Source organism: bacterium, from assembly GCA_023150945.1.
Lineage (GTDB): Bacteria > Zhuqueibacterota > Zhuqueibacteria > Zhuqueibacterales > Zhuqueibacteraceae > Coneutiohabitans.
The window spans coordinates 288,357-340,788 of sequence record JAKLJX010000006.1 but is presented as its reverse complement, the minus strand read 5'-3'; the positions used below and the strand labels follow the sequence as shown (position 1 = coordinate 340,788).

Here is a 52,432-nt window from a genome sequence, read left to right as displayed (position 1 = left end):
CTTGGGCACCGCGCGGACAAACACCAACGCACTGCCACATGTTCAGTCGAGAAAAGATTTCTGCGATCAGTGCCCTTGCCGTTTCTCCACGAAAGCGAAGACTAAGGCTTTATACCCATTTGTGGAGAAACGATATAAGCTCGGAAGAAGTGGTCATTTTCCTTGAAGAATTGTTTCAACACGTTCGCGGTAACATTATCATTCTATGGGATAGAGCGCCGATTCACAAAAATGCCCTCGTGACTTGCTTCTTGGAGAAATATCCCAGAGTTCATTTAGAGTACTTCCCAGCGTATGCGCCAGAGTTAAACCCCGCTGAGTACATCTGGAATCAGGATGATCAAGCACTATGCAATACATCTCCACAAACCATAGCGGAGTTGGAACAGTTACTTACCAACTCAAACAAAAGACTATTCCAATCACAAAGACTTCTTAGGGCGTGCATCAAAGCGTCAGATCTTCCATGGGAGATCTGATATTCCTATTATTTATGCAAAACTCAATAAGTGTCGCAGAAATTCAGAGGAGATTGATGCAACGGCCCAGCCGTCGCAGAAACGTGTTCGTAAAAGCCCGCGATAGCGGGCGCACACTCACAACCTCAGTCAACGGCAATCAGAAATGAACCGACACGCTTCACTCACCCGCACCACCGCGGAAACGGAAATCTCTGTTGCGCTGCAGCTCGAGGGCAGCGGCCAGCACGACATCAGCACCGGTATCGGCTTCTTCGATCACATGCTCACCCTGCTGGCAGTGCACGGCCTCTTTGATCTCCGCTTAAAAGCGCGCGGGGATCTGCAGGTGGATGCCCATCACACGGTGGAGGACACCGGCATCGCGCTGGGCACCGCCTTCCTGGAGGCGCTCGGCAATCGCCAGGGCCTGCACCGCCTCGCGGTGAGTTACGTGCCGCTCGATGAGGCGCTGGCGCGCACGGTGGTGGACGCCAGCGGCCGTGGCTATCTCCATTTCGAAGCGAGTTTCAACAGTGCGCAGGCGGGCGATTTCCCCAGCGAGCTGGTGGAGGATTTTCTCCGCGCTTTCGCGCTCAACGCGAAAATGACGCTGCACGTGACGTTGCTCGCCGGCCGCAACACCCATCACCAAATCGAAGTGATCTTCAAATCACTCGGCCGGGCGTTGCGCCAGGCCGTGGCCCTTGACCCGCGCCAACCCGGAATTCCCTCAAGCAAAGGTGTGTTGGTGTGAAAGTTCGCAGCGGCCCGGCAGGAAGCCGAGAGAAAGTCGCCTGCTGGAAACTTCGCCGCATCATCTCAAGGTGACAGGAAACGATGAGCGCTTACAAACCAACTGCGAGAATGATTGCGCCTCAGGCATGCCCATGACGGCCATTGGCATCATCGACTACGGCATGGGCAATCTGCACAGTGTCCAAAAAGCCTTGCAGGCCGTGGGAACGCCGGCAGAGCTGGTCGCGGAGGCCGGGCGCTTGGCGCACTACGACAAACTGATTCTGCCGGGCGTGGGCGCGTTCGGCGATGCCATGGCCAGCCTGGCGCAACGCGGAATGACAGCGGGCATTCCTGCTGCCATTGCCGCGGGCACGCCGCTGCTCGGCATTTGCCTGGGCATGCAGCTTCTCTTTTCCGAAAGCGAGGAAATGGGCCAACACGCGGGATTGAATATTTTGCCGGGCGCGGTGCGACGGCTGCGCGTTTCCGCCAAAGTGCCGCACATGGGCTGGAATCAAGTCAAGCAGCGCGTGGCCTGCCCGCTGTTCGAAAATGTCGAAGACGGCGCGTTCGTCTATTTTGCCAATTCGTATGTCGTCGTGCCGGCGCAGGGCGCGGTCATTGCCGGTGAAACGGAATATGAAACCACGTTCGCTTCCGTGATTTGGCACGCGAGTGTCTACGGCGTGCAATTTCACCCGGAAAAAAGCCAGCGCGTGGGCCTGCAAATGCTGAAAAATTTCGTCGCGCTTTGAGACCGCGCCGTTTGCGGTCACAAATAGTGACCGTTCGAAATTACAGCCTTTCAATGAAGAGGTTCCTACAACGGCTTGGCCATTGCATCAAAGACCTCAGAGTTTTCACGGTGCTCGAGGTTTTGCAAGCCACGGCTCAGCCAGGTTGGAACGTAATCATACGGATATCAAATACTGTTGAAGTCGATGCTGATCTTACCTGCCATTGATCTGAAGGGCGGCCGGTGCGTGCGCTTGCTGCGTGGCGAAGCGGCCTCCGAGAAAATCTACGGTGATGATCCCGTGGCCATCGCGCGCTCCTTCGCTGCCGCGGGCGCGGCGTGGTTGCACATCGTCGATCTCGATGCGGCGTTCTCGGGCAGCACCGGCAATCGCGCGATGATTCGCAAGATCATCGCTGCCGTCGAGATTCCAGTGCAAATCGGCGGCGGCATGCGCAGCCTGCACAAGATTGGCGCCATGCTCGACGCCGGCGCGCGCCGGGTGGTGATCGGCACGGCGGCGGTGAGCAAGCCGGAATTAGTCGAAGAAGCGCTCACGCAATTCGGCGCGGAGGCAATTGCCGTCGGCATCGATGCCCGCGACGGCCGCGTGGCCACCCGGGGTTGGACCGATACTTCCGAAATCGAAGCGATTCCCTTCGCGCAGCACATGCATAGCTTGGGCGTGCGCTGGGCAGTCTACACCGACATTGCGCGCGACGGCGCGCTGCAAGGCCCGAATCTGGAAGCCACCGCGGCATTGGCGCGGCAGAGCGGTTTGCGTGTCATTGCTGCGGGCGGCGTTGCGCGTCTGGAGGACTTGGTTGCGCTGCGTGACTTGGAAAAGGACGGTGTCGCGGGGGTGATTGTGGGCAAGGCGTTGTATGAAGGCAGATTCACGCTCGCGCAGGCGCTGCAAACGATGGCCGTGCCTTGAACGGTTCTTGTGAAAGCGCCCGGGCGGTCAAACTCGAGAGAGACTCATGCTCGCCAAACGCCTCATTCCCTGCCTCGATGTGAAAGATGGCCGCGTGGTCAAGGGCGTCAATTTCGTGAATCTTACGGACGCCGGCGATCCGGTAAGGCAAACTGGGGATTGCATTTGATCATTATTCTCGACATTCTGAGCAAAGCTTTGCCGCGTTGAATTGCAGGAAAGATGGAAGGACAGATGAACACCGCTGCCGCGGAAAAGACACCCATCATCGTGCTCGATACCAACGTTTTGGTTGCAGGATTATGCCGGCGCGAGCATTCTCCGAGCTACAGGATATTGAAAAATATCCAGACGGGCAGAGTCCCTTTGGCATTAACCCAGAAGCTCTTTCTGGAATATGAGGCGGTTCTGACGCGCAATCGTGTTCTCAAATTAATCGACGCCACGAGCGACGAAGTTCAAATGATCCTGAATGCCTTGGTCGTCATCGCACGCGAATCCGAGGTACACTATTTGTGGCGTCCAAATCTGCGGGATGAGAGCGATAACTTCGTACTGGAAACCGCCGTGGCCAGCGGCGCGTTGATTGTAACCAAGAACATTCGGGATTTCAGCAGCAGTGAGCTGCAATTCCCCGAATTGGTGATATCGACGCCGCAACAGTTTGGTGACCTCTACCTCTAAACAAGGAAGATCCCATGAGTACTTTGTCAATCCGGCTGCCAGATGATCTGAAAGCCAAGGCGATTCTGCTTGCCAAGAAGAAGAACATGTCTCTAAATGAATTGGTAAAATACTGGCTGCAGACCGCCGTGGTGCAGGAAGAGACAATGGCATGGATGGAAACACGCCTGCACGGCAAAAACCCGGAACAACTCCTTGCCGCTTTTGGCCAATTTCTCGAAAACGCCAAGCCGGGCAGCGAGCCGACACTCGCAGAAATTCAGCAAGCCCAGCACGAATAGATTCAGTCTTCTTGTCCCAGTTGACTCATGCTCGCCAAACGCCTCATTCCCTGCCTCGATGTGAAAGATGGCCGCGTGGTCAAGGGCGTCAATTTCGTCAATCTCACGGACGCCGGCGATCCGGTGGAACAGGCGCACTTCTACGATGCCGAGGGCGCGGATGAATTGGTGTTTCTCGACATCACGGCCTCGCACGACAAGCGTCAAATCGTGCTCGCCATGGTGCGCGAGGTTGCCAGCCGGGTGTTCATTCCATTCACCGTCGGCGGCGGCCTTCGCACCGCGGAGGATGTGCGCGACATTCTGCGCGCCGGCGCGGACAAAGTCTCGGTAAACAGCGCCGCGGTGAGAAATCCCGACTTGATTCGGGCCGGCGCGGCGGTGTTCGGCAGCCAGTGCATGGTGCTGGCCATCGATGCAAAGCGCAAAGACCGCGGTTGGGAAGTCTACATCAACGGCGGCCGCATTGCCACCGGCCTCGATGCGCTGGCCTGGGCGAAACAGGGCGAAGAGCTCGGCGCCGGCGAGATTTTGCTGACCAGCATGGATCGTGACGGCACGCGCCAGGGCTATGATCTCGAGTTGCTGCGCGCCGTGGCGGACAGCGTGAAGATTCCGGTGATTGCCTCGGGCGGCGCAGGTTTCATGGAACACTTTCGCGATGCTTTTACGCTCGGCGGAGCAGATGCCGTGCTCGCCGCTTCCCTGTTTCACTACCGCGAGTTGAGCATTCGGGAGACGAAGGCGTTTCTCCGGCAGCAGGGGATCAACGTTCGTCCTGCCGTTCAATAAAACCCTCGTGCATTAACACGCAAGCGGGCCAGAACCAGAGTGCCGGGCTGACTGCAACGGTGGAGGAATTCCCCCAGGCAGGAATGGCGTGGTCGCCAAGCACACTGCAGCCGCAGCGCCGTGGTTGCGATCACTTGTCAATTGGCATGGTTTGACGTTTATTCTCTGAGATTCGGTGCTTTCCATCAATGAACCTCGACCTACTGCAATTCGATCAGCACGGCCTCCTTCCCGCCATCGTGCAGCACGCCGCAACCGGCGAGGTGTTGACGCTCGCCTATATGAATCGCGAGAGCCTGCAAAAGTGCCGGGAGACCGGGGAAACCTGGTTCTTCAGCCGCAGCCGGCAGCAATTGTGGCACAAGGGCGCCACCTCGGGCCATGTGCAGCGCATCGTGTCGATGAAATTCGACTGCGACGCTGATGCGCTGCTGGTGCAAGTGCTGCCCGCCGGCCCGGCCTGCCACACCGGCGAGCGCACCTGCTTTCATCGTTGGCTGGATGAAGAAAAAAACACTGCGCCGCCCTTGCCGCAAATTCTCGCGGAATTGCAGGAGGTGATTCAACAACGCCAGCGCGCGCTGCCGGAAGGCTCATACACCGCTGCGCTGTTTCGCAAAGGCGTCAAGAAGATCGCGCAAAAAGTGGGGGAGGAAGCGGTGGAAGTCGCGATTGCGGGCGTGCATGAATCCGACGCCAGCCTGGCGGCGGAAACGGCGGATCTGCTTTATCACTTGCTGGTTCTGCTCGCCGCGCGTCAAGTTCCCCTGCAGCAGATCGCCCAGAAGCTGGCGGAGCGGCGCGGCTGATCACGGCGCGTGCGGCCGTGCTGCCGCCGCAGCGAGACGCGCAAATCGTGATTGGCGCGCCAGGCGCATTGCAAGTTCAGACATCGAACAAAATTCTGAAAGACTTCTGCCACAAGAGAAAAAAATCTTTCCCCTGACAGAAACAACCCAACTGAGAAAACGCCTTCCCTTCGTTGGGTTGACTTCATCCGCTGGTAATTTCCTTTGAAGGCATCAATAAGCCAAGAAAGTCCGGCGCGCCACGCGAGTTCCTGCCTCAATTCTCCTGCCCACTGGCCTCTTTTGCCTTGCGCCATTCCACGTTGTCATGATAGCGCTCGTTGAACACCAGCGTGCGGCGGCCGTCTTCGAGGCGCAGTTGATAGCGCTCGCCGTCGTCGCTTTCGAACCACAGCTTGTCCTCGGCTTCGAGATGATAACGGCCCCAGGCACGCCGCACTTTCACGGTGAGCGTGTTGCGGTCATAGGTGTGGGAATCCAGATAAACGCGGCCGTTCGCGAAGAAAATCCAGCGCATGCGGTCGCGCAGCTCGGCGCCGCCGAAGCGATTGCGCGGGCGGTAGTGATACGTCGAGGTCCAGAGGTAGATTTGCGGATCGAGGAAGACAACCGGCGTGATGAAGATGTTGGTGGGCAGCGGATCTTTCAAGCTGTCACTGGAAGAGATGGCGGGAATCGGTTTCACCAGCGTCGAAGCCGGAAAACGCTTGCGCCAGCGGTCATCTTCTTGCGCCTTGAGCGCCAGCGCGCGACGCCGCTCGGCCGCCACGCGCTGCTCCGAGCCGAGCTGGCGAATGAACGTCGTAGCGGCCTCGAATTCGCCGCCGGTGAGCAGCAGCCGGTTGCCGGTCATCACGATGGTGTAGAGCAGCGGCTTTTGATTGCGCACGCGCAGCGTGAGTTGCGAACCAGCCACTTCGTACTCGCCCTGTTTGCGGGTCGTGGTGCGGCCGGCTCTCACTTCAAAGACGTAGTTGCTGTCGGGATAGAAAGTCAAAATCGCGCGCAGGAATGCCGCTTCGTGAATCCAACGGCCAAACAAGCTGTTTTTTGCGATCTGGGTCGTACTGAGCGCGGCGGGCGCGGTTTGCTTGCGGAATCGTTTGGGTTTTTCCAGATCGCCGGCGGAGAGCGTAAAGCGCAGGGAATCGGCGGCGAGCACGAGTTGATAGGCCAGCGAATCATCCGCCAGCACAAGATGCAGGCGATTGTCGCGGTAACGCCATTGCCCGGAATCCGACATCGCGAAGCCGCTGATGACATGGCGGGATTTGAACGTGCCGTCACTCTCAAAGATGAACGCCTGGCTTTCGTTGAGGCCGGTGTTTTTCCATTCTCCCACCAGCCAGGCCGGGCGCCCGCCTTGCGCGAATGCTGTCGCCGCCGGCAACAGCCAAAGCCACAACATGAGCAGAATTTTTGCAGAGTTGTGCATGCGCATCGTTCGCCCGTGGCAGGAAAATTCGGTTTGAATGACGCCGCAACTTAGCCAAATCCGCCTCGAAAGTCAAGCACGGGGAAGACGCTGCGGCGCGCAACACTGGCCGCCCGCCGGCGCCGGCGCGCTCAACTGCGGCGATAAGCTTTGCCCAATGCCGCGGGCGCCTGGCGGCCGCGCGTCGAAAACACCAGCACCAGCAGGGTGAGCAGGTAGGGCAGCATGAGGAAGAACTGATAGGGCAGGTCATAGCCGCGTGCTTGAAATTGAAACTGCAGGGCATTGGCACAGCCAAAAAACAACGAAGCGAAAAACACGCCCAGCGGTTGCCAGCGTCCGAAAATAACGAGGGCGAGCGCGATGAAGCCGCGGCCGGCCGTGATGCCTTCCACGAACGTGTTGGCATGCGCCAGCGTGAGATAGGCGCCGGCCGCGCCGGCCAGCATGCCGCCGAACAGCACGCAGCCAAAACGCAGACGGAACACATTGCAGCCGGCAGTGTCCGCGGCGGCCGGCTGCTCACCACAGGCGCGAATCGCCAATCCCAAGTGCGTGCGGTTGAGCACGAAGGCGGCCAGCGGAACGACGCCGCAAGCGACATACAGCAACACCGGTTGTCGTGACACCAAACTGCCCAAGATCGGAATGCCGGCGAAACCGGGAAGCTCGAGTGTGGGAAACGAGGTGGCCGTGAGCGCGGCGCCGGTCACGCCGAAGATGTGGCGAAACAGAAAGCCGGTAAGACCGAGCGCCACGAGGTTGAGCGCAGCGCCGGTGATGATTTGATCGGCCTGAAAGTAAACGGTCAACACGGCAAGAACCGCGGCGAGCAACATGGCGGCCAGCATGCCGGCGAGCAAGCCGAGCCACGGGCTGGCGCTGAAGTAGCTCACCACCATGCCGGCAAACGCGCCGGCCAGCATCATGCCTTCCAGGCCGATATTGATCACACCCGCGCGCTCGGCATACGTTTCTCCGGTGGCCGTCAGCCAGAGCGGCGCCGCCAGCTTCACGCCCGAGGCCAGCAGATTTTCGATGAAATTGAGGATCATGCCGTCACGTCACGACTGATGAAATTCTCAGGCTTGACTGGGTTAGCCGGAAGCACCGGATTTGTTGTTGAGAATCGCTGGCGCCTCCTCAAGCCGGCTTCGACAGCGGCCTCCGGGGCCGGAATTGCAATGACTCCGGCAGCGCTGCGCGAGCCGCTTTGCTCACGTCTTTGCCGCATTGCCTTTGAGACTCACGCCGCCAGCCACCGCCATGGTGAGCACCACTAATCCCTGAATCACATAACTGATGACCGCGGAAACATTGGCCTGGCGTTGCATCGCCGCGGCGCCGTTTTCCAGCGCACCGAACAGCAGCGCCGAGAAAATCACCGCCAGCGGATTGAGGCGCGCCATGAGCGCGACGGCAATGGCGGTGTAGCCGTAACCGGGCGAGAAATTGTCATACACGCGATAGGTCACGCCCGCCAGTTCGATCACGCCTGCCAATCCCGCCACTGCGCCGGAAATCATCAAACTGAGAAGTTGCACCCGCGCTGTGTCAATCGCCGCAAAGCGCGCGGCCCGGGGATTGGCAGCCGTTGCCTGCATCTCGAAACCGAAGACGGTGCGCCGAATGAGCAGATAGCACAATACCGCCACCACGGGCGCCAGCCAGATGCCGGCGTGCAAGCGCGTGGGCGGAAAGAGTCGCGCCAGCCGCAGCGAGGCATCGAGCGCGTCCGACTGGGGAAACTGTCCCGCGGTTTCCATGAGCGGGCCATGCACCGCATAGCGCACCAGCTCGATGGCAATAAAGTTGAGTAGAATGGTGGAGACGACTTCCGGCACGCCGCGGCGATTTTTCATCACGCCTGCCAGGCCGGCCCACAGGCCGCCGGCCACGCCACCCGCGAGCAGAAGCAGCGCGATTCCCAAGACGCCGGTCATCCAACCGGAAGCAGAGAATGCCGCTGCCAGCGCGCTCGCAGCCAGGGCGCCGGCCAGGAACTGGCCTTCCGCGCCAATGTTCCACACGCCGGCGCGAAACGCCAACGCCACGGCGGCGCCGGTCAACAACAGCGGAATGGATTTGACCAACGTTTCGGAAAGCGCATAAGCGGAGCCGAACGCGCCTTCGAGCAGGGCGCGCAACGCCAGGCCGGTCTGATAACCGCTCACCAACAAGAGCAGCGCGGCCAGCAGCGTGGCAACTGCAAACGCGCTGAAGGCGGGTGCCAGGTTTATGATCCAAACGCGGAGAAAGGCGCGCATGCGGGAGTCTAGCTTTGGAAGCGAGAGGGGAAGATGAACCGGCAGAGGAAATTTCTAGTTAGTGTTAAACACCGGTTTGCGGGCTTTTTGATTTTTTACGGCCAGCAACCCGGCTTCTTCCAAAATGTTCTCAATATCATCCAATAGACCTTCTAACTCGTGTGGCTCATCGCCCAAAAGCCGTGCGATCGTTTGCGACTGAAGACTTTTCAATGCGTAGAGCAAGAGTTGACGGTAGCTGTCCAGCTCTGATTCCGAAATTTCCACCGTGAAGAGCTGACCTCGGCAATTTCACGTTTGCTCAGAAGCTTCATCAGGCCACCTCTATTTTGGTGTTCAATGGATTCTGAGCCACTTCCCTTGTTTGACCTTTTCATGTCTTGCTCTCCGGCTCATGCGGAAGCTGGCAAGATGGGATTCCCCGTCAAAGACATGAACGCGACCGCGCTTGCCGACAAAGATCAAACACCCGTCGCCGTGCTCATATACTTCCATAGGATGATCGCGATCGCTGAACGCGTGATCGGTCTGCCGTGTTTTCACGGTGCCTTTGCCAACCATGCGCGGTCCGCTTTCTGCTCTCGCGATCAGCCCTCACAGCTTCCCCTCCGAACGAAAATCGCGCTGGCAACAATCACAGTCGAGATCAAGCGTTTGAGATTGTAGGCAACAATAGCAGCTTTCGCCGATAATGTCAAGCGAATTGATGGCCTTTTGGCGGTTGTGGAATTCTGTGCCCTTCTGAAAACGCCACCGCCCGGCTGGGCCTCCCGGATGGGCGGCTCTGCTTTTTGCCCTTATTTGCTGCTTTCACCCAGCATCAACGCGCCAATCTGCTCCGGCGAAATCTCCGGCGGAAAGATGCCGGCAAACCGGCCTTTGAACAACACCGCAATGCGATCCGCCAGCGCATAAACTTCGCTCAGTTCGGTCGAGATCAGCAAAATCGCCGCGCCCTGCGCTTTCGCGGCAAGGATTTCCTGGTGAATCTTTGCGGTCGCGCTCAGGTCCACGCCGCGGGTGGGATTGACCGCGATCAGCACTTTCGGCCGGCGCGCCAGCTCGCGGCCGACCACGAGTTTCTGTTGATTGCCGCCGGAGAGGGTGGTGACCGGCAAAGCGAGATTGGCCACGCGCACGTCGAAGTCACGCACGATGCTTTCACTGTACTCGCGCAGCCTGGCCAGACGCAGCCATCCCCACTTGTGGGAAGAGCTTTCGCGATAGGCGAAGGCCGCTGCGTTTTGCGCCACCGAGAGCGTGGGGAAAAGCGCCAGCTCGTGGCGATCGGCGGGAATGTGCGCCAAACCTGCGGCAAAACGCGCGCGGCTGGTCTTGCCCGCCAAGGTTTCGCCTTCCAGCTCGAGCAGGCCGCGGGCCAGCGGCCGCACGCCGAGCAACACTTCTGCCAGCTCCGCCTGGCCATTGCCATCGACGCCGGCGACACCCAAAATCTCACCGGCGTGCAATTCGAATGAAAGATCATCGAGGCTGAGCTGGCCGGCGTTGCCGAAGGCCGCCAGCGCTTGCGCCCGCAGCACCACGCGGCCCGGCCGGCCGGCAGCCGGCGCGGCCGCCGGCGCAGAGGCTTGCGGCGTGATTGCCGCGGCAATCAGTTCGAGACTCGCCTCGGCGGTGTTGAATCTGCCCGAGACCCGGCCGCTGCGCAACACGGTGAGGCGGTCGCTCACCGCCAGCACTTCGTGAATCTTGTGCGAAATGAAAATCATCGCGTAGCCTTCGCGGCGCAGCCGCCGCAACAAGGCAAACAACTCCTCGACCTCCTGGGGCGCCAGCACTGCGGTCGGCTCGTCGAGAATGAGCAGCCGGCATTGCCGGAGCAGAATCTTCACGATTTCCACGCGCTGGCGCTGGCCCACGGAGAGATCGGCGATTTTGCTGTACAGCGCAAAGCCCGGCTTGGGGGATTGGCGCGGTTCATCGTTGGTTTTGCCTTTGCGAGGAAACCTTTTTGCACCAGGCGGGCGGCGGTGAGACTTCACAAGATTCTTCCAGAATGACAATTGAGGAGAGGGCTCCATATCAATGCCGAGCCGCTTGCAAAGCGCCAGCACTTCGTTTTGTGCCTGTTGCCGGCGAGGGCCGCGCACGCTGAAGCGGGAGTTGCCGAGCAGGAAGTTTTCCATCACCGTGAAGGTGGGCACCAGCATGAAATGCTGGTGAATCATGCCGATGCCGGCCTGAATCGCCGCTGCCGGACTCGCCGGCCGAAAGGGTTTGCCCGCGAGCTTGATTTCGCCGGCATCGGCCGCCACCAGGCCGTAGAGAATGTTCATGAGCGTGGTCTTGCCTGCGCCGTTTTCACCGAGCACGGCGTGAATCTCCCCGGCGTTGACGGTCAAGCTCACGCCCTCGAGCGCGAGGGTGTCGCCGAAGCGTTTGTGCAGGTGGTGGATTTCGAGGAGAGGGGGCATTGTTGAGCGAGGTTCGTAGTAACTCCTTCAGGCAACGAGGCTTGTAGTGACGCCTTCAGGCGTTGAGCCTTAAGAAGAATGCAGAGCGTTCAGGAATTGCTGCTCACGCGGTTTGCGAAAGCTATCAACCAGCAGGCGGCTGAGAGTGCAACTTTGGTTCGACGCCTAAAGGCGTTACCACGAACGCATCTGTTGCGAACCGCGCAAGGCAGATTCTCTGTGGTATTGTTCCACGAGGCGCCGCGCAGAGCGCGCGCCGTCAGTTGGACTCTTCTCCGCTTGACCAGCGGTCAAGTCTGTATGGCTACTGCTCTGTTACCTTGAAAAGTATCGCCACCATCAATGTCATCCTGCAAGGATCCTGTGAAAATTTGAGCAGGGCGCCAATTACCTCACAGGATTCCTCCTGAATGACATTCTGCGGCTGGCGCATTGTCTCAAACAGCCGGCGCTGCGCCGGGGTTTTTGATCCACCCGCCCAGCAAACGCCCCATTTCATTCATGAGCTTGCTGCCATGTTCATAGGATTGCAGATTGATGAAGCGCATTTCATAACTGAGCCGGAACAACAGCCGCAGCTTTGCCAGCGCTTCATCGGCTTGTTTCAACAGGGGCAGTTTGTCCCGGCGCATGTTGGCAACCGAGGTCAACTCGATGAAACCCAAACTGGCATTCTCCAGCTTTGCCGCCACGCTGAAACGGTAGCTTTTGGGAAATTTGCCGGTGTGCTGCAACAACCATTTTGAAAAATCATAACCACGTTTGATCGCCAAGAATTCTTGCGCTTTGGTGGACATGCCGCCTCCTCGAGATTTCAAAAAAAAATTTCGAGGCGGGCGTTCCGCCCGCCTTTTTCAGAGTAACAGATTGTCAGAGTTACAGAGTATCAAAAGCAGACTGGGCGCAGACCACCCGAAAACCGTAGTAGTACCATTGGTCGTCGGGATTGTTGCTGTAGCGAGCCACGCAGCGCAGAAGCTCAGGATAGTAGCTCCACGCCCCGCCTCGCAGCGCGCGCGCCGTCTCTCCCAGAACATTTTCTTTGCCATATAAATTCCCACACCACTCCCAAACATTGCCGGCCATATCCATCAGTCCCTCCGGCGTTGCCCCGGCCGGGTAAGCGCCCATCGGCGTAGTCTGCCCCACTTTTCCGCCATAATTCGCGCGGGTTTCATCCGGTTCGTCATTGCCCCACGGATACTTTCTTTTGCCTCCGCCCGCGGCCCATTCCCATTCTTGCTCGGTGGGCAAGCGATAGATCATTTTCTCATCCTGCCCCTTGCCCCTTGCCCCTTGCAACTCGCTCAGCCAATGGCAATAGGTCACGGCGTCAAACCAATTGACACGAACCACCGGTTGATCTTCACCCAAAAAGCGCTTGTCTTCTGTTTTTGTTTTGAGCGTTTCAGCCCATTTCCTCGGGTCATTGCCCAGGTATTTTATGAAGCTTGGGATTTCTTTGGCTTTGACGCGCAAGCTTTCGGCAAACCGTTCAAGAGGCAAATTCGCAAATGCCTCCTCCTCACCCTTTCCGGCAAGATAGGTAATAAAACGGTTGTAGAGCTTGTTGGTCACCGGATATTTGGCAAAGTACAGCGGCGGCACTTCAACTTCATTTTTGGTGACCGAATAATTGTACTTGCCGCTCTTGATGAGAATGTATTCCGCATTCAACTCTGAGTAATTGAAAATGCGGGCCGGCAGATCGTGGGTTTTCCCTTTGAAAGCGGTTCTAACCAGTTTGACCTCGGGCATTTCGATTTGAATTTGATCGAGGGCCATGCGCCGGTAAATGCTGCGCGCCTCGCCGGCCAGACGTTCGTCCCTGTCGTTTTGTGACTGCGCCACCGCCGCCTCGGCGGTGTCTGTACCAATGCGTTCCAAAGCGAGCAAAGCATAATAACGCGGCTCAAAACGCTTGAGCTTCTTGAGCGCATGCACAAACGGGGCCTCGTCTTTGACCAAAGTTTCATCGACGCAGCGCAGCAGGAAATCCACCCGCGCGCCGTCGCGCCATTGCGCGCGCAGCAAAACCCGCATGAAATCAGCAAAAATCGGGGGATTGGTGAGGCCCATGGCCAGCAGCGTCGGCTCGCGCCACCAGGCCTGGTCAAACTGCTTGACCAGAATGTCGGCCTGCCGCGTGTTGCGAATCTCCTCGGCGGTGAGATATTCCTGAAAGCTGAGATGATGGAAAAAGTAAGTATCGCCTTCACCCTTGAAAATGCCGCTGCGCTCCTGCCAGTTTTGCAGCAGCTCTTCGGGATCCACCTCGCGCTTGATGCGGCCGAGATGCGGCTGCATGAACGTCAGCAGCTCGGCCTTGCTCACCTCGCGCCGGTTTTCCACGGAATGCATCCACAGCGCAATCGGCTGCAAGAGCTGGCGCGCCTGGGCTGCGGAGAGCAGAACTTCCAGACCTTTGGCTTTGTCCCAGCGCTCCAGCAAAACATCGGTGCATTCTTTATAGAGTTCGACGCGGCGCTCGGGCAGAGTGCCGCGATCGCGATGCACCAGCGCAATGATCTGCAGCATCAGCGGATTCACCGCCAGCTCGCGCAGCGCCGGCGCCGCCTCGATGCGCTGAAACAAATTTTCCGCGCGGCTTTTTGCCTGACTGCGCCAATACTCGTTGTCCTCTTGTACATGCGTTTCCACGCCGATGAGCCAGTTTTCGAGAAACTGCTGCACCTCGGGCATGCCGTAATCTTGAATTTCCAGACGCAGATAGTAACCCGGCAAGATCGCCTCACCACGATACCCGGAGAAGCGCGAGGTCACGAGCACCGGACATTTCGGAAAGGCGAGATGCGCTTGATGGTGAATCCATTGGCTGACGAGGGCGCGTTTCTTTTCGGTCGGCACTTCATCGAGTCCGTCGAGCAGGAGAATGGCGCGGCCTGCTTGCAAGTAATGCAGGAAGAACTCTTCTGATAAATCGAGATGATACTTTTGCAAAGAGGCAAGAATGTTGGCCGTGAGCGGCTGTTCGGGATCGATGTCGCGCAGGCTGAGCAGAATCGGCAGCAGTTGCCGGGACAGGCCGAGTTGTTGCTCGGCTTTGTTGCCGGCAAAGCAAAGCAGAAAGTATTTGGTGAGCGTGGTTTTGCCCGCGCCGGGATAACCGAGCAGCACGAGTCCGTCATAGTCGCGCTGCAGGGCGAATTGCAGGGCTTGCTGCACGTTTACTGTTTGATCGGGTTGTGCCGGGTCGGTGAGCGGTTCGACTGAGCTTGCCGAAGTCTTATGTCGAACCGAACCGCGTTTGTGTGCGGGAGAGTCCAGCGCGCCGCGCGCATGCTCCAATTCGTTCATGCGCGCTTTAAGCGTGATATACACTTTCTCCAGCGGAATGGGAATGCGCAGGTTGGTTTCAAAACCGGCCACCGGCAGATGCTGATGGGTTTTGATCATGGTTTCGAGATAGCGCTGGCGCGCCGGCTCATGCGCCACGGTCTGCACTGCAGAAACCGGCGGCGGTTCGCTTGCCGGACGCAATTTGAGCAAGAGGCGTTCGAGATCGAGGCGCACGCGGCTGGCGAAATCATCGGTGGACTCAAATTCCTGCACAAAGCCGGGGTGCTTGCCCTCGGGCGAGAATTCTTGGAAGAATGCTTCGAGGCGCTGATACTGGTCGATATTCAAATTGCGCGGCGGAATGGGGCGCATGCAGCGATAAAACAAAATCTCTGGCCGCTGCTTTTGCTGCCAGGCATGATAGGCGAGGGTGAATTCCTCCTCCGTGCCGGAATCAAAGCTGAAGCCGGTTTGCGGATCCACGGCACCTGTAGCCGTGCCAAAGCGCGACCACATGATGCCGACGAAAATATCCCAACTTTCCACCGGCAGTTGTTCCAACACCACGGCCTCGGGCCGGCCCATCAACGGCGCGACATGTGAACGCCAATCGAGAGGCTGCAATGTGACGCCAATCTCGTCCAAAAAGCCATTGGGTTGATTGAATTCCTGCACGATTTTCAAAAGCCGGTCGCGCTCCGGCGTCACGTCGCCCGGCGAGGCGATGAAGAGTCGGATTTTGGTATAGGATTTTTTCGAAGTCACCAGCGTTCCCCGATTTTGTGGGGTTATCTGAACATACCGCCCGGCCAGTTGTTTTGATGATCAATCATGCCTATGAACGGCTGCGCCTTTATTCAAAAAGCGCCCGGGCGGTGGTGATTCCTTCATGAATTGCAGCAATATAATTTGATCGGATTACAAATGCAAAGCTCGCGAAGACCCAAACAAAAAAGCCACGGTGGAACCGTGGCTGAACGAGGAATTTACAGTTTACGGAAACAGCGGCGGATGCTTTTGGTGAAAATCCGTGGCCTGTTGATAAGTCTTGGCGACAGTGAGCCGTTTGATCTCGCCGCGTTCGCGCCGGTATTGGTGTTTCAGAACTCATATCCCTGCACCACCTGCTGCATCAAGTCGAATTCGAGCAGTTTCAACTCTTCGGGGTGAATGAGAAAAGGCGCGACCTCCTGCTGAAGTTGTTTTTCATCCAGAGCGGCGAGGCGGCGGAGCAAAGCTTGTTGCAAAAGCCGGGCATCGAATGCGGCCGGCGTTGCTTGCGTTTGCGCGATGGCCTCGTTCAACACGGCGAGATTCGGCCGGATTTTCTTGCCGAGATACCACATCAGATCATAGAAATCTCGGCCTTTGGCATAACGCCGGTAGAGGCAGGCATGCAGCTTGGTTGCAAAAGAAGACGGCAGATCGAAATGCAAAACCGGAAACGTCTGAAATCCGGAGAGCAAGGCGACTGCCGTTTGCCAGCCGCCCGGGGGATTGGCGTCGATTTCCAAACGGATCGGCAGTTTCTGGCCGGCTTGCGACGATAAACCCGCGTCCTGCAGCAAGCCCCGGAATTGAACGTGAAGATGCTGAACGCTTTTCTCGCTTTTGGCTTTGAAATCCGCAGGCAGGGCCAGCTTGGCGAGGCTGGTTTGAACATGCTTCACCAAGCGATCGAAGCCGTATTTTTCCGGGCGAATCAGGGAGAAATCCAAATCCTCGGAGAAGCGCGGCAGGCCGTGCAGCAGGCGCAATGCCGTGCCGCCGGTGAAGGCCAGGGCTGTGCCGTCGGGCGATTCGTGCAAAATCTTCAACAAGATGATTTGCAGCATTTCCCGCAGGTGATGGCGCCTCTCCGCCGCCGGGCGTTCCGGCGGCAATCGTTGCAGCAGCAGATCACGCATGCACGCCCCCAGCAAGATGGGTTTCACTGAACAAATGCGCGACGCGCCGCAGCTTTTTCGAGGAAAAACGCGCGGCATACTGTTCGAGCAGGCCGGGCCGCAAAATTCCTTCTCCGGCAATGCGGTAGGACTCCGCAAAAATCCTGTGATCACTCTCCGAAAACTGCGGGAGATTGAAATAGAAAAAATCGAGCAGCGCTTTCTCCGGCTCCGCGATCAAAATGTCGAAACCGCTTTCATCGCGCAGCGCAGTAAAGCCGAAAAACAATTCGGGCTTAACATGCCGAAAGGCAAACGCCCCCTCCGCAGAAATATATCGCGCCGGCTTGCCAGTGGTCACGCTGGTGACTTGATAAACCACCTCGGGAATCATTTGATAAAATGCCAGCGCGCTTTCGAGACTGATGTACGAGGGAAATACCATCTGATTGGCAAGAAAAAAGGGCGAGGGATGCAGGCTGCGATCGTCGCGATTGAGCAGATACATGCCCTTTTTCAACCGCAGGATCAAACCCTGCTTTTGCCAGCGGCTCAACTGGTTGCGCAGCACGCGTTCGTCCTCGCCCAAGGAATTGAGCAAACTGGCTGTAACCACCGGATAGCGCCGCACCTGATTTTTGAATTCCTGATATCTCATTTCCGTAATTCATCATTTTTGATGATTTACGCGAATATAGCTCTTTCGGCGCGAGAATGCAAAAACATTCACGCACAAGTCGCTACGTTTTCACAAAGAAAAGCTTTGCGGATTCTTTGCGTCTTGGCGGCTTTGCGCGAGTTTTTTCTCATCGATTTCGGCTCGCCGGGCTGTTTTTTGCGCCCGGCCTTCAAGCTCACGGAAACAGCGGCGGATGCTTCTTGTGAAAGTCCGTGGCCTCTTGATAAGCCCTCGCTACGGCCAACGTGACTGCTTCGCCGTACAAATTGCCCATGAATGTGATGCTGGTGGGACTGCCTTTGCCGTTGAAACCGTTGGGCAGCGTCACGCAAGGGTGGCCGGTGAGATTGGTGAGCAGGAGATTGCCGTCGAACGAGGGCGCAACATAAACATCGATATTCTTCATCATCTCTGCCATGGCCTGAATCACGAGATGGCGCACGCGATTCGCTTGAATATATTCCACTGCGGGAATGAAACGCGCGCTGCGAAAGGCATTGGGCCAGGCATTTTTGATTTGCCGCACCAGCAAATCGTCTTTGCCCGAGCGCGTCAGCTCGTCGAACGCCGCTGCCGCCTCCGCGCTTAAAATTATCGTGAGCGCCTCGAACGGCAAATCCGGCAATTCGAGAGGAATCAGTTGCGCGCCCAATCCACGCAGCTTCGCGAGTGTGGCCTCATTGGTGGCGCGATTGGTCGAATCCTTCTCAAAACCGTTTTTGTGATAGCCGATGCGCAGTTTGCTCAAGTCGACTTTGGGATTATAGTTGAACGGCAAATCAACAAGAGTTTGATCGACGCCGTCCGGGCCGTAAATGGCATTGAACACCAGGGCGCAATCTTCCACCGTGCGGCACATCGGCCCGATTTTATCCATCGACCAGCTCAACGCCATGGCGCCGGCGCGGCTGACGCGGCCGTAGGACGGCCGCAGTCCCGTCACCCCGCAGCGCGTTGCGGGTGAAACGATCGAGCCCCAGGTTTCGGTGCCGATGGCGAAGGCCACCAGTCCCGCGGCCGTCGCTGCCGCCGAGCCGGCCGAAGAACCGCTCGAGCCTTGTTCGAGATTCCAGGGATTGCGCGTCTTGCCGCCAAACCACACTTCGCCCCATGCCAGCTCACCGAGGGTCAGCTTTGCCACCAACACCGCGCCGGCAGCTTCGAGTTTTTTGATGACCGTCGCGTCCTCATCGATCACCTGATCTTTGAAAGGCACCGAGCCCCAGGTGGTTTTGTAACCCTTGGCGGCGAGCAAATCCTTGGCGCCGTAGGGCATGCCGTGCAGCGGGCCGCGATATTTGCCCGCGGCGATTTCAGCGTCGGCGCGCCGCGCTTGCGCGAGCGCGAGTTCCTCGGTGAGCGTGATCACGCATTCGAGCTGCGGCCCGTACTTTTTCAACCGGCTGAGATACATCTGCGTAAGCTGAGTCGAAGTGACTTTGCGCGTGCGCAGCAATTCCGCCAGCGCGCCAATCGAGGCATATGCCAGTTCATCGAGATTCGCAGGCGCGGCGATTCTAGCGGGCGTGCTCCACACCGGCGGCCGGCGTTGCGTGTCGAATGTCATGCCCACCGGAACCGGATTGAAAGCCAGCGCCGGCGGCACGCTGTTGGGCAGCGGCACACTGCGGATTTTCTCATAGTTTTCGAGATTCTCTTGCAGATCGCCGAGCATCGAATCGCGCTCGGCCTGGTTGAATTGCAGGCCGATGATTTTTTCAGCGGCGGCAATGAGGGCGGGCGTGACCGGCTCGGCATCTTGGGAGGGCAGCAACGCGCCCAACGCCGCCAAACCGCAAAGGCCAACAGCGAATGAAATCATCTTGAATCGCATGCTGAACTCCTGATGAGGGCGAGGGGAGTATGAAGAAATGATCATCACAGCGGCAAGAAACAGGCGAGAAACGCAGTAACGGGATGAGGCCTGCAGGGAAATCCGAAGGTGCACGAGATTATGGGGAAAGGATTGATCCCCGCAAGCCTCAGCCGCAGCGAGTCGCAGCGACTCAGACCCGCTTATACATCGTACCGATCGCCAGCAGGACAAAACCGACGGTTACCAGCCAGAAGGCATTCGGCGTAACGAATGCGATTTTGGCGAAATTCCCAAGGATGCCGAGCACGCCAAGAATCACGGCGATGAGCCAGACGACTTGCGTTGGGGCATTGAACTTCATTTTCCATACCTCCGTTTTGAGGAGTGAAGGATTAAAGTGGGTTGACACTCATCCTGGAAAATGCCTCGCCGGATTGGCAGGCCGGACAAGGACGGTCCTCAGATTGTGCTGATACCGGTCACGGCGGGTGTCAATATGTCAAAGCCAACCGCGAGATGCAAGCAGCGTTTTGGATCGTGAACCCAATTGCACTCACTGCTTTGCCGTCATGCTGCCAGAATGATCTGCCGCCTCGCTGCCCTGACCGTGCCGGGGAAGACCCGCAACGGGGTGACATGAAAAGCTCTTCGTTCACGGCCTAACTGGGCAGTGATTGGTGTCACCCTCTTTGCGCGCGGTAGAACTTCGTCATCTCTTCGAACACTTCTTCAGACCTCGCCACCACGGTGCGGCATTCCGGCAAGGATTCCAGAAACACCTGGCCGTAGCGCTTCGTCACGATGCGATTGTCAAATATCACAATTGCGCCAAAATCGGTTTTGCGGCGGATCAACCGGCCGAAGCCCTGCTTGAGTTTGATCACCGCCTGCGGCACGGAGTATTCCATGAACGAGTTGCCGCCGCTCTTGTCGATGGCTTCGACGCGCGCTTCGATGATCGGCTCGGTGGGAACGCGAAACGGCAGCCGCGGAATGATCACACACTCCAGCGCCTCGCCGTGCACGTCCACGCCCTGCCAGAAACTGTCGGTGGCGAAGAGCACCGAGCCGACTTGTTTGCGAAAGCGCTCCAACAACTGGTGCCGGCCTTCGGTGCCCTGCTTCAAAGCGAGAATGCCATTGGCCGCCAATTCACCGGCAAGCGCGTTGTGCATTTGATTGAGCAAGCCGTACGAGGTGAAGAGAATGAAAGCGCGGCCGTTGGAAATCTCCAGCGCCGCCGCCAAACCCTGCTGCAGGGCGCGGCTGTAACTCGCTTGATTCGGCTCCGGCATGTCGGTGGGAATGGCCAGCAGCACCTGGCGGGCATAGTCGAACGGCGAGCTGAGCTTCACGGTACTGCGCCGCGTGTCCGCGAGGCGGCGCAATCCCAGGCGTTGCTCCAGGAAGCCGAAAGAATCGCCGACCGCCAGCGTGGCGGAGGTGAGGATCACGGTGGGAAATTTCTCAAAGACGGCCTTTTGCAGGATGGGCGCGATGTCGAGCGGCGCACTGCGCAGGCGGACGAGGTTGCCGTAGCGTGAGGCTTTCATTTCCAGCCAGCGAATCAGGCTCTCGTCATTCGAAAGCAATACTTGTTCGATCTGCTGGGCCATTTCTTCCAGCCGCTGCGCCTGCGCCTGGATATCCACCGCCATTGAAACCGCTTCGCTGCCGAGATAATTCTCGGCGAGATCGCACAGCTTCACGACCTTGGTCACGGCCTCGACGCAGTCGCGCAGATCCTTCAAAAAAAGAGGCACCTGGTGGCGGGCGATTTCATGGAATTGCCGGTCGCGCGCCACTGCCGGGGTGAGGCGAATCTTGACTTCGTCATATTCATTCTGGCGGCGGCCGGCGCCCCAGGCAAAGAGGCGCTGCATCAGGGCGCCGAGTTGGTGCTCGAGATTTTCCAGCCCCGGCGCGCACACTAATTCGATCTGTTCCCGAAAGCGCTCGAGCAGGGAACGGGTGACAATGCCGGCGCGCTTTTGCAGCTTGGAAAGCGCGAACGGCAAAACGCCGGTTTGTTTGCCGTCCTTGTTGCGATAGAGTTTGTGAATGGTGCGCAACAGGGCGTGATAGCTGGTGGCGGCGCCGAAATAGGAGGAGGCCACTTCTTCGAGATCATGCGCCTCATCGAGAATCACCCGCTGATACTTGGGCAGCACCGCCACTTCCGAGCCGCCGTGTTCGTCGCGCACGGCGAGATCGGCGAACAGTAAATGATGGTTGGCGATGAGCACGTCGGCACCGGCGGCACGGCGGCGGGCGTTGTAGAAGAAACACTCATTATAGTAGGGGCACTTCGAACGCAGCGTCGTGTCGCTCTCCGACTGGATTTTCTCCCACACCGCTTCGCTGGGCAGGAAGCCGAGATCGGACTTGCTGCCCTCGGCGGTTTTACCCGCCCACTCCAGAATGCTTTGCAGCTCGGTTTTTTGATTTACCTCGGTGAACAAATCGGGCTGCGACTGCACTTCCTGCAGTTTTCTCCGGCAGGCGTAATTGGTGCGGCCCTTCACCAGCTCGGCGCGGAATTTCACCCGCATTACTGCCTGCAGCAGCGGAATGTCCTTGTTGATGAGCTGTTCCTGCAAATTGATCGTGCCGGTGGCGACCACCGTCCGCTCGCGATTGCGCACGCTCCATTCGATGGCCGGGACGAGATAAGCCAGGGTCTTGCCGATGCCGGTGCCGGCCTCGATCACCGCGACCTTGTTGTCGTTGAATGCTTCCGCCACTTGCGCGAGCATCTGCTGTTGCGAGGGGCGGGATTCGAAATTCTCCAGCCGCTTGGCCAGCGGCCCGGCCGGCCCGATGAACGCCTGCAGCCGCGCCGCCTCCAGCCGCACGAGCTGCTTCTGCTTCTGCGGCTCAACGACAACATAAATCTCGGTGACTTGATTGTTGATGATGTAAAATCCCACTGCCTCATTTCCCAATTCCGAGGCCAGGTTGGCGTCAGGGTGGGAGGGTTGCAGCACGCCGGAGGGATGATTGTGAATGACGACGTCGCCGGCGTGCACCATGTGAACGATGGCCGGTACCATGGACTTGTTGCCGCGCGCCACCACTTGCACGGTTTCCACCAGGCCGTTGGGATTGGCTTTGCCGACAAAAAAGACCTCGTTGCCGCCCGCCTGCTGGATATGATGCCGCATGTAGAAAACGGCCTCCTCGGCGAGGTAGTCTGGCAGTTTCATGGTCGACTTGGACATACCGGCAATCTGTTGTGTTTGGAATTGGCTGCCTGCGTGCGCTGTGAGGCGGCGTCAAAGTGAGCGGAATATAATCCATTTTTCTTTGAAAAGGAAAAAATACCTCGGCCGGCGGTTGCGGTTTCCTGCCTGGGGGCCGGGGCCATCCCGCAGCCGGGCGTGCGGCTCGTGCCTGGAATGCGAAGGCCATACAGGCAGGCCGGAGGCATCCAACATCCTGCTTGACTTTTCACTCGCGTGCGGCTAAATTGCGCCACTTTTCCAGCGCGCGAGGCGCGCGGCCTCCGTCCGAAATCGCAAATATTGGATGAATGTTCCGGCAACGGCTCAGCCGAGTTGGGAACATTTTCGGAGGGACGCAGCGCCTGTGAAATCGCCAGACGCTCTGCCTTCCCACCTGGGGCAGCAGCGGGCCACCGTCACCCCATCTGCGAGGAGCGAGTCATGGTCAAGAGACTGATGACAATCGAGCGGCACATCATCGAGCAGCAGAAATCCTTTCCCCAAGCCACCGGTGAGTTTTCCGCGCTGCTGTATGATTTGGCGTTTGCCGCCAAAGTCATCTCGCGCGAGGTGAGACGCGCCGGGTTGATCGACATTCTCGGCTTTACCGGCGCCACCAACGTGCAGGGCGAACTGGTGCGCAAGCTCGACGAGTATGCCGATGATGTCATCTTTCGCGCGCTCGATCACACCGGCCGGTTGTGCTGCCTGGCGAGTGAGGAGCGCGACGAACTCATTCACATTCCCGCCGAATTCAAGTGCGGCCATTACGTGCTGCTTTATGATCCGCTCGACGGCTCCTCCAACATCGACGCGAATGTGAGCATCGGCACGATTTTCTCGATCATGCGCAAGATCAGCCCGGGCGAGCGCGGCACGCTGGCAGATGCGTTGCAGCCCGGCGAAAAACAGGTGGGCGCCGGTTACATTCTTTATGGCTCTTCCACGCTGCTGGTCTACACCGCGGGCCGGGGCGTGCACGGTTTCACGCTGGACCCGACCGTGGGAGAATTTCTGCTCTCGCATGAAAACCTCACGATCCCGCGGCGCGGCCAGATCTACAGCACCAATGAAGGCAACGCCGGTCGCTGGAGCGAGGGCATGCGCAATTACGTGCAATATCTCAAGCAGACGGACAAAGCCACCGGCCGGCCGTATTCCTCGCGTTACATCGGCTCGCTGGTTTCGGATTTTCACCGCAATCTGCTGTACGGCGGCGTTTTCCTTTATCCCGCCGACGCCAAAAACCCCAACGGCAAGCTGCGGCTGCTGTATGAAGCCAACCCGCTGGCGCTGCTTGCCACCCAGGCCGGCGGAGCGGCCAGCAACGGCCAGCAGAATGTGCTGACCGTGACGCCCACGGAGTTGCACCAGCGCACGCCGCTGATCATCGGCTCGGCGGAAGACGTGCAGGAAGCGGAGGAATTCCTGCAAGGCAAACGCACCGCCTGACAAACTGCTTGACAAGAGAGAAAAAATTTTCTACTCTTGGTCACAATTCACACGCGCGCGATTGTCTCCGACGCTCCTTGGTTTGCAGTCGCATCACGATCACGACCAGCCCAATCGCGCCGTCTGCCCAGCAGGTGTCGTGCACGCAACGAGCCGTGCGTCGGCACCGGGAACCATCAAACCCGAAAGGGGGAGCGCATGGCAACTCGCGGACTCAACAAAGTGATGTTGATCGGCCATGTCGGCCGCGATCCCGAAATCAAGTACACCCCGGGCGGCCTGGCCGTGGCGACCTTCAGTGTTGCCACCAACGAGAGTTTCAAAGACAAGGAGGGGAAGCAGCAGGACCGCACGGAGTGGCATCGCATCGTGGCGTTTGGCCGGACCGCCGAAGTCATGGGCGAGTATCTCAAAAAGGGGCAACTGGTCTACGTCGAAGGCCGGCTGCAAACGCGCTCGTGGGATGACGACAAAGGCCAGAAACGCTACATCACCGAAATTGTGGCGAATAGCGTGCAGTTTCTCAGCCGCAAGGGTGAAGGGGTTGACACCGGCGCGGCTGCCGAGATTCCGCCGCCCGGTGATGACTTTGCGCCCCCCTCGGCAGGCGAGGCTTCGGAAGATCTGCCATTCTAACGTCCGGAGACCGAAAATGAGCCGCGCCACGTCTGTTTGAAGATTCTGAATCCGAGTCCGCTTGGGCTCGGATTTTTTTTCGCTGAACACCAGACCCGAACGAGCACAGGGCATGAAAGCGGACACCAAAGAACTGATCGCTGCGGCAGTGCGCGCCAAAGCCAAGGCGCTGGCGCCCTATTCGCAGTTCCACGTCGGTGCCGCCATTGCCACACGCGCGGGGCGCATCTACGACGGCTGCAACATCGAGTCGAGCTCGTACGGCCTGACTTGCTGCGCGGAACGCGTGGCGATCTTCAAGGCGCTCTCGGAGGGCGAACGTGATTTCGTATGCGTGGCAGTGGCGGCCGACACCGAAGAATTCACCACGCCCTGCGGCGCATGCCGGCAAGTGCTATGGGACTACGGCCGCGATCTCGACGTTGTTTTGGTCAACCGCGCCGGCGCAACGCGGGCGTTCAAACTGAAGGACCTGCTGCCGGAGGCCTTTGACGAACACATGTTTGGCCATGCATAAGAACTGGACAAAGCGAGGCATTTTGATCGGCATTGCCGGCGGCTCCGGCTCCGGCAAGACCATGGTTACCCAAAAGATCGTCGGCCAACTCGGCAGCGATCGCGTCATCATCATCGAGCAGGATTCCTACTACCGCAACCTCAACCATCTTTCCATCGAGGAACGCGCGACCTACAATTTCGACCATCCTTCCTCGATCGATTCCGAGCTGCTGATCCGTCACATCAAAGAACTGCTGAGCGGGCATTCGATCGACATCCCGATCTATGATTTCACCACGCATACACGCCGGCCGGAAACCCGGCGCACCGGCCCGCATGACGTCATCGTGCTCGAGGGCATTCTCATTCTCGACAATCCGGCGCTGCGCGAGCTGATGGACATCAAGGTCTATGTGGATACCGATGCCGACCTGCGCTTCATCCGCCGGCTGAAGCGCGACACCACCGAGCGCGGCCGCACCGTGCAGTCGGTGATCGAGCAGTACGAAAAAAGCGTGCGGCCCATGCATTTGCAGTTCGTCGAGCCGAGCAAGCGCTACGCCGATCTCATCATTCCGGAAGGCGGCTACAATCTCGTTGCCATCGATTTGCTGCGCACCAAGATAGCCGCGCTGTTGAAGGAAAGACAGTCGTAACAAGGAAGGCCGTTCTCATGCCGGCGCGGCGGCCCGCAAGACCCGGCACCGGCAATCCCAAAAAGCACCCAGGTGACTGCCCAACCGATCTCCCATCATCATTAACCAGAAACTCACAACCTCATGCCTGCATATTCTGAAATGGGATCCATCGAAGTGATTTGTGGCGGGATGTTCAGCGGCAAAACCGAGGAGTTGATTCGCCGCCTGCGCCGGGCGCAAATCGCCAAACAACGCGTGACGATTTTCAAACCCGTAATCGATGATCGCTATGCCAGCGACCACATCGTTTCCCACAACGACCAAAAGCTACGCTCCGTGCCGGTGAGAAACGCCGAAGAAATTCTCGCCAACGCCGGCGACGCCCAGGTCATTGGTGTGGACGAGGGCCAATTTTTCGACGCCACCCTGGTGCGGGTGTGCAACCAGTTGGCGCAGCGCGGCGTGCGCGTCATCGTCGCCGGCCTGGACATGGACTACCGCGGCGTGCCCTTCGAGCCCATGCCGCAACTCATGGCCATCGCCGAACAAGTCACCAAGACGCAGGCGATCTGCATGCAATGCGGGGAGCCTGCCAGCTATACGCAACGCCTGACTGCTTCACGCGAGCGCGTGGTGGTGGGCGCCACGCAAATCTACGAGGCCCGTTGCCGCAAGTGTTACGTGCCGCCCGAGCGCTGACCGGCGCCCTGCCATGGCCGCGCTGATTGACCTCTGCAGTCAGAAAGTCACAACCTAATTCAATCTCCGCCCGCAATCGCGGGGCTAAACAACGACGTGAGATTCATGGCTCCTTTACAAGCCGAAATGGCGCCGCCCCTGCTCGACGCGGAGCGCCTGGCAACTGCCAGCGCCTTCGTGCAACAACGTTTTACCACCATTCCCCGGCTGGCCCTCATTTTGGGATCGGGCCTGGGGACGTTTGCCGACAGCATGCAAAGCACCGAGATCCTGCCCACCAGCGAGATTCCGGACTATCCGCGCTCGACCGTTGCCGGCCATGCCGGTCGCTGGGTTGTCGGCAAGGTGGGCGGCAAGAGCCTGCTGGCCCTGCAGGGCCGCGTGCACACCTACGAAGGCTATCCGGTGTCGCTGGTCGGATTTCCGGTGCATTTGTTGGCAGAGCTGGGCGTCAAGCGTTTAATCGTCACCAATGCCGCCGGCGGCCTCAACCCGTTGTTCAAGTCCGGCGATTTGATGCTGATCGATGATCACATCAATTTCATGTTCGCCAATCCGCTGCGCGGGCAGCATCGCAAGGAGTGGGGCGAGCGCTGGCCGGACATGCGCGCGCCCTATGATCTCGAGTTGCAACGCGTGGCATTGGAGGCCGCGCGCCAGCTCGGCATTCCCCTGTGCCGTGGCGTGCTGTTTTCCTCCAAGGGGCCGAGCTACGAGTCGGCGGCGGAAGTGAGGATGGCGCAGCGCCTGGGCGCGGATGCCGCCACCATGTCCACCGTGCCGGAAGTGCTGGTGGCAGTTTCACGCGGCCTGCAAGTGCTGGGCCTTTCCTGCATCACCAATCTGTGCACCGGCTTGACCGCTCAAAAGCTCGATCATGCCGACGTCACCGAAGTGGCGAATCGCATCAGCACGACGTTTCAACAATTGCTGCACGCCATCATCAAAAAGATCGGATGACCCAAACGCCGGCAGGGCGCGGCTGCCCGGCCGCGGCAATCACTTTTCTGCCTATTTGCCATGAGACGAACGAAAACGGGAAAACGCACGCGCCTGCTGGTGGTTGGTGATCGTGTTCTCATCGAACCGGATGAAGGGGAGGAGCGCACCGAGGTCGGGTTGTATTTGCCCAAATGGGCCGTGGAACGGGAATCGGTTCAAGGCGGCAAGATTGTGGCCACCGGGCCCGGCACGCCGCTGCCGGATTTTGGTGAAGTCGACAGCGAGCCGTGGAAGCCGGCGCGCCGTGAAGCGCGGCATCTCCCCATGCAGGCGCGCGAGGGAGATTACGCCATTTTCCTGCGCAAAGCCGCGGTCGAAATCAAAATCGACGACAAGAATTATCTGGTCGTGCCGCAGGGCGCGATTTTGGTATTGATGCGCAGCAGCAGTGCGGAATGAGAAACAGAGAGGGGATCACGCTGCGGGCCGGCCGGCTCAAAACAATTCACCCTGGGGGTTGGCGCGCAACGGCTGGGCGTCGTAGCCGAGTTGTCGCAAGTGCACGGCAAAATCAGCCGGGCCGTGCGTCACGAAAATCCTGGCGGGATTGACCCGCCGGACAAACTCCAGCAGTCCCTCGAAATCCGCGTGATCCGAGAGCGGCAGAGCCTCATCCACGCCGCAGCGGTGTTTGAAACCTTCATGTATCGCCCACCCCGAAAGAAACATCGTGCGCTTGTTGGGAATGCGGGTAATCAGCTTCGTCAACTCCGCCCGCCGCGGCAGAATCAGCACCTTGCCGGCCAGATCGGAAGTGCGGCGCAATGGTTCCACCGGCGCAAAGCGGTAATCGAATTGCTCATAGACGCGCGCGAGCTTGAGAATGGTGCCGTGCACGCACAGCGAGAAACCGTTGTCCGTGAGAATCTTCATCGCCTCCTGCGATTTGCCCAAAGGGTAACCGATTACGATCGGCACGCGGCCCGATTTCAAGTTGTCAGCGGCCCATTCACACAACTTTTCAACCAGCTCGGGCCGCGGCGGAAATTTGTAGCGCGGATGGCCGTACGTGCATTCCATGATCAGCGTGTCGGCCGGCACGATTTCCAGAGGCTCTGCCGCCGCGCCAACCTCGGTGTTGAAGTCCCCGGTATAAAGCAAGCGCTCGCCGTCGCGCTCCGCGAGAATTTGCGCCGAGCCGAGAATGTGGCCGGCCGGATGAAAGGAGATACGGTAGCCCTCGATCGCCACCGGCGCTCCGAATGGCACCGGTTTGATTGGGGATTTGCCCAGGCGAGCGTGCATGAGCGCGGCCGTGGCCGGGGTGGCATAGGTGAGATGATGGGTCCGGGCGTGATCGGCATGGGCATGCGAGACGCAGACCAGCTCACTGCGGGTGCGGGCATCGAAAGTCAGGCGTGATCCCAGCAGGCGAATGGCGCGATCGTAGATGAACATAAACTTTCCGTAACCGGATAAGCCCAATGTGGCAAGGTCTTGGCTGCGATTACGAAATTTACCGGGAAGAAATCAGCACTTGCATTTCAAGAATTTTGCACTTATCTTTGCGCCGTTCTGTACACAGTTTTTGCGCCCTTTGTCTGGCGACCCCCGCAGCGCGGGTCAGCTTTATCTGGATTGCGGTCTGCTGTTGAAGCCTTCCTGACATTCCACACCGAGGATCACGGCTACCAAGGATGTTGCAGTCAACCAGCGATCCGTCCGATTCTCTGCCCTCCCGCAAATTTCGTTGTCCGTGTTGACATCCGAAGTTTGGGTAACAGGTGCGGCAAAAGCTGGTTGTACGCCTCAATCCCTCCTCGCGGACTTCCGGTTCGCGAGGGCAAGCTTTAATATTTTGAAAGGACCGTCCAGAGTATGGAAACGGGAACTGTCAAGTGGTTCAATGAAGCCAAGGGTTATGGTTTCATTCAGCGCGAAAACGGGCAAGATGTCTTCGTTCATTTCAAAGCCATCAACGGTGATGGTTTCAAGACCTTGACCGAAGGCGAAAAGGTGCAGTTCGAAGTCCAGCAAGGGCCCAAGGGCTTGTCGGCTTCCAACGTCGTTCGCCTGGGCAAGTAACTGCCCTCCACCTTGACGTAGAAAACTTCACCCCGATCGGCTTCGCCCCGCGAAACCGGTCGGGGTTTCTTATTTCCACCGGAGCCTGATCACATTCGCGCGGCACCATCACCCGGTGAAGCGAGCAGCGCCGCCGACCGCCGGCAAGCTCCTGCCGCTACCTGCCGCTTCAAGTTGCCTGCTCTGTGGGCCGCACCAGGACTTGATTGATGTCAACGTGCGCGGGCTGCTGCAGGGCGTACAGCACCGCGGCAGCGACGTCTTCCGGCTTCATGAACTCGATGCGCGGATTATTCCTGAAAACTTCAAGAATGCCGGGATCCGAGATGTGCGAGGCCAGCTCGGTGGCCACGGCACCCGGCATGATGGTGGTCACGCGCACCGGCATCTTCTCCCGCGCCAACTCGAAGCGCAACCCCTCCGCAATCCATTTGATTGCCGCCTTGGTGCCGCTGTAGACCGCTGAGCCGGGAAACACCTTGAGCGCGGCGTCCGACGAGATGTTGATGAGGTGCCCGCGGCGCTGCTCCCGCATGATCGGCAACACCGCCGCAATGCCATACAGCATGCCCTTGACGTTGGTATCGATCATGCGCGCCCACTCTTCAACCTTGAGGTTGTGCATGTAGGACAGTAGCATCACGCCGGCATTGTTGACGAGCACGTCGATTCGCCCCCACTTCTTCATGGTCTGCTGCACTGCCGCCTGCACTGCAGCTTGATCGGTGACATCGGTTTGAACCAGCAGCGCCTCCCCGCCTTGCTCGGTGATCTTCTTCTTCAAATTGCCCAAGCGATCCTTGCGCCGCGCCGCCAGCGTGACTTTCGCGCCTGCCTGTGCCAGCGCCAGGGCGGTCGCGAAACCAATGCCGCTGCTCGCGCCGGTGACAATCGCCACGTGATCTTGCAGTTGCGTCATAGACCCGCCTCACTGATTCCGCACCAGTTCCTCCCGCCCCCATTGTGAATTGGAGTTTTCATCCGGTTGCGCCGGTGGCGGGAGAACTGCGCTGCGCAGGCGCCGTAACCGAGTTCAAAATCAATCCGCCCACGGCAGCGCCCCCACGGAATCCCACATGCGCGTTGCCGTTGTGGAGATGCACCTCGGTGGGCGGAACGAATTGTATCGGGCGCAATGCCGCCGCTTTCAGTCAACTTGAAAGTCGCACGCGTTCCGGATCAAACTGATTCTGCCGCCAAAGAGCGGGCATGCTCGAGGTGGCCGTTGGTGGCTTCGGCCTTGCGGCGCGCCAGCCGGCGGCGGAGTCCTTCCACATAAGTATAGATCACCGGCACCAACACCAGCGTCAACAGCGTTGAGCTGATCAACGCGCCGATCACCACGATCGCCATGCTCTGCCGAATCTCCGAGCCGGCGCCCAGCGCCAGGGCCAGCGGCGCCATGCCCAGCACCATCGTGAGCGTAGTCATGAGAATCGGTCGCAGACGCGTCGGGCCGGCCTCCAGCAGGGCTTCACGCACGGACAAGCCGCGGCCGCGCTGCTCGCTGGTACGATCGACCAGCAAGATCGCGTTCTTGGTCACCAGGCCCATGGAAAGCAGGATGCCGATCATCGAGAACATGTTCAACGTCTGGCCGGTGAGCGCCAGCGCGCCCAAGCCGCCGACCAATGCCACCGGAATCGAGAACATGATGGTGAAGGGGTGGGCGTAGCTTTCGAACAGCGCCACCATGATCATGTACACGAACAGGGCGGCAAAAGTGATGGCGATCATCATGTCGCGAAACATGTCCTGCATGTTTTGCACATCGCCGGCATAAGCGACGGTCACCCCGGCCGGCAGTGCGATCGCGGCGCCGCGCCGTTGGATTTCCTGGGTGATCTGGCCGAGCGGCACCGTGCCGGAGAGATTGGAAGAAACTGTGATCAAACGCTCCCGGTCTTTGCGGCTGATCATGGTCGGCCCTTTGCCATAGTAGATCTCGGCAACCTGGCCGAGAAAGATGCGCTCTCCGCGATAGTTGACCAGCGTCACCTTCTCCACGTCGGCGGGGTTGCTGCGGTTGGCCTTGGCCAGCACCACGCGCGTGTCGAATTCACTGTTGCCGTCTTTGAATTTGGTGGCAATGTCGCCCTCCAGCGCGGTGCGCATCGCCACGCCGATTTCACCCAGCGTCAGGCCAAATTGCGCGGCGCGTTCGCGATCCACTGAGATCTGAATCTCGGGCTGGCCTTCCTCCCACGAGCTCTTCACGTCGCGCGTGCCCGGCACGCTGGCGGTGAGGTTCGCGACCTGCTCCGCGACCGTGGCGAGCTTTTCCAAATCCGGGCCTTTCACTTCAATCTGCAGCGGCGATTCCTGCGCTGCGCCAAACATGCTGATCGGGCTCATCCGCACGACCAGTCCTGGAATCTGCGCCGAGGCGGCCGCGATCTCGTTCATCACTGCGGCGGTGCTGCGCTCGCGCTCGCGCTTTTGCTTGAGTGTCACTGCGATCTGCGCCACGTTGGGGCGCTGCGCGCTGGTCCATTCGCTTTGCGACTTGCCAACGGTCGCCAGGTAGCGCGTCACTTCCGGCATGCCTGCCAGCAGGCTCTCCACCTGGCGCGAGGCATTGTCCGTGAGATCGAGCGCCGTGCCGATCGGCATTTCGAGATTGACGGCGAACTCACCGCGATCCGCCTCGGTCATGAACTCCGTGCCGATCGCGCCTAGCGGCACGAGCGCGAAGCTGGCCAGCAACAATGCAAAGCTGGTCGCCAGAATCGTCTTGCGATGATCCAGGCTCCACGCCAGCAAGCGGCGGTAGCGCTCGTTGAGATTCTGCTGCCAGGCTTCGAACGTGTCGATGATGGCGTGCAGCCACGGCCAGCGGAAGGAGGTGCGGCCGGCGCGCGACCACTTCGCAGCCAGCATCGGCGTGAGCGTGAATGAAACGAACAGTGACAGCAGGGTGCTCACCACGATGGTGAGGCCGAACTCCTTGAAGATCTTGCCGACGATGCCGCCGATCAGAGCAATGGGCAGGAACACCACCACGTCCACCAGCGTGATGGCAATGGCGGCGAATCCGATTTCATTGCGGCCCTTGAGCGCCGCCACCTGCGGTTCTTCGCCGTGCTCGAGATGGCGGTGAATGTTTTCCAGCACGACGATGGAATCGTCCACCAGAATGCCGATCACCAGCGCCAGCGCCATCAGCGACACCAGATTGATGGTGAAGCCGAACGCCTGCATCATGATGAAGGTAGTGATCAGGCTCGTCGGAATCGACAACAGCACGATGAAGGAATTGCGGAAACTGTGCAGGAAGACGAACAGCACCAGCGCCACCATCAACACCGCCAGGCCGAGATCGCGCTTGACTTCGTTGACGGAATGCAGGGTGAATTGCGTAATGTCCTGCGCCACTTCGAAGTGGATTCTGCCCTCCTGCTCGCTTTCGATTCTGGCCAGCTCGGCACGCACCAGCCCGGCGACTTGCACCGAGTTGGAGCCGGATTGCCGCTGCAAATACAAGCCCACCGCCGGCTCACCGTTCAAGCGCGTATAGGTCACGTCTTCGTTGAAAGTGTCGAGCACCCGGGCAACATCGCGCAAATAAATCCGGCTGTCGCCGTTGGCGGCCAGCACGATGTCGTTCATGGCCTCCGGCGAGGTGAATTTGCCGGCGACGCGCACGATGTATTGGTTTTCGGGTGAATTGATCTTGCCCGTGGGGAAATCCAGATTCTCGCGCTGCAGCGCCTGGCTGACTTGCAGAATGGAAAGATTGTAAGCGCGCAGCCGATCGTTATCCACTTCGATGCGGATTTCACGCAGCCGGCCGCCGACGATTTCCACGCTCGAGACGCCGGGCAACTGCTCCAACCGCGGGGCCACGTGCTCATCGGCAAATTGATGCAGTGCCCGGCTGTCGAGCTGATTGCTGCTCATCGCGATACGCACAATCGGAAAGTCGTTGATATCGGACTTGGTGACGGTGGGCGTGTAGATTTCCTTGGGCAAGTCCGCGCGCACGCCGTCCACCTTGCGCTGCACTTCATTGGTGGCGACTTCGACGTCCGTGGTAAACGAAAACTCCGCCAGCAGCACGGACACGCCCTCGTTGGAAAACGAGCGGATGTGCTTCAAGCCGTTCAGACTCGACAACGCCTCTTCGATGGGCTTGGCAACCTCGCTCTCCACTTCTTTCGGTCCGGCGCCAGGATAGATGGTAACAATCGACACCATCGGCCAGTCCATCTTCGGCAGCAGATCAACGCCCATTTGCGAATAGGCGAAGATCCCAAGCGCGGCCAGCGCGGTGAACACCATGGTAATGAAGGCCGGCCGTTTTATCGAAACCTCGGTGAGCGTCATAGATTTTTCCTGAATTCCATTGCCGTTTCTTCCGGAATGTGTTGAGCAATCAGAGGTGTGCCTACTCCTGCACGACGACTTTGGCGCCTTCCGACAAACGCTGCTGCCCGGACACGACCAGTTGCGCACCGGCGGTCAGGCCACTGACGATCTGCACCTGATCCTGTTCCTGCAAGCCGAGCCCGACCGGCACGCGCCGGGCAATGCCGTTCTCTGCCACATAAACATAACGGCCGGACAGATCAGACAGAACCGCAGAACGCGGCACACCCAGTACGCCCTCGGCATGCGCCACGGCAATGACACCGCGGCCAAACATGCCGCTTTTCAAAGACTCGGCTGCGTCATTCTCCACCAAAATTTCGACCGGATAGGTGCGCTCACCGTTGGCCTTTTGCGCCACCGAGATTACCCTGCCGGTGAATGCTTTCCCGGGCATGGCATCGACCGCCACGGTCGCCGACTGGCCGACGCGCAGCAACGCCACTTCGCTTTCCGACACGCTCGTTTTCAACTTCATGTTGCGCGCATCCACCACCACACCGATGCGGTCGCCCGGCTTCACCATCGCGGCCTCGTCAACATAGCGATCGGCCAGCCGGCCGGCAAGCGGCGCCTTGATGAAAGAATCATCGTACTGGCGCTGCGCCAGTTTCAAAGCCGCCTCCGCGCTCTTCAGTTGCGCCTCGGCCGCGCGCTCTGCGAGACGGGCGTTCTCGAGCACGCTTTGCGTGGTGATCTGCTGTCGGAATAGTTCTTCATATCGTTCCCGATCCTTGACCGCCTTGTCGTGGTTCGTCTGCGCGGTCAGCAATTGGGCTTTGGCTTGTTCCAGCGCGACCAGCTTGAGATCATTTTCCACCTGCACGATGGTCTCACCCTTGTGGAGCCATTCCCCCACCTGAGCGGCCACGGCCAAAATGGTGCCGTTGGTTTCAGAAATGACGGTCGCTTCGTTCTCACCGACCAGCGTGCCGGAAACGGCCAGCGTTTGCGTCATTTCTGCGGGAGAGAGAGAGAGGGTCTTGACCGCGACCGACCGCGCCTCCGGGGCAGAAGCTGGCCTTTCGCTGCTCCAGCGGCTCCACGCCACGAAGCTGATGAACACCGTCGCGACCAACAGTCCGATGACCTTCTTGGATAACATATCGTCCTCACTTTATCGAAATGTGAAACTTGCTGCCACCACCGCGCTCCGGCACGCACGCGCCCTCCAGTCATCACACCGGAAGTTTGCGCATGCGCACCGCAGCCAAAACCTGCACCTACCGTCCCAAGACACCCATCGCGCGCGCCAGTTGCGCCTTGGCGAGGAAGAAATCATAGCGCGCCTCGATGCGGCTCGCCTTGGCCTGAGTTGCGGCAACTTCGGCATCCACCACGTCCAGGCTCGAAAGCAAACCGACCTCATAAGAATTGTTGACGATGCGCAGATTCTCGTTCGCTTCCTCCACCGCCTTTTCCGCGATGGTGATGCGCTTCTCCGCCGCCGCCAGGTTCAGCGAAGCCTGCTTCACCTGCAGTTGCAGGCCGCGGGTGAAATTTTCTTCCATCCTCTGCGCCTGCTGCAGCGCCGAGCGCTCGCGTTGCAGCCCGGCATAATTCTGGAAGCTGTTGAACACCGGAATCGAAGCCGAGATTGCCAGCGACCAGGTGCGGAAGCTGTCGAAGGCCCAGGTATCGTTCGCCTCCCAGGAATAATTGTACGCCAGGCCGACTTTCGGCAGAAAACTCGAGCGCGCGAGGCCGACCGAAGCCCGCTGCGCTGAAACGCTCGACTTCATGATCTGCACGCCGGGATGGCGACGCAACGCGATTTCGGTCTGCTCAGCCAGCGTGCGCGGGGCCTGCCAACTGAAATCGCTCACCGGCTGCAGCGCCACCTCGTGCTCCAATGCCACCCCCATCACCTGATTCAGAGCAGACTTGGTCAACTCGAGGTTGTTCTGCGCCACGATCACAGCATTCTCCGCCGTGGCGAGTGCGACTTCGAAGCGCAACACTTCATTGCGCGCGCGCAAACCGACCTCCAACATCTTCTTCGACGTTTCGAGATGCCGCTGCGCGGAACGATGCGATTCCTCCGCCAGCGCCAGCAGCTCCTGCGCTTTCAACACTTGAAAGTAGGCATTGTGCGTCTCAAAGATCACACTTTGCCGGGTTTCTTCCAGGCTGGCCTGGCCGCGCACCTCCATCGCCTGCGCCAGATTCAACTGCGACGACAACACGCCGCCGGTGTAGATCGGTTGCACTACGCTCACCGCAGGGCCGTAAGAATTGCGCCAGGCACCGGGACGGACATTGCGGCGCAACTCATCCGGCAAGAACTGGCTGTTGGCGGGATCATTCACAAAGTTGTAAAACGCATTGGCGCGGTCAAGCGTGCCTTGATCCAGCCGGACATATTGAAAACCGAAATTCACCTGCGGCAGATAGTCCAAATAAGCCTTCTTCAAGCCCCACTGTGAAGAGCGCGCACCTTGTTTGGCCGCCTGCAGTGAGAGATTGTTGTCAAGCGCAGTGATCACCGCCTGCTCGAGGGTCAACACGGTGCCGTTCGGCCGCGAAGCTGGCGCGGCTTCGGCCGCGGCCGCCATGGAAGCGGTCTCCTGTGCCGCCGCACTCGTCACGACGACGCTGATCATCAGTGAAAAAAAGACGCGCTGAAAAGCGAACATTGGGGTTCCTCCGTTGAAAGGTATGTCACTCATACAGGCTTGCGATCTCACAAGAGTATATGGCTTGCACTCACCCGGCATGCGCGAAAGCCGCCTTGCGGTTCTGGCAAGTAGGCCTGCGGCACGAGGGGAGTCCAGGGAATTCTTCCAAGCTGCCGGTCAATGGTCAAACGCATTCTCATCTTGCGTGGCCACGCGCGGTGCTAGGCCGCCTTGCTCGCGACGTTGCGGCCCGGACCTTCGTGCAGCTTCTGGTGTTTCAACTTCAGTCCGGCCGGCCAGTCCAGCGCCCAGTGTTCCTCGGCCTGCACTTGCGCGGTGAGCTGATCGAGCCATTCCAATTCCAGCTTCATGTGTTTGTGCGCGTTTTCGATCAGCAAAAACCAATTGAAGGGAATCTGCTCTTTCAGTTTGATCAAATGATCGTGCAGATCGCGATCACATTGCATCAGCTTTTCGCGGCGATGCTGTAGCGCGGCCAACACCCGTTCGCGCGGCGCGCCTTGAATGAAGGCCACGCCCAGACCGAACGGCCACTCCGGCCGGTCCTCTTCGCGCAGGAAATGCTCCACCATCTCACTCAACTGGCTGCGGCCCATCGCGGTAATCGAATAAACGGTGCGCTCCGGCGTGTTGCCGACTTTTTCTTTTTCGGATTTAATCAAACCGCCCTCTTCCAGCCGGGTCAGCGTGGTATAAATCGACGCGAGCTTGATCTTGGCCCAATACTCCATTTCGCGCCGGGTGATCTCCTGATGGATTTGATACCCGTGCATCGGCGACTCCGCCAGCAACCCCAAAATGGCAATCTCATTCTTCGACATTCTGCTCTCCAAAAAAAAATTCGGGGAGTTTTACTACTCAAAGTTAGAATAGTTGCGTTATGAGTAAGTTAAATTTTGAGAGCCTTTTTGTTCACTTTTGCATCTGAAGCGCATATTTTAATGCTTTATAATCAGGCTAATGCAAACGATTCCTCAGTTGTTGAGATGGGTGCTTTTCGCCAGGAGTATTCTGCAATTAGGTGGGAGCGCGGGCGGGAGCCTAAAGTCAAACCGCCCGGGCGCGATGTTCCACCACAGAAACATGAACGCCCGGGCGATGGCTTTTCCGCCAAGTTTAGGAGGGTGAAAAAACCACAGACTCCCTTTCGCCCTCAGGCAATGCGGAGCGGAAGAAAGCTGTGTCTGAGGCGAATCACTTGACCAACATGAGCCGCCGGGTTTGGGAAAAACCGTCTGCCTGCAAACGGTAGAAGTACACACCGCTGGAGAACTGGCCCAGCGCCATGGTCACTTGGTGCCAGCCGGCAGGAAACCTTCCTTGGGCCAAGGTGGTGACTTCCCTGCCAAACACATCGAAAATTTTGAGCGTGACCTGCGCGGGCTTGGGCAGCGCAAACGTGATCGTTGTGCCGGGATTGAAGGGGTTGGGATAATTTTGCTGCAGTTCGTAAGTCGCGGGGATGGCCAGATCATCTTCCCTTTCGCTCACCCCGACAGTCGGGCCCCGGAACAGAAGATATGCCAAGAAGCCGCTTTCGATGCGCGTGTTGCCTTGCTGCATTGTACCGACAAAAGCCTGTCCGGCGACAGATTTTGCCATGGTGTTCGCCGCAGCCGGAATGGCAAAGCCCATATTATGCGAAAACCAGTCGATTTTGCTGGCCGGGGTTTGCGCGTTTGCATCGTTTTGAAAAAACAGGCATGGTAAAACGAGCATGCTAAAGAATATCTTTTTTGTCTTCATGGTCAAAAGCCCTTTCTTATTGCAAATTCACCAACACCAGTACCGACCCTTGCTTTTTTCCGAGCTCGACATCGCTTTGCCAATAACCGCACCTTGCCAACGAACAAAGTTCGTCGCCTTCACCGCATGCCCCGCAACGCTCGAAGTCGTGAGGAAATCCCCCGCCGCAATAGCGCCATTGGCTGCCAAGGCGAGCGCATAGACTTTGCCCGTGAGCGCGAGGTGCTGTCCCCCCCGCCAGCGAGCCTTCTTGTTGGAGAGTGAGTCTGGGATCAACGCCGCCCGCGCAGCTAACCACGCCGGCCACGCGTTTATCGTGGACTTGAGGGCTGAATTTCATAAAATTGTCACTTGCCTTCCTCACCCGCTGTACGTATTTTGATATTACTATCAAGCACGCGGGCCAGATTGGAATAGTTGCAACTACTTTTCCGGAGATCGTGATCATGGCAGAAGTACTGATCGACATCAAAATCGAGCCGCTTCCTGGAGGCGGTTATCTGGCAACCAGCGACGAGTTGCAAGGTTTGATTGCACAAGGCCGCACGGTAGCCGAGACCATCGAAATTGCGCAAGACGTTGCCCGCAAATTGATCGAGTCCTGCTTGGAGCATCGCGATCCGTTACCGCCAAAAATTCGCGCCGCTTTCAAAAGGCGCGGACAAAAAACCACGCTCAAAATTCCCGTTGGCATCGAGCTGGAGGCGACGGCAGCATGAGCCGCCTGCCTGCCATGACCTACCGCGAGGTCGTGCAACGCTTGCGCGCCGCCGGATTCGTGTTTGACCGGCAGGCGAAAGGCAGCCACGAAATCTGGTATAACCCAAAAAACAAGCGTCGCACCACCGTGCCTCATCATCCCGGCAACTTGCCGACCGGTACACTCCGCGCCATCATCCGCGAAGCCGGATTGACCATGGATGAGTTCTTGGGACTTAAACAGCGCAATTAATAAACGAAGCCATTACTGCAGATTCACCAACACCGCACCAGCTCTTCCCCGCTTTCCAGCTTTGACATCGCCTTGCTAATCACCATTCCGTGCGAGCGAGCAGCATCTGTCGCCTTCACCGAATGCCCCGCAACGCTCGAAGTCGTGAGTAAATCAGCCGCCGCAATGGTGCCATTGGCTGCTGTGGCGAGAGCATAGACTCTACCGCTGAGGCAACGTTCTGCCCGCCATCCAACAACACGCCTTCCTGTGTGAGCGTTATGCCCGGATTGATGCCGCCCGCGCCACTGATCGCGTCCGCCACGCGCTTGTCGTAGGCTTGATGGCTCGATTTCAGTTGGCCAGGATTTTCTTCATCAATAATCACCAACGCGCCTTTGGGAATGGGCTGGTTCTCGGAAATTTCAAATGGCTCGGCGAGGTCCATGCCGCCGGTGATTTTCAGAACTTTGGTTGTAGTGGTGCCGACAACTTCAAGCTTGCTTGTTGGAGATGTTGTTCCGATACCGACATTGCCGGAATAAGTAATACGCATTTGCTCATTAACTGCTCCAAGTTCACCGTTTGCTGTAGACAGCATTAAGTCATAACCGCCACCGCCTGGATGCTCTCCAAAACCAATTCGCGCGTTGGAAAAAGCATTATTCGCGCCATGCCACCGACTTAGCATAAGTTCAGGTAGATCATTGTTCGTGGTTATGATGGCGTTCATTTGACTACCCGAACCGCCTCTCAGGTGTAATTGCCCCAAAGGACTCGGCGTTCCAATTCCAATATTACCAGAATATGTAATACGCATCTGCTCATTTACTACTCCAAGTTCACCGTTTGCTGTGGACAGCGTTAAGTCATAACCGCCACCGCCTGGATGCTCTCCAAAACCAATTCGCGCGTTGGAAAAAACATTATTCGCGCCATGCCACCGACTTAGTCTGAGTTCAGGTAGATCATTATTGGATGTCATAATAGCGTGCATTTGGCTACCCGAACCTCCTCTTAGATGTAGTTGCCCTTGAGGATTCGACGTCCCAATTCCAACATTGCCGTCAAGGCGATAAATATTCGCCCCGCTATGCCGCCACGTCGTATCCGCCAGCGACGCCACTTAAACGCTCGCCGTATCCGCGCGCAGCGAGCTGAAGCTGTAGCCCACACTTGTCAGCGCAATGAGCGGGGCAAGCTCCGCGTCGCTGCCAACTTGAATGCCCAGCCAATATTGAGTGTCAAATTTGACCGAAGCGCCAAATAGCGTTTTGTCGCCCAGCGCAGTTGAAAAGAGTCCGCTCTTCACCAGCAAATCTTTTGTTTCCGACCAAATCGCCGTGCCGCCGGTGGGTGAGGTGTAAAATCGAAACGTGAAGGAGTAACTGCCATCCGGTCTGGGCTTGCCGGCGTTGTCGGTGAGCACGCCCTGGTAGGAAAGCGTATGGGGAATTTGGGCGTGGAGTGTGTCGCCCGCCACGATACAAATAAAAAGCGTTGCGAAAATAGTGATGAAGTTTTTCATAAACGTCTCCGCGTTGAAAGTTGATGGTTCTGCAAGGATTTTTGCTTGCCTTCTTCGCTTTTTCTGCTTAATTTGAAATGTTAATTTTTATGCGACCATGAAAGAGAAATTGCCATGACAACTCAAACTGTGACTCTTCAGGAGGCTCAAACTCGCCTGGCGGAATTGTTAACCCTGGCACAGACGGGCAACGAAATCATCATCACCGAAGGCAACAAACCTTTGGCGCGTTTGGTGCCAATTGCCGGATCAAAACCACTTCGCCGTATCGCCGGATTGGATCGCGGCAAAATTTGGATGAGTGATGATTTCGATGCGCCACTGCCGGATGAGTTTTGGACAGGCGAAAAATGAACCTGCTCTTGGATTCGCATGCCTTTATCTGGTGGAGCAGTGAGCCGGAGAAACTCTCGCCGAGTGCCCGCGCCTATTGTGAAGACGGCAATAACATGTTGCTCCTCAGCGTCGCCAGCGTATGGGAGATGCAGATCAAGCTCCAGCTTGGAAAATTGAAGCTGTTTGCTCCATTGCGCACATTGATTGAAAATCAACAGCGCAATAACGCCCTGCAGATTCTGCGGATTGATATCGAGCATGCGTTTGCACTGGAGGCATTGCCTCTTCATCACAAAGATCCGTTTGATAGAATGTTGATCGCCCAAGCCAACACCGAAGAGCTTTTTCTGCTGAGCAAAGACGAGATTTTCAAAGCTTATCCCGTCAAACTGCTGTGGTGACTGTATCACTGCAAATTCACCAACACCAGCACCAATCCTTCCCCGCTTTCCAGCTTCGACATCGCCTTCCCGATTACCGTTCCGTGCGAACGAGAAACATCCGTAGCCTTCATCGCATGTCCCGCAATTTCCGACGTTGTCAACAAATCCTCCGGCTTGATGGGGCCGTTGGCGGCGGTGGCCAAAGCATACACGCGGCCGCTGAGCGCAACGTTCTGCCCGCCTTCCAGCACGCCTTCTTGCGTGAGCGTTAAGCCTGGATTGATGCCGCCCGCGCCGCTCACCACGCCCGCCACGCGCTTGTCGTAGGCTTGCTGGCTCAATTTCAATTGGCCAGGATTTTCTTCATCAATAATCACCAACGCGCCTTTGGGAATGAGCTAGCTCTCGGAACTCTCAAACGGCTCGGTGAGGTTGCCGCCGCCGGTGATGGCAAGAACTTTGGTAGTAGTAGTGCCGACAACTTCGAGCTTGCCTGTTGGAGACGATGTGCCAATGCCAATATTGCCATCATGAGTAATTCGCACTTTTTCAGTGTACGCATTGCCGGTTGTGGTTTTGAAAGCTAGAGCGGAATTGCCGCTATGATCATCTTCTAAATACTTGCCCCGCTATGCCTCCATGTCGTATCCGCCAGTGAAGCCACAGAATCATTCGCCCTATCCGCACGTAACGAGCTGAAGCTGTATTCCACACTCGTCAGCGCAATGGGTGGAGAAAGTTCGTTCGACTCGCCCTGAACTTGAATGCCCAGCCAATAATGCTGGTCAACTTTGGTCGTTGTGCCAAAGGCATTTTGGTCGCCCAACGCGGTCGAAAAGAGCCCGTTCTTCGCGGATTCTGGACATCGATTACGGCCGTCACGAGTTCACCTGTCCGGTGCGCGCGTTGCGAAATTGGATCGAGGCGGCGCAGATCAGCAGCGGCCGGCTGTTTCGTCACATTGAAAAAGGCGGCCGTCTCGAGCACGTGCGTGAGGAGTTGAATGATCTCGTGTTGTTTTATATTTTGAAGCGCTATGTTGAGCACACCGAATTCACGGGCAATGAATTGACCCCGCATTTTTTTCGGGCGACGTTTGCCACCCTCATCTTCTCCAACGGTGTCAATGGCCTCGAAATTCAGAAAGGCGGCCGCTGGCGCGATTACGGCACGATGAGTGGCTATGTGCGCAAAAGGAAGGAATTCAAATCGGAGTGGTCGGAGAGATTGAAGTTTTAACGCTCGCGGTCAGCCGCACGCGAACGTAGCGAAACGTGTCGTCTGCAACGCGGGGTTAGGGATAAAAAAGCCAGGACCGTGAGTTTGTTTTTCAACATAATGCTCCTCCTGAAAAATTTGCTTCCGGTTCAAACACGGCAAGGTCGGCAACCTCGGTTTGAATTTTTAAGCCCCGTGAACGAGCCAGTGCTTGCGCTTTGGCAAGACCAACTTCTGATCCATCAACGCCGTGCACATGCAGCCCGAGCGCAGCAAGGAAAACCGCGTTGCGGCCCTCGCCTTCCGCCAGTGATAGAACGGGACCACTTAGCTTCTCTGCATGTTCGGCAAGAAATGCATTCGGCTCGGTTCCGTATATATATTCATCCACGGCGTAACGTTGATTCCACTCCATTCGAAATATCCTTTGAAGACCTAACGGCAAGTTTAACCGGCGCGGGCGCGCGCCACGATCATTAGAATTAAAAATCATGTCTCGCGCGCCTGCGTCCGGTTGATGCACAGTTAGGAATTTTCGTTAAGCTCCGAGAAAAGTTCGTTGCGCCAACTCAAGAAACTTCACCTTGTAGCATTAATGCGAAATAGATCTATGGTGCAAGTGGATCTAGTAGCATCCTCATTACTTCTAGACCACTACTATTTTGTCTAAAGGATTGTCTTATATGCTTGATTCTTTCTTGCCAGTATTGAACATTTCGGATGCCCTTTGTCTTCTTATTTCGTAAAAGAGAAGTAGGATCAACCTTGCCGACATTCATCTGACACAATTTCCAGTTAAAGTATATTGCGCCTCGCAGTCGATCTTCAATAATGCCTTGCGAGATGTTGCTTTTTTCGTAAAGTTTCTTGAACTGTTTATACCCTACTTCCAGCGCAGCATCGGCATCTACGATGAGTGCAATCTCGAGCAATATTTTGAGGAAGTCAAGCTTAACGTTTTCTGCTGGTTGGTTGATAGGCCTAGCCTGCTCCGCTTCTTTAAACAATACTTCGGCCTTGTGGAGATGATCAAAAATATTCATGGCGCGAAGATAGTAAACGCTTAACTCACGCTGAGCCGTCGCCATTTCCCAATCAAGTTCATGATTCTTAGCTAACTGTATAGAATAGATATCCAGCTCTTCCGCCGCGGATAAAATGGCGTTTATTGCGCGGAACTCGGGGACGGAATCCCATTCAAGCCATTCTGCTAATCTCAGATACATGTTTCCTAAAACGATGGTACTAGCCCATAAGCCACGTACATCTCCTAATTGTTCCCTCAGTAAGCGGGCGCTCTCCATTTCTTTTATGGCATCTTCAACTTCTCGGCGATTTTTCGCAGGCTTCCATCTTTCATTTCTTGCAATTTCATGTTTTATCAATGCCTCAACATATAGGTCTCCCTCGCTAAGCTTTTCAAACTCCTCTTGTGTATACAGCGCATCTTTGCCTGTATGACGCCTTAGACGGGCTAATTCCGCTAAAGCGCGTGCTTTCTCAAGAAGATCGGCGGTACTATTATCAATAACCTCGCGAAGGAGCACTGCTGCCATTTCTTTATTGGGCACAGGAGCCAATCGAAGCGCTGCTGCACAGGCAATCTTAGCTGCTTGAAGATACCTTTCTGTATTTGGCATCGAAAGAAAAAGGCTTTTCGCTTCTTCTGCATTATTTAGAGCTAGCTTGCGAGCTTGTGAATCAGAGATCTCCAACTGTGCTTCAGACAATAGCACCAGCGTGATCGCTTTCTTACGTGGATCATCACGTACGGTTTCTCGAGCATTTTGGAATACAGTGATAGCATCTTTGAATTTCGAGCAATGTTTCAGTAATTCTCCTGTGACAATCTGTTTCTCCCAACTAGATGACAAATGATCAACGGTCCATTTGTCTATAGCGGCCTTCCAATTCCAGTTTGATACTTTTGGTTCTGTAAAGTTAGCATTGGAGGCGCATCGAAGTATGATCTCGACATTTTTCAAATCATTATGCGCCTCATACACGTAGACGTTCGAACGGATGCCGTTCTCTTTCCGTTTTGTAAAAAGTGCATCAAGTTGTTTGGTAACACTTGAAAAAGCCACCCAATATAAATCATGTTCCGAAGGCAACTCAGTTAGCCATTGACTAATATCGAAGTCGTCTGTGCCTGAATAACCTACAACTACAAGGTTAAACTTTTGGAGAATGGCTTTCAAAACGGCGTGGCGGTCCGCATCACGCCGCGTACGTGAGATTGATCGCAGTGTTGCCACAGGACCTGACTCACGTGAAGGTATCCAACTTCTTATATTGTCCCACTCTCTAATTGTCCCGTGTATTTTCCAGAGTCCGTTTGTAACTGAGTTGCCAACGTTCCAATCTTTCTGCCGAAAATAAACAGCATTAAAACAATTGGAACTTGAGGACATACGGTGCAATGCCTCTTCGATGAGTGTATCAAAATTTGTGGTGACAACTGGTCTATTTTGGGCGATTGTAGCTAGATGATAGTGCAACTTATTGGGAACACGTTGATATTCTTGAGTAGGGAAGTAACACATATCCAGAATTTCTAGATTCGGATCAACAGTTCTTTGGAGCACTTCCAGTAAGCCCTCAAATCTAAGAGGCACGCCTTCAGGAAGTTGAATTTGAAGATGCCCGAAAAGGCTTTTGGCATTGCATTGTGCTAAGAGATAAGTGATGAAATCTTTCGCGATGGGCAATCCAGAGCCGGAAGAAATACCAGAACCACACAATATTGCGATACTACTTTTTTGCAGTTTACGCAAGAAATCATCAAGATTAGAAATGATACGGTAATATCCGGGCATATTCTTTAACTCCTGTTCTAATACTAATGAAGTAGCTTCTTGCAATAGCTACATGTTATCACTTCCTACTAAAGAGTCAGGGAGAAATTACTATGCCCAACGCGAGCTTCACCGGCTGCGGGGCATAGAGAAAGCTTGATCGAAGGACAGACGTCGGAGCTACCATTTCATGGAAATCATGCTCTGCCCCGCAGGCCGGTGGAAGCGCTGTTAGCCACATCTTCCTACATATTTTGATGCTTAAAATAGATATCTCCCGTGTCAGATGCGTGTCTTCGCTTTCGAAATAGTAGATCTTTTAGATCAATGCGGTTTTCCAAAACGGCAACTAAATCTGCACCATCCATTAATAACATCGTCTTTAGTAATGGCGACTTGCTTTCCTTATAATCGGCTGTGAAACCATTTATGGAAAATGCAAGTCCCAAGGTTAATTTCAATCGTCCTTCTATTTTTCCGCCAAACTTATAGAGATCACCAAGGTCAACAGGTTTTTCTTGCCACTTGGCCTCAAGTAAGAAATCATTTCCATCGAATGTAAACGCTCCATCTATCTGTTCGCCAACAATTCGAAATGACTCTTTTGGTTCTAAATCAAACAGGCCGAATAGACTATTTAGGAATTTTTCAAGCGAAAACCCTCTTTTCTGAGCATTTGTTTCAACTACTAATCTCATGAAATCATCTTTTAGAACGCTGAGCATATTGGAAAAACTCTCTTTTTCCTTCTGCATACTATCAAATACACCCTTTCTCTCTTCAGCCTTTTCTTTTTCTTCCTTCAACTGAAAATAGCCACTTGCATGTCTTCGCAAAGCCTCAACGGCATCTTTTGCTTTTCTAATCTTTGTTTCAGGATCGTCCCACTGTTTCAAGTGGCTAAAATCGTCAAAATGCATTGTAACATCAAAGAGCCTCATAAGATCATTTTCGTACAAATCAAGTCTATTAACCATGCGATCAACAAGTATACCGGCACTTTCTGCTTTCTTGTTGTTGTCCCAATCAATTGTTGAAATGAAAAGTTTGTTTTCAACCGTGTGATAAACAAAACTTCTGAGATCCTGCTTCTTCCAGTATATATGTGTAAGAGCTTCCTTCAATGCGAGAATTGCGTTTGGAGAAAATTTTTTCATCTGACTTTTCCTATTTACATAGGCTACCGGTTAGCTACACGCTTTTCGACTGCGAGATAGACCCGTTCAGCAAAATCATCCAAAACGTGCGCTATTGCCGTTTCTAACGAATGACATTCGCCACTCCTAAGGCGCCACGTCGGATTGCCATTGTCATCGAGCGTTGGCTTAAACTCGATTTGTTTGACTTTACTCCAATTGTCACGCCTGTCAGAGCTGTTAACATGCTCGTTAACGTATGCTGTTAGTGACGCGCCAGTAATTACATTGCTAGCATAACGGTCGATATGAAAAGAACATCTATACGGCCACGACGTAACTCTCAACCTATCGCCTTCCCGCTCAAGCAAAAACGGGATGTCAGCGCTAACCTCTCTATACTTCCCAAGCTGTAAATTTATTGCCTCTTCCAATCGCCGGAACGAGTCGGCCACGAAGGCCACGCCATCTTGAGAACGCTCGAAGGATTCGCGTTCCTTCTCAAGATCAATCCGGCGCTTAACCTTGCGAAGCCGATCTACAGCCGTTTCGGGCCGCACCTCCCGACCACTCTCGCGCACGCGCTCCTCAACAACAGATGCGAGACCATTGACACCATAACGCTCGAAGTCGAACCATACGTGCTGCGGTGGAACATAGGGTGGGACAGCTTTGAATTCGTCCATCGGAATCCAGATGGAGAAATTATAACCTTCATTCCATGCCCTTTGTTTTATAGCAGCCTCTTCTGCTCTAGTAAACGGAGTGGTACCCCAGTCATGACGGTAAAAAATGACAACAACCCGTGATTGATCACGAAAAATGTGGCCAAATGATTTTTCACCATCCGTCCCAACTAAGTCATATTGTTTCTCATCGGCAAAAAATACGTCGAGGCGGTCGCGTAGAATCTCATACAACGCGCGTGCATGCTCTACGTCCGTCCAGCGCAGAGAGATAGCAACATCGTATTTCTTTGATTGATCCATAGATAATGGAGGTGATAAACGTTCGGACTGGCACGATGCTTATGCGCAGCCAGCACGATACTTTTTTCAAATTCACCAAGATAGTGTAGTCTCTGTTGAGAACCCTTTCCAAATTTAAATCCAAACTTTCTTTTTTGCAACGAACTTTTTTCGACCTCCTACGCTAACTGTTATTCAGCGAACAGCACCCGCTGGGCGTGATGTTTCTACCTGTAGACATTTGTTTCTGATAGCAGAAACTTTTTTGATCAAACTTTCTCATAAATTACCCTTGCCCAATAGATAAAAACAACTTTTTAAAAACAAACATTCTTTCTTAAAGCATACTTGAGCTATCTGATTGAGGAGATAAGCCTACCTCTCCAGCTTCATCTTTCTACCCGAAACGAGGCATGCCACAATATGAATGTCTCCGTGCTTCACCTCAATAAAGGGCGTTCCCTGTTTGAGACCAACTGTCGCAAACCCGGTCGCTGTCGATAGAAAAGACTCAAAATCACTCCCGATCTTGGAATCAATGTAAAGGGTCTGCTCCACCGCATCATACCTGATGCCAGTGAGCCCCTGCAAAAGGCCATAACTCGACATCGCCCGCGCGTACCAATGGCCACATTCGTACTCGTTGAACGGATTCCTTACTCTGCCGTCATAGCGTTTGCGTGCCTCACGAACGATCTCGAGGCCCTTTTCCACCTCGCCCATGAGCATCAGGTGCGAAGCCACCTGATACTCGATGCCGGTCCAGACCTCGTTGCTGTAAACAAAGGGGAGTGTGAGTTTTCCTCCTTTCGGCCAGGTGCAAAGCAGGAGCCCACCTTCTTTCCCACAAGCATACGCCGGCCGCTGTGGGTTCACATGATCGGATAAGTCGGTCTTGAGATTGTATTGGTGGACGGCTCGTAAATGACTCCTGACTTTCGCGGGATCGATGAAATCGTCCAAGCCGCATACTTTTGCAATCCAACAACCGAGCACGCCATCCGAAAGGCAACCACTCCCGTACTGATATTTTGGCCCTTCCTTTTTTAGCAACTCCAAGGCCTCGGCGGAATAATTGACGTTCCACGTCTCCTCTTTTTGCGCGAGCGGGCTGGGCGTCCGCAATCCTTCCCAGACAATTTGTTGGTTAAAGTACTCGCCGTCAAACAGCTTGGTCTCCATGTACTTCTTGCCGCGCTGAAGCAACTCCTTATATTTTGCGACCTCTTTTCCCAATGCGGCTCCCATTCTGGTCATGGCGAAAAGGGCGCCGAGATAAAAACTTGTGCACATGCCGTCCGGGCCCCAGAATTCAATATCGTAGGTATTGTGATGCGGCTCTTCCACGACACCTTTCGCTTTCGGGTCCCACTGCGTGATACAGTAATCCATGCTCTGTTTGACCTTGGGCCAAAGACGTGCTAACCAGGCGGTGTCTCCTGAAATGCGCCATTCCCGATACACCTTCATAATGCCACCGAGCTGGCCATCCGCGGCGGCGTGGAAGCTATGCTCAATTTCGCGAATGGGCAAAGCCGCACGGAAGGTCTGATGCCCTGCGTCGCTTTGGTCCACGGTGAATTCTGTTTCCCGCAGCGTGCGCTCCAAGTCCGGAAATAAATGGCAAATGGCTTGGGCATAATTCCAGACATGAGTGCATGAGCCGTGACAGCAGCCGCCGCGATCGTGACAGCCCTCCCACGCCCAAAGCTTTCCATCCTTTTGCCGCAATACCGTCGGCGACTTCAGAATGGTCAGATTTGCAGCCACGGCCTCGATAACTTCCGGCGGCAACGTCTGGGCGTAGAAGGTATCCGAGAATAACTCTGATTTGGACTTCAGCTCGGCATAGTGATTCGTCCAATACGCTGCGACTTTCTCTACGTTCTCGAACTTACCCGCATACCAGGGCTCATAAAACAGCGAGGTATATTCCGTAGAAAAGCAATTCTCGCCGCCATCGCAAGCTTTTATAATGGCCTCTGCCTTTTCTTCTCCCGGACCCTTCCCCACGCGAATTTTGGAATGCGGCACGTACCACGCCAACATCAACGGAATGACCTTCTGCTCGCCGGGCCTCAACTGGAACGGCACATAGAGCGAGGCCCCAAGCGAATTTTCAGCAGGAGCGTCGTTGGGCAGATGACCTTCCTCAATATCCTTCCAAAGGATCGTGCGGGCGTCCCACCATCCACCGCGGAACAACCGATGATCCACCACAACGTGATCGTCCATGGTGAATATGGCAAAATCTCCTTGATAATGAGGTTTTCCGGGCAAACTGCCTTGCGCGAGCACAAACCCGTTTTTTAGTGGCCGAATCGAGTCGCCGGGTTCGAAAACGCCGCCCCATTCACTTGGGGTTTCGATTTTCATGAAGTTGTATGAATGATACGAGAAAACTGCTTGGAGGGCTTGTGCTGATCGGTTTTCAAAATGATATTCCAGGGCAGCCATCGGCAGGCTGGAATTGTCGGCGTCGCCTGGAATGAAGGGGCTCCAACCGGCGATCTGCACGGACAGTGGCATATCCTCATCTTCCAAGTGGACAGTCCCGAAAGGAAAACGGGAAACGAAAAAGGCCTTCTCGAAGCGCGGAAATCCATACGAGGTCTCTCCAGCTCCATTGCCTGCGCCGGGACCGCCGAATATCTTCCACGCTGGTAGCGGTCCTTCGACCACTTTCGCGCTTTTGGGATTATCCTTCACTGAGATGGCCGCAAACATGAATGGTGTATTAAAGACATCTGGCGTATTCCGCACTGATACATGCGAGATGCAACCATTCCCTTCCAGGCAAACCATACCAGCACCTATGCCACCCAGGGGGAACGCCAGTCTATTCAAGTGCTCGCCACGATAAGGGCCGTTGAATTTCCTGGCGGCCGGAGTTGTCTCTTCGAGCTTTTGGGCGCGAGAGTTCGAAGCTACGGTCGCGAACGGCCCCTGAGTTCCAGCCCGTACGAACCCGGCACTACCGGTGACCGCTGCAATCGCCCCCTTTTTAAGGAAATCTCTGCGTTTTATGCCTGCCATGGTTTTCCCTTTCTTGGGCAAAAGAGATTCAGTTTTCACCATAATATTCAGACAAGGCATTTGTGGCGTATTGATGGGCATGAAAAGACGCTTTCGGTGACGACGACGATCGGAATGTCGTTCGCGCAAGACCGGCGAATCCAGTTCACCTGCCGCCCGATGGCTTTGATAAAACCATTGTCGGGATTCGAATGCCTTGAGCCATTACAGAAAATGGCATCAACCACATGCGGGCCCCAGGTGATGTGCAGCGGATGATACCCCTTCTTGTTCTTGTAGGCCGGCCCCACGCCTTCGCGCTTGTGGGCATCGTCATTGTCGAGCACGACCGAATCACCGACGAGCACGATGATCTTGGGTTGTTCAATCTTAAGCCGCCACAGAAACATTATGAGGAGAATCTGGCAATACAACCAATTGGGCACCGCCAAGAACTTTCGAAATAGGTCAGAGTTCGTTGTAATGCAATAGTCCGTTTTTACGAACAGAAGAAAGTTTTCACTTCACCGCCACTGCCATCAGCGTCGTATCGTCTTCGAATTGCCGGGCGCCACTGAATTGTTGCACGGCTGCGAACACTTCCTGCACCAGCGTCGCGAGCGTGAGCGGCTCCTGGCTCTGCGCGGCCAGCCAGCCGTCGACCACCTGCTTGAGTCCCGCCACGCCAAACTGTTTGCGGTCTTTGGTCTTGGCCTCGGTGATGCCGTCGGTGTAGAGCAGTAGCAGGTCGCCGGACTGCAAATCCAGCGTTTCGACGAAACGCGGGGTGGCGGGATCGAGTCCCAGCGGGATGCCCACGGCACGCACTTCCTCCCACTCTTCCCCCGGCAGGCGGCGCAGCAGCGGCGGATTGTGGCCGGCGCTGGAAAATTCCAGCAGCTTGGCCGCGATATCCAGAATCCCGAGAAAAAACGTGACAAAGACTTTGCCCTGGGCATATTCATAGATGAGCCGGTCGAGATTGCGGATCATGGCCGGCACCTGCTGATGATGCGAAATCTCCGAATACAGGCCGCCGTGCAGCGTCATCACCACCAAGCCCGCGGGCAGGCCCTTGCCCACCACGTCGCCAATGGCAATGAGAAAACGCGTTTCACTCAACGGAATGAAATTGAGATAGTCACCGCCGATTTGCTGCGCGGCCGCGAAGTGAAATGCCATCTCGAAGCCAGGATGCGAATACTCGGCATCTGGAAAGAGGCGCTGTTGCACGGCCTTGGCGGCGCGCATCTGCTTCTTGAGGCGCTGCTTCTCGGCCATTTCCCTTTGCAGCAGCGCGTTCTCAATGGCCAGCGAGGTTTGATCGGCGAGCACCTGCAGCATGGTGCGGCGGTGCTCGGGCAGGCCTTTCAGCGGCCGGCGGCTGTCGAGATAAAGCACGCCGAAGATCACCCCCTTGGCAAAGTGGCCGGTGGCCTCGGCGTCATGGGCGGTGGAAACCTCGAGCGCGTGCGGCGATTTCAGCGGCAGGCAGATGATGGTGTTGAGCTTGAGCGCGATGATGCTTTGATTGGCACTCTGCCGGGCCTCGTGTTGCGCTTGTTCACGCACCACCAGCTCGCCGGTGCTCACCGCCTGCTCGATGGTCGAACGGCTCACCGCGAATTCATCGCGCTGCAGCTCGTCCTTGGTGAGATTGTGGAACACCGCCGGCTTGAGATCGAGGTAGCGGTCATAGAGAAAGATGATGGCGCGCTCGGCGCGGGTGAGGGTGACGGCGAATTCCGCGGCGATTTCGAGCACGCGGTTGGACAGCGCGGCCGACTTGGCGCTGTCGCCGATGTCTTTGATCGCGGCGAGAAACTTGTCCTGGGTGAGCAGCACGCGATTCTGCCCGCTTTGCGCCAATTCGGTGGTGCGGAACAGCAGCATGATTTGGCCGATGGTGAGGAGATCAAAATCCTTCAACTCACGG

At 56.5% G+C, this 52,432-nt stretch carries 50 protein-coding genes and 2 pseudogenes (1 of these 52 running past the window's edge); 23 read left to right on the top strand and 29 right to left on the bottom strand.

From position 1 onward, the window contains the following. From L6R21_10965 to hisIE, 9 genes and pseudogenes are all read left to right on the top strand, one after another. A partial coding sequence (locus L6R21_10965) for a transposase (protein MCK6559706.1) occupies nt 1-479 on the top strand: 479 nt, incomplete at its 5' end. A gap of 145 nt (nt 480-624) precedes the next feature. Then, nucleotides 625-1,215 (top strand): imidazoleglycerol-phosphate dehydratase HisB, encoded by a 591-nt coding sequence (gene hisB, locus L6R21_10960; protein MCK6559705.1) that lies wholly within the window; start codon nt 625-627, stop codon nt 1,213-1,215. A gap of 133 nt (nt 1,216-1,348) precedes the next feature. After that, a complete protein-coding gene (gene hisH, locus L6R21_10955) occupies nt 1,349-1,954 on the top strand; it encodes an imidazole glycerol phosphate synthase subunit HisH (GenBank protein MCK6559704.1) in 606 nt (201 codons plus the stop codon). Between the two features lie 186 nt (nt 1,955-2,140). Continuing rightward, the gene (gene hisA / locus L6R21_10950; GenBank protein MCK6559703.1) at nt 2,141-2,872 is read left to right on the top strand and encodes a 1-(5-phosphoribosyl)-5-[(5-phosphoribosylamino)methylideneamino]imidazole-4-carboxamide isomerase; all 732 of its coding nucleotides are present in this window, start codon (nt 2,141-2,143) and stop codon (nt 2,870-2,872) included. Between the two features lie 46 nt (nt 2,873-2,918). Further along, nucleotides 2,919-3,017: pseudogene (locus L6R21_10945) on the top strand (HisA/HisF-related TIM barrel protein). Nucleotides 3,018-3,106: 89 nt separating this feature from the next. Further along, nucleotides 3,107-3,556, top strand: coding sequence for a putative toxin-antitoxin system toxin component, PIN family (locus L6R21_10940; protein ID MCK6559702.1), 450 nt, complete (start codon nt 3,107-3,109; stop codon nt 3,554-3,556). A 14-nt stretch (nt 3,557-3,570) separates the two neighbouring features. Beyond that, nucleotides 3,571-3,837, top strand: a complete 267-nt coding sequence (locus L6R21_10935) for a toxin-antitoxin system HicB family antitoxin (protein ID MCK6559701.1) — start codon at nt 3,571-3,573, stop codon at nt 3,835-3,837. Between the two features lie 27 nt (nt 3,838-3,864). Next, a complete protein-coding gene (gene hisF, locus L6R21_10930; GenBank protein MCK6559700.1) occupies nt 3,865-4,629 on the top strand; it encodes an imidazole glycerol phosphate synthase subunit HisF in 765 nt (254 codons plus the stop codon). Between the two features lie 188 nt (nt 4,630-4,817). Beyond that, nucleotides 4,818-5,438 (top strand): bifunctional phosphoribosyl-AMP cyclohydrolase/phosphoribosyl-ATP diphosphatase HisIE, encoded by a 621-nt coding sequence (gene hisIE / locus L6R21_10925; GenBank protein ID MCK6559699.1) that lies wholly within the window; start codon nt 4,818-4,820, stop codon nt 5,436-5,438. Nucleotides 5,439-5,694: 256 nt separating this feature from the next. Here hisIE and L6R21_10920 read toward each other — a convergent pair whose 3' ends face one another. The 4 genes from L6R21_10920 to L6R21_10905 form a co-directional block, all read right to left on the bottom strand. Beyond that, nucleotides 5,695-6,873: a hypothetical protein gene (locus L6R21_10920; protein ID MCK6559698.1), complete on the bottom strand. Its 1,179-nt coding sequence runs from the start codon at nt 6,871-6,873 to the stop codon at nt 5,695-5,697. A 131-nt stretch (nt 6,874-7,004) separates the two neighbouring features. Beyond that, the gene (locus L6R21_10915) at nt 7,005-7,928 is read right to left on the bottom strand and encodes an ABC transporter permease (GenBank protein MCK6559697.1); all 924 of its coding nucleotides are present in this window, start codon (nt 7,926-7,928) and stop codon (nt 7,005-7,007) included. 162 nt (nt 7,929-8,090) lie between these two features. Further along, entirely contained in the window at nt 8,091-9,140 is a 1,050-nt protein-coding gene (locus L6R21_10910) for an ABC transporter permease (GenBank protein MCK6559696.1), read from the bottom strand. A gap of 54 nt (nt 9,141-9,194) precedes the next feature. Then, entirely contained in the window at nt 9,195-9,407 is a 213-nt protein-coding gene (locus tag L6R21_10905) for a hypothetical protein (GenBank protein ID MCK6559695.1), read from the bottom strand. 144 nt (nt 9,408-9,551) lie between these two features. On the opposite strand from L6R21_10905, the gene L6R21_10900 reads away from it, so the two are divergent. Next, on the top strand, nt 9,552-9,806 hold the full coding sequence (locus tag L6R21_10900) for a hypothetical protein (protein ID MCK6559694.1): 255 nt from the start codon (nt 9,552-9,554) through the stop codon (nt 9,804-9,806). A 131-nt stretch (nt 9,807-9,937) separates the two neighbouring features. Here the strand turns inward: L6R21_10900 and L6R21_10895 are convergent, their stop codons facing one another. From L6R21_10895 to L6R21_10860, 8 genes are all read right to left on the bottom strand, one after another. Next, on the bottom strand, nt 9,938-11,575 hold the full coding sequence (locus L6R21_10895) for an ABC transporter ATP-binding protein (protein ID MCK6559693.1): 1,638 nt from the start codon (nt 11,573-11,575) through the stop codon (nt 9,938-9,940). A 437-nt stretch (nt 11,576-12,012) separates the two neighbouring features. Further along, on the bottom strand, nt 12,013-12,372 hold the full coding sequence (gene avd, locus L6R21_10890) for a diversity-generating retroelement protein Avd (protein MCK6559692.1): 360 nt from the start codon (nt 12,370-12,372) through the stop codon (nt 12,013-12,015). A gap of 79 nt (nt 12,373-12,451) precedes the next feature. After that, nucleotides 12,452-15,640 carry an SUMF1/EgtB/PvdO family nonheme iron enzyme gene (locus L6R21_10885; protein ID MCK6559691.1) on the bottom strand — a complete coding sequence of 1,063 codons (3,189 nt, stop codon included), beginning with the start codon at nt 15,638-15,640 and terminating at the stop codon, nt 12,452-12,454. A 335-nt stretch (nt 15,641-15,975) separates the two neighbouring features. Further along, on the bottom strand, nt 15,976-16,782 hold the full coding sequence (locus tag L6R21_10880) for a nucleotidyl transferase AbiEii/AbiGii toxin family protein (protein ID MCK6559690.1): 807 nt from the start codon (nt 16,780-16,782) through the stop codon (nt 15,976-15,978). Continuing rightward, a complete protein-coding gene (locus tag L6R21_10875; protein ID MCK6559689.1) occupies nt 16,775-17,419 on the bottom strand; it encodes a hypothetical protein in 645 nt (214 codons plus the stop codon). The genes L6R21_10880 and L6R21_10875 overlap by 8 nt, the downstream gene beginning before the upstream one ends. Nucleotides 17,420-17,615: 196 nt before the next feature. Further along, nucleotides 17,616-19,274 (bottom strand): amidase, encoded by a 1,659-nt coding sequence (locus L6R21_10870; GenBank protein MCK6559688.1) that lies wholly within the window; start codon nt 19,272-19,274, stop codon nt 17,616-17,618. 172 nt (nt 19,275-19,446) lie between these two features. Beyond that, on the bottom strand, nt 19,447-19,617 hold the full coding sequence (locus tag L6R21_10865) for a hypothetical protein (GenBank protein MCK6559687.1): 171 nt from the start codon (nt 19,615-19,617) through the stop codon (nt 19,447-19,449). A gap of 319 nt (nt 19,618-19,936) precedes the next feature. Then, on the bottom strand, nt 19,937-22,462 hold the full coding sequence (locus L6R21_10860; GenBank protein ID MCK6559686.1) for a DEAD/DEAH box helicase: 2,526 nt from the start codon (nt 22,460-22,462) through the stop codon (nt 19,937-19,939). Nucleotides 22,463-22,921: 459 nt separating this feature from the next. Here L6R21_10860 and fbp point away from each other — a divergent pair, with 459 nt between their 5' ends. The 7 genes from fbp to L6R21_10825 all read left to right on the top strand — a co-directional run bounded on the left by fbp (nt 22,922) and on the right by L6R21_10825 (nt 27,804). Next, a complete protein-coding gene (gene fbp / locus L6R21_10855; GenBank protein MCK6559685.1) occupies nt 22,922-23,932 on the top strand; it encodes a class 1 fructose-bisphosphatase in 1,011 nt (336 codons plus the stop codon). Between the two features lie 198 nt (nt 23,933-24,130). Beyond that, on the top strand, nt 24,131-24,568 hold the full coding sequence (locus L6R21_10850) for a single-stranded DNA-binding protein (GenBank protein ID MCK6559684.1): 438 nt from the start codon (nt 24,131-24,133) through the stop codon (nt 24,566-24,568). Between the two features lie 112 nt (nt 24,569-24,680). Further along, nucleotides 24,681-25,085, top strand: coding sequence for a cytidine deaminase (locus L6R21_10845; GenBank protein ID MCK6559683.1), 405 nt, complete (start codon nt 24,681-24,683; stop codon nt 25,083-25,085). Further along, on the top strand, nt 25,078-25,722 hold the full coding sequence (gene udk, locus L6R21_10840; GenBank protein MCK6559682.1) for a uridine kinase: 645 nt from the start codon (nt 25,078-25,080) through the stop codon (nt 25,720-25,722). The genes L6R21_10845 and udk overlap by 8 nt, the downstream gene beginning before the upstream one ends. A gap of 123 nt (nt 25,723-25,845) precedes the next feature. Beyond that, nucleotides 25,846-26,403, top strand: coding sequence for a thymidine kinase (locus L6R21_10835; protein MCK6559681.1), 558 nt, complete (start codon nt 25,846-25,848; stop codon nt 26,401-26,403). 105 nt (nt 26,404-26,508) lie between these two features. Further along, on the top strand, nt 26,509-27,363 hold the full coding sequence (locus tag L6R21_10830; protein MCK6559680.1) for a purine-nucleoside phosphorylase: 855 nt from the start codon (nt 26,509-26,511) through the stop codon (nt 27,361-27,363). Between the two features lie 60 nt (nt 27,364-27,423). Further along, nucleotides 27,424-27,804: a co-chaperone GroES family protein gene (locus tag L6R21_10825; GenBank protein ID MCK6559679.1), complete on the top strand. Its 381-nt coding sequence runs from the start codon at nt 27,424-27,426 to the stop codon at nt 27,802-27,804. A gap of 36 nt (nt 27,805-27,840) precedes the next feature. Here L6R21_10825 and L6R21_10820 read toward each other — a convergent pair whose 3' ends face one another. After that, nucleotides 27,841-28,803, bottom strand: a complete 963-nt coding sequence (locus tag L6R21_10820; protein MCK6559678.1) for an MBL fold metallo-hydrolase — start codon at nt 28,801-28,803, stop codon at nt 27,841-27,843. Between the two features lie 420 nt (nt 28,804-29,223). On the opposite strand from L6R21_10820, the gene L6R21_10815 reads away from it, so the two are divergent. Further along, complete coding sequence (locus L6R21_10815; protein MCK6559677.1) at nt 29,224-29,430, top strand: cold-shock protein; 207 nt, start codon at nt 29,224-29,226, stop codon at nt 29,428-29,430. Between the two features lie 169 nt (nt 29,431-29,599). Here L6R21_10815 and L6R21_10810 read toward each other — a convergent pair whose 3' ends face one another. The 6 genes from L6R21_10810 to L6R21_10785 all read right to left on the bottom strand — a co-directional run bounded on the left by L6R21_10810 (nt 29,600) and on the right by L6R21_10785 (nt 38,039). Beyond that, nucleotides 29,600-30,349: an SDR family oxidoreductase gene (locus L6R21_10810; GenBank protein ID MCK6559676.1), complete on the bottom strand. Its 750-nt coding sequence runs from the start codon at nt 30,347-30,349 to the stop codon at nt 29,600-29,602. Between the two features lie 260 nt (nt 30,350-30,609). Further along, complete coding sequence (locus tag L6R21_10805; protein MCK6559675.1) at nt 30,610-33,756, bottom strand: efflux RND transporter permease subunit; 3,147 nt, start codon at nt 33,754-33,756, stop codon at nt 30,610-30,612. Between the two features lie 61 nt (nt 33,757-33,817). Beyond that, nucleotides 33,818-34,903, bottom strand: a complete 1,086-nt coding sequence (locus L6R21_10800; GenBank protein ID MCK6559674.1) for an efflux RND transporter periplasmic adaptor subunit — start codon at nt 34,901-34,903, stop codon at nt 33,818-33,820. A 118-nt stretch (nt 34,904-35,021) separates the two neighbouring features. Next, complete coding sequence (locus L6R21_10795; protein MCK6559673.1) at nt 35,022-36,434, bottom strand: TolC family protein; 1,413 nt, start codon at nt 36,432-36,434, stop codon at nt 35,022-35,024. 203 nt (nt 36,435-36,637) lie between these two features. Beyond that, a complete protein-coding gene (locus tag L6R21_10790) occupies nt 36,638-37,258 on the bottom strand; it encodes a PadR family transcriptional regulator (protein MCK6559672.1) in 621 nt (206 codons plus the stop codon). A gap of 373 nt (nt 37,259-37,631) precedes the next feature. Continuing rightward, nucleotides 37,632-38,039 carry a T9SS type A sorting domain-containing protein gene (locus tag L6R21_10785; protein MCK6559671.1) on the bottom strand — a complete coding sequence of 136 codons (408 nt, stop codon included), beginning with the start codon at nt 38,037-38,039 and terminating at the stop codon, nt 37,632-37,634. Between the two features lie 590 nt (nt 38,040-38,629). Between L6R21_10785 and L6R21_10780 the strand changes: the two genes are divergently transcribed. Together L6R21_10780 and L6R21_10775 are read left to right on the top strand one after the other, a co-directional pair. Next, nucleotides 38,630-38,902, top strand: coding sequence for a type II toxin-antitoxin system HicB family antitoxin (locus tag L6R21_10780; GenBank protein ID MCK6559670.1), 273 nt, complete (start codon nt 38,630-38,632; stop codon nt 38,900-38,902). After that, the gene (locus L6R21_10775; protein MCK6559669.1) at nt 38,899-39,135 is read left to right on the top strand and encodes a type II toxin-antitoxin system HicA family toxin; all 237 of its coding nucleotides are present in this window, start codon (nt 38,899-38,901) and stop codon (nt 39,133-39,135) included. Before L6R21_10780 ends, L6R21_10775 begins: the two co-directional genes overlap by 4 nt. Nucleotides 39,136-39,250: 115 nt before the next feature. Here the strand turns inward: L6R21_10775 and L6R21_10770 are convergent, their stop codons facing one another. Both L6R21_10770 and L6R21_10765 read right to left on the bottom strand, forming a co-directional pair. Beyond that, nucleotides 39,251-40,111 carry a hypothetical protein gene (locus L6R21_10770; protein ID MCK6559668.1) on the bottom strand — a complete coding sequence of 287 codons (861 nt, stop codon included), beginning with the start codon at nt 40,109-40,111 and terminating at the stop codon, nt 39,251-39,253. A gap of 129 nt (nt 40,112-40,240) precedes the next feature. Beyond that, nucleotides 40,241-40,642, bottom strand: coding sequence for a hypothetical protein (locus L6R21_10765; protein MCK6559667.1), 402 nt, complete (start codon nt 40,640-40,642; stop codon nt 40,241-40,243). Nucleotides 40,643-40,756: 114 nt separating this feature from the next. Here L6R21_10765 and L6R21_10760 point away from each other — a divergent pair, with 114 nt between their 5' ends. Beyond that, nucleotides 40,757-40,996: a type II toxin-antitoxin system prevent-host-death family antitoxin gene (locus L6R21_10760; GenBank protein MCK6559666.1), complete on the top strand. Its 240-nt coding sequence runs from the start codon at nt 40,757-40,759 to the stop codon at nt 40,994-40,996. Next, entirely contained in the window at nt 40,993-41,379 is a 387-nt protein-coding gene (locus L6R21_10755; GenBank protein MCK6559665.1) for a type II toxin-antitoxin system VapC family toxin, read from the top strand. The genes L6R21_10760 and L6R21_10755 overlap by 4 nt, the downstream gene beginning before the upstream one ends. Nucleotides 41,380-41,384: 5 nt before the next feature. Here the strand turns inward: L6R21_10755 and L6R21_10750 are convergent, their stop codons facing one another. Next, on the bottom strand, nt 41,385-41,738 hold the full coding sequence (locus L6R21_10750; protein MCK6559664.1) for a hypothetical protein: 354 nt from the start codon (nt 41,736-41,738) through the stop codon (nt 41,385-41,387). Nucleotides 41,739-42,267: 529 nt separating this feature from the next. On the opposite strand from L6R21_10750, the gene L6R21_10745 reads away from it, so the two are divergent. Further along, nucleotides 42,268-42,600: a tyrosine-type recombinase/integrase gene (locus L6R21_10745; protein MCK6559663.1), complete on the top strand. Its 333-nt coding sequence runs from the start codon at nt 42,268-42,270 to the stop codon at nt 42,598-42,600. Between the two features lie 118 nt (nt 42,601-42,718). On the opposite strand, the pseudogene L6R21_10740 reads toward L6R21_10745, so the two are convergent. From L6R21_10740 to L6R21_10710, 7 genes and pseudogenes are all read right to left on the bottom strand, one after another. Beyond that, nucleotides 42,719-42,994, bottom strand: a pseudogene (locus tag L6R21_10740) (class I SAM-dependent methyltransferase). A gap of 193 nt (nt 42,995-43,187) precedes the next feature. Beyond that, nucleotides 43,188-45,398 (bottom strand): SIR2 family protein, encoded by a 2,211-nt coding sequence (locus tag L6R21_10735; protein MCK6559662.1) that lies wholly within the window; start codon nt 45,396-45,398, stop codon nt 43,188-43,190. Between the two features lie 224 nt (nt 45,399-45,622). After that, entirely contained in the window at nt 45,623-46,534 is a 912-nt protein-coding gene (locus L6R21_10730; protein ID MCK6559661.1) for a hypothetical protein, read from the bottom strand. A gap of 23 nt (nt 46,535-46,557) precedes the next feature. Then, nucleotides 46,558-47,502 carry a hypothetical protein gene (locus L6R21_10725; protein MCK6559660.1) on the bottom strand — a complete coding sequence of 315 codons (945 nt, stop codon included), beginning with the start codon at nt 47,500-47,502 and terminating at the stop codon, nt 46,558-46,560. Nucleotides 47,503-47,856: 354 nt separating this feature from the next. Continuing rightward, on the bottom strand, nt 47,857-50,598 hold the full coding sequence (locus L6R21_10720) for a non-lysosomal glucosylceramidase (GenBank protein ID MCK6559659.1): 2,742 nt from the start codon (nt 50,596-50,598) through the stop codon (nt 47,857-47,859). Then, nucleotides 50,565-50,948: a hypothetical protein gene (locus tag L6R21_10715; GenBank protein MCK6559658.1), complete on the bottom strand. Its 384-nt coding sequence runs from the start codon at nt 50,946-50,948 to the stop codon at nt 50,565-50,567. The genes L6R21_10720 and L6R21_10715 overlap by 34 nt, the downstream gene beginning before the upstream one ends. 67 nt (nt 50,949-51,015) lie before the next feature. Further along, nucleotides 51,016-52,432: the 3' portion of a SpoIIE family protein phosphatase gene (locus tag L6R21_10710; GenBank protein ID MCK6559657.1), read on the bottom strand. 227 nt of this gene lie beyond the right edge of the window; only the last 1,417 of its 1,644 coding nucleotides appear in the window; its start codon lies off the right edge, out of view — the gene reads right to left on this strand; the stop codon is at nt 51,016-51,018.

Coding starts and splice junctions, on each gene's coding strand:
- L6R21_10940 (MCK6559702.1), top strand. CDS start 3,107: ATGAACACCGCTGCCGCGGAAAAGACACCCATCATCGTGCTCGATACC.
- L6R21_10920 (MCK6559698.1), bottom strand. CDS start 6,873: ATGCACAACTCTGCAAAAATTCTGCTCATGTTGTGGCTTTGGCTGTTG.
- L6R21_10775 (MCK6559669.1), top strand. CDS start 38,899: ATGAGCCGCCTGCCTGCCATGACCTACCGCGAGGTCGTGCAACGCTTG.
- L6R21_10845 (MCK6559683.1), top strand. CDS start 24,681: ATGAAAGCGGACACCAAAGAACTGATCGCTGCGGCAGTGCGCGCCAAA.
- L6R21_10825 (MCK6559679.1), top strand. CDS start 27,424: ATGAGACGAACGAAAACGGGAAAACGCACGCGCCTGCTGGTGGTTGGT.
- L6R21_10860 (MCK6559686.1), bottom strand. CDS start 22,462: ATGAAACTGCCAGACTACCTCGCCGAGGAGGCCGTTTTCTACATGCGG.
- L6R21_10900 (MCK6559694.1), top strand. CDS start 9,552: ATGGGATTCCCCGTCAAAGACATGAACGCGACCGCGCTTGCCGACAAA.
- hisIE (MCK6559699.1), top strand. CDS start 4,818: ATGAACCTCGACCTACTGCAATTCGATCAGCACGGCCTCCTTCCCGCC.
- fbp (MCK6559685.1), top strand. CDS start 22,922: ATGGTCAAGAGACTGATGACAATCGAGCGGCACATCATCGAGCAGCAG.
- L6R21_10755 (MCK6559665.1), top strand. CDS start 40,993: ATGAACCTGCTCTTGGATTCGCATGCCTTTATCTGGTGGAGCAGTGAG.
- L6R21_10725 (MCK6559660.1), bottom strand. CDS start 47,502: ATGGATCAATCAAAGAAATACGATGTTGCTATCTCTCTGCGCTGGACG.
- L6R21_10765 (MCK6559667.1), bottom strand. CDS start 40,642: ATGAAAAACTTCATCACTATTTTCGCAACGCTTTTTATTTGTATCGTG.
- L6R21_10880 (MCK6559690.1), bottom strand. CDS start 16,782: ATGCGTGATCTGCTGCTGCAACGATTGCCGCCGGAACGCCCGGCGGCG.
- L6R21_10895 (MCK6559693.1), bottom strand. CDS start 11,575: ATGCCCCCTCTCCTCGAAATCCACCACCTGCACAAACGCTTCGGCGAC.
- hisF (MCK6559700.1), top strand. CDS start 3,865: ATGCTCGCCAAACGCCTCATTCCCTGCCTCGATGTGAAAGATGGCCGC.
- L6R21_10785 (MCK6559671.1), bottom strand. CDS start 38,039: ATGGCAAAATCTGTCGCCGGACAGGCTTTTGTCGGTACAATGCAGCAA.
- L6R21_10865 (MCK6559687.1), bottom strand. CDS start 19,617: ATGAAGTTCAATGCCCCAACGCAAGTCGTCTGGCTCATCGCCGTGATT.
- L6R21_10815 (MCK6559677.1), top strand. CDS start 29,224: ATGGAAACGGGAACTGTCAAGTGGTTCAATGAAGCCAAGGGTTATGGT.
- L6R21_10875 (MCK6559689.1), bottom strand. CDS start 17,419: ATGAGATATCAGGAATTCAAAAATCAGGTGCGGCGCTATCCGGTGGTT.
- avd (MCK6559692.1), bottom strand. CDS start 12,372: ATGTCCACCAAAGCGCAAGAATTCTTGGCGATCAAACGTGGTTATGAT.
- L6R21_10870 (MCK6559688.1), bottom strand. CDS start 19,274: ATGCGATTCAAGATGATTTCATTCGCTGTTGGCCTTTGCGGTTTGGCG.
- L6R21_10800 (MCK6559674.1), bottom strand. CDS start 34,903: ATGTTATCCAAGAAGGTCATCGGACTGTTGGTCGCGACGGTGTTCATC.
- L6R21_10850 (MCK6559684.1), top strand. CDS start 24,131: ATGGCAACTCGCGGACTCAACAAAGTGATGTTGATCGGCCATGTCGGC.
- L6R21_10935 (MCK6559701.1), top strand. CDS start 3,571: ATGAGTACTTTGTCAATCCGGCTGCCAGATGATCTGAAAGCCAAGGCG.
- L6R21_10820 (MCK6559678.1), bottom strand. CDS start 28,803: ATGTTCATCTACGATCGCGCCATTCGCCTGCTGGGATCACGCCTGACT.
- hisB (MCK6559705.1), top strand. CDS start 625: ATGAACCGACACGCTTCACTCACCCGCACCACCGCGGAAACGGAAATC.
- L6R21_10770 (MCK6559668.1), bottom strand. CDS start 40,111: ATGCACGCTATTATGACATCCAATAATGATCTACCTGAACTCAGACTA.
- udk (MCK6559682.1), top strand. CDS start 25,078: ATGCATAAGAACTGGACAAAGCGAGGCATTTTGATCGGCATTGCCGGC.
- L6R21_10720 (MCK6559659.1), bottom strand. CDS start 50,598: ATGCCCATCAATACGCCACAAATGCCTTGTCTGAATATTATGGTGAAA.
- L6R21_10805 (MCK6559675.1), bottom strand. CDS start 33,756: ATGACGCTCACCGAGGTTTCGATAAAACGGCCGGCCTTCATTACCATG.
- L6R21_10735 (MCK6559662.1), bottom strand. CDS start 45,398: ATGCCCGGATATTACCGTATCATTTCTAATCTTGATGATTTCTTGCGT.
- L6R21_10915 (MCK6559697.1), bottom strand. CDS start 7,928: ATGATCCTCAATTTCATCGAAAATCTGCTGGCCTCGGGCGTGAAGCTG.
- L6R21_10910 (MCK6559696.1), bottom strand. CDS start 9,140: ATGCGCGCCTTTCTCCGCGTTTGGATCATAAACCTGGCACCCGCCTTC.
- L6R21_10730 (MCK6559661.1), bottom strand. CDS start 46,534: ATGAAAAAATTTTCTCCAAACGCAATTCTCGCATTGAAGGAAGCTCTT.
- L6R21_10790 (MCK6559672.1), bottom strand. CDS start 37,258: ATGTCGAAGAATGAGATTGCCATTTTGGGGTTGCTGGCGGAGTCGCCG.
- L6R21_10795 (MCK6559673.1), bottom strand. CDS start 36,434: ATGTTCGCTTTTCAGCGCGTCTTTTTTTCACTGATGATCAGCGTCGTC.
- L6R21_10830 (MCK6559680.1), top strand. CDS start 26,509: ATGGCTCCTTTACAAGCCGAAATGGCGCCGCCCCTGCTCGACGCGGAG.
- hisA (MCK6559703.1), top strand. CDS start 2,141: ATGCTGATCTTACCTGCCATTGATCTGAAGGGCGGCCGGTGCGTGCGC.
- L6R21_10810 (MCK6559676.1), bottom strand. CDS start 30,349: ATGACGCAACTGCAAGATCACGTGGCGATTGTCACCGGCGCGAGCAGC.
- hisH (MCK6559704.1), top strand. CDS start 1,349: ATGACGGCCATTGGCATCATCGACTACGGCATGGGCAATCTGCACAGT.
- L6R21_10760 (MCK6559666.1), top strand. CDS start 40,757: ATGACAACTCAAACTGTGACTCTTCAGGAGGCTCAAACTCGCCTGGCG.
- L6R21_10835 (MCK6559681.1), top strand. CDS start 25,846: ATGCCTGCATATTCTGAAATGGGATCCATCGAAGTGATTTGTGGCGGG.
- L6R21_10780 (MCK6559670.1), top strand. CDS start 38,630: ATGGCAGAAGTACTGATCGACATCAAAATCGAGCCGCTTCCTGGAGGC.